This is a genomic window from Ruminococcus sp. 8Y-12, from assembly GCF_058119865.1.
Window position 1 is genome coordinate 4620343 of sequence record NZ_CM176623.1, and the last position, 57671, is coordinate 4678013.

General features: G+C 47.5%; 39 protein-coding genes (1 of these 39 running past the window's edge). 4 read left to right on the plus strand and 35 right to left on the minus strand.

What is annotated here, in order from left to right; all coding sequences use genetic code 11:
* The 9 genes from AC0THY_RS18790 to AC0THY_RS18830 all read right to left on the minus strand — a co-directional run.
* Positions 1-1328: the 5' end (the start) of an ATP-binding protein gene (locus AC0THY_RS18790; protein ID WP_489992108.1), read on the minus strand. 2044 nt of this gene lie to the left of the window's left edge; only the first 1328 of its 3372 coding nucleotides appear in the window; its start codon is at positions 1326-1328; the stop codon falls past the left edge of the window.
* Positions 1329-1401: 73 nt separating this feature from the next.
* Positions 1402-4119 (minus strand): dynamin family protein, encoded by a 2718-nt coding sequence (locus AC0THY_RS18795; protein ID WP_489992109.1) that lies wholly within the window; start codon positions 4117-4119, stop codon positions 1402-1404.
* Entirely contained in the window at positions 4101-4739 is a 639-nt protein-coding gene (locus AC0THY_RS18800) for a hypothetical protein (RefSeq protein ID WP_489992110.1), read from the minus strand. The genes AC0THY_RS18795 and AC0THY_RS18800 overlap by 19 nt, the downstream gene beginning before the upstream one ends.
* Before the next feature lie 135 nt (positions 4740-4874).
* Positions 4875-6971 (minus strand): dynamin family protein, encoded by a 2097-nt coding sequence (locus tag AC0THY_RS18805; protein WP_489992111.1) that lies wholly within the window; start codon positions 6969-6971, stop codon positions 4875-4877.
* A 3-nt stretch (positions 6972-6974) separates the two neighbouring features.
* Positions 6975-8543, minus strand: a complete 1569-nt coding sequence (locus AC0THY_RS18810) for a hypothetical protein (RefSeq protein ID WP_489992112.1) — start codon at positions 8541-8543, stop codon at positions 6975-6977.
* Between the two features lie 175 nt (positions 8544-8718).
* The gene (locus tag AC0THY_RS18815; protein WP_489992113.1) at positions 8719-9432 is read right to left on the minus strand and encodes a LytR/AlgR family response regulator transcription factor; all 714 of its coding nucleotides are present in this window, start codon (positions 9430-9432) and stop codon (positions 8719-8721) included.
* Entirely contained in the window at positions 9429-9887 is a 459-nt protein-coding gene (locus AC0THY_RS18820) for a hypothetical protein (RefSeq protein WP_489992114.1), read from the minus strand. Before AC0THY_RS18820 ends, AC0THY_RS18815 begins: the two co-directional genes overlap by 4 nt.
* Positions 9887-10504 (minus strand): hypothetical protein, encoded by a 618-nt coding sequence (locus AC0THY_RS18825; RefSeq protein WP_489992115.1) that lies wholly within the window; start codon positions 10502-10504, stop codon positions 9887-9889. The genes AC0THY_RS18820 and AC0THY_RS18825 overlap by 1 nt, the downstream gene beginning before the upstream one ends.
* Before the next feature lie 109 nt (positions 10505-10613).
* Complete coding sequence (locus AC0THY_RS18830; RefSeq protein ID WP_489992116.1) at positions 10614-10979, minus strand: hypothetical protein; 366 nt, start codon at positions 10977-10979, stop codon at positions 10614-10616.
* Positions 10980-11053: 74 nt separating this feature from the next.
* Here AC0THY_RS18830 and AC0THY_RS18835 point away from each other — a divergent pair, with 74 nt between their 5' ends.
* Entirely contained in the window at positions 11054-11431 is a 378-nt protein-coding gene (locus AC0THY_RS18835) for a helix-turn-helix domain-containing protein (RefSeq protein ID WP_489992117.1), read from the plus strand.
* A 194-nt stretch (positions 11432-11625) separates the two neighbouring features.
* Here the strand turns inward: AC0THY_RS18835 and AC0THY_RS18840 are convergent, their stop codons facing one another.
* The 10 genes from AC0THY_RS18840 to AC0THY_RS18885 all read right to left on the minus strand — a co-directional run bounded on the left by AC0THY_RS18840 (position 11626) and on the right by AC0THY_RS18885 (position 24514).
* Positions 11626-12102: an SAM-dependent methyltransferase gene (locus AC0THY_RS18840; RefSeq protein WP_489992118.1), complete on the minus strand. Its 477-nt coding sequence runs from the start codon at positions 12100-12102 to the stop codon at positions 11626-11628.
* A 116-nt stretch (positions 12103-12218) separates the two neighbouring features.
* A complete protein-coding gene (locus AC0THY_RS18845) occupies positions 12219-13046 on the minus strand; it encodes a MerR family transcriptional regulator (RefSeq protein WP_489992119.1) in 828 nt (275 codons plus the stop codon).
* Positions 13034-13798: a hypothetical protein gene (locus AC0THY_RS18850; protein ID WP_489992120.1), complete on the minus strand. Its 765-nt coding sequence runs from the start codon at positions 13796-13798 to the stop codon at positions 13034-13036. Before AC0THY_RS18850 ends, AC0THY_RS18845 begins: the two co-directional genes overlap by 13 nt.
* A gap of 17 nt (positions 13799-13815) precedes the next feature.
* Positions 13816-16725 carry a protein kinase domain-containing protein gene (locus AC0THY_RS18855; RefSeq protein WP_489992121.1) on the minus strand — a complete coding sequence of 970 codons (2910 nt, stop codon included), beginning with the start codon at positions 16723-16725 and terminating at the stop codon, positions 13816-13818.
* Between the two features lie 20 nt (positions 16726-16745).
* A complete protein-coding gene (locus AC0THY_RS18860; RefSeq protein ID WP_489992122.1) occupies positions 16746-17870 on the minus strand; it encodes a hypothetical protein in 1125 nt (374 codons plus the stop codon).
* Between the two features lie 307 nt (positions 17871-18177).
* Positions 18178-20025 carry an amylosucrase gene (locus AC0THY_RS18865; RefSeq protein WP_489992123.1) on the minus strand — a complete coding sequence of 616 codons (1848 nt, stop codon included), beginning with the start codon at positions 20023-20025 and terminating at the stop codon, positions 18178-18180.
* A 10-nt stretch (positions 20026-20035) separates the two neighbouring features.
* Positions 20036-21364, minus strand: a complete 1329-nt coding sequence (locus tag AC0THY_RS18870; RefSeq protein WP_489992124.1) for a glycoside hydrolase family 32 protein — start codon at positions 21362-21364, stop codon at positions 20036-20038.
* Between the two features lie 24 nt (positions 21365-21388).
* Entirely contained in the window at positions 21389-22249 is an 861-nt protein-coding gene (locus AC0THY_RS18875) for a carbohydrate ABC transporter permease (RefSeq protein ID WP_489992125.1), read from the minus strand.
* Complete coding sequence (locus AC0THY_RS18880) at positions 22249-23121, minus strand: carbohydrate ABC transporter permease (RefSeq protein WP_489992126.1); 873 nt, start codon at positions 23119-23121, stop codon at positions 22249-22251. Before AC0THY_RS18880 ends, AC0THY_RS18875 begins: the two co-directional genes overlap by 1 nt.
* A 16-nt stretch (positions 23122-23137) precedes the next feature.
* Entirely contained in the window at positions 23138-24514 is a 1377-nt protein-coding gene (locus AC0THY_RS18885) for an ABC transporter substrate-binding protein (protein WP_489992127.1), read from the minus strand.
* Between the two features lie 399 nt (positions 24515-24913).
* Between AC0THY_RS18885 and AC0THY_RS18890 the strand changes: the two genes are divergently transcribed.
* Positions 24914-25963, plus strand: coding sequence for a LacI family DNA-binding transcriptional regulator (locus tag AC0THY_RS18890; protein ID WP_489992128.1), 1050 nt, complete (start codon positions 24914-24916; stop codon positions 25961-25963).
* Positions 25964-26040: 77 nt separating this feature from the next.
* Here the strand turns inward: AC0THY_RS18890 and AC0THY_RS18895 are convergent, their stop codons facing one another.
* The 13 genes from AC0THY_RS18895 to AC0THY_RS18955 all read right to left on the minus strand — a co-directional run bounded on the left by AC0THY_RS18895 (position 26041) and on the right by AC0THY_RS18955 (position 52481).
* Positions 26041-32193 carry a family 78 glycoside hydrolase catalytic domain gene (locus tag AC0THY_RS18895; RefSeq protein ID WP_489992129.1) on the minus strand — a complete coding sequence of 2051 codons (6153 nt, stop codon included), beginning with the start codon at positions 32191-32193 and terminating at the stop codon, positions 26041-26043.
* Positions 32194-32576: 383 nt separating this feature from the next.
* Positions 32577-34223 carry a glycoside hydrolase family 43 protein gene (locus AC0THY_RS18900; RefSeq protein ID WP_489992130.1) on the minus strand — a complete coding sequence of 549 codons (1647 nt, stop codon included), beginning with the start codon at positions 34221-34223 and terminating at the stop codon, positions 32577-32579.
* Positions 34220-35569, minus strand: coding sequence for a glycoside hydrolase family 30 protein (locus tag AC0THY_RS18905; RefSeq protein WP_489992131.1), 1350 nt, complete (start codon positions 35567-35569; stop codon positions 34220-34222). The genes AC0THY_RS18900 and AC0THY_RS18905 overlap by 4 nt, the downstream gene beginning before the upstream one ends.
* Positions 35570-35603: 34 nt before the next feature.
* The gene (gene tig, locus AC0THY_RS18910) at positions 35604-36689 is read right to left on the minus strand and encodes a trigger factor (RefSeq protein ID WP_489992132.1); all 1086 of its coding nucleotides are present in this window, start codon (positions 36687-36689) and stop codon (positions 35604-35606) included.
* A gap of 57 nt (positions 36690-36746) precedes the next feature.
* Positions 36747-37586 carry a carbohydrate ABC transporter permease gene (locus tag AC0THY_RS18915; protein WP_489992133.1) on the minus strand — a complete coding sequence of 280 codons (840 nt, stop codon included), beginning with the start codon at positions 37584-37586 and terminating at the stop codon, positions 36747-36749.
* Positions 37587-37608: 22 nt separating this feature from the next.
* Positions 37609-38481, minus strand: a complete 873-nt coding sequence (locus tag AC0THY_RS18920) for a carbohydrate ABC transporter permease (protein WP_489992134.1) — start codon at positions 38479-38481, stop codon at positions 37609-37611.
* A gap of 60 nt (positions 38482-38541) precedes the next feature.
* Positions 38542-39960: an extracellular solute-binding protein gene (locus tag AC0THY_RS18925; protein WP_489992135.1), complete on the minus strand. Its 1419-nt coding sequence runs from the start codon at positions 39958-39960 to the stop codon at positions 38542-38544.
* A gap of 62 nt (positions 39961-40022) precedes the next feature.
* Entirely contained in the window at positions 40023-44339 is a 4317-nt protein-coding gene (locus AC0THY_RS18930; protein WP_489992136.1) for a glycoside hydrolase family 3 C-terminal domain-containing protein, read from the minus strand.
* Positions 44340-44540: 201 nt separating this feature from the next.
* Positions 44541-46277, minus strand: a complete 1737-nt coding sequence (locus AC0THY_RS18935; RefSeq protein ID WP_489992137.1) for a sensor histidine kinase — start codon at positions 46275-46277, stop codon at positions 44541-44543.
* Positions 46267-47112: a response regulator transcription factor gene (locus tag AC0THY_RS18940; RefSeq protein WP_489992138.1), complete on the minus strand. Its 846-nt coding sequence runs from the start codon at positions 47110-47112 to the stop codon at positions 46267-46269. The genes AC0THY_RS18935 and AC0THY_RS18940 overlap by 11 nt, the downstream gene beginning before the upstream one ends.
* 14 nt (positions 47113-47126) lie before the next feature.
* Positions 47127-48380 carry an ABC transporter substrate-binding protein gene (locus AC0THY_RS18945; RefSeq protein ID WP_489992139.1) on the minus strand — a complete coding sequence of 418 codons (1254 nt, stop codon included), beginning with the start codon at positions 48378-48380 and terminating at the stop codon, positions 47127-47129.
* 122 nt (positions 48381-48502) lie between these two features.
* A complete protein-coding gene (locus AC0THY_RS18950; RefSeq protein ID WP_489992140.1) occupies positions 48503-50215 on the minus strand; it encodes a hypothetical protein in 1713 nt (570 codons plus the stop codon).
* Between the two features lie 115 nt (positions 50216-50330).
* Positions 50331-52481, minus strand: a complete 2151-nt coding sequence (locus AC0THY_RS18955) for a Tex family protein (RefSeq protein ID WP_489992141.1) — start codon at positions 52479-52481, stop codon at positions 50331-50333.
* Positions 52482-52699: 218 nt separating this feature from the next.
* On the opposite strand from AC0THY_RS18955, the gene AC0THY_RS18960 reads away from it, so the two are divergent.
* Complete coding sequence (locus tag AC0THY_RS18960) at positions 52700-53389, plus strand: hypothetical protein (RefSeq protein ID WP_489992142.1); 690 nt, start codon at positions 52700-52702, stop codon at positions 53387-53389.
* A 2-nt stretch (positions 53390-53391) separates the two neighbouring features.
* Here the strand turns inward: AC0THY_RS18960 and AC0THY_RS18965 are convergent, their stop codons facing one another.
* A complete protein-coding gene (locus tag AC0THY_RS18965; protein ID WP_489992143.1) occupies positions 53392-53820 on the minus strand; it encodes a DUF2752 domain-containing protein in 429 nt (142 codons plus the stop codon).
* A 155-nt stretch (positions 53821-53975) separates the two neighbouring features.
* On the opposite strand from AC0THY_RS18965, the gene AC0THY_RS18970 reads away from it, so the two are divergent.
* Positions 53976-54683 (plus strand): DUF975 family protein, encoded by a 708-nt coding sequence (locus AC0THY_RS18970; RefSeq protein ID WP_489992144.1) that lies wholly within the window; start codon positions 53976-53978, stop codon positions 54681-54683.
* Positions 54684-54793: 110 nt separating this feature from the next.
* Here AC0THY_RS18970 and AC0THY_RS18975 read toward each other — a convergent pair whose 3' ends face one another.
* A complete protein-coding gene (locus AC0THY_RS18975; protein WP_489992145.1) occupies positions 54794-56002 on the minus strand; it encodes an aspartate kinase in 1209 nt (402 codons plus the stop codon).
* Between the two features lie 270 nt (positions 56003-56272).
* Positions 56273-57475: a cofactor-independent phosphoglycerate mutase gene (locus tag AC0THY_RS18980; RefSeq protein WP_489992146.1), complete on the minus strand. Its 1203-nt coding sequence runs from the start codon at positions 57473-57475 to the stop codon at positions 56273-56275.
* Positions 57476-57671 lie beyond the last annotated feature (196 nt).

Below are 57671 nucleotides of genomic sequence, written 5' to 3' on the forward strand. Positions count from 1 at the left end.
ATTTCCCGTTCAAGTTCCTTCAATATTACGCTGATATGCTTGTTTATCATAGTATATTGGGCGGAGTTACCCACTGTCCTGTTATTTCCAATGGAATAACCGTTGGAGTCGGTTGTTCCCTCGCTGACACTGAACGTCACCTGTTTGCTTTCACTGTCTGTAAAGTCATCATGTTCGCTTCGCCCCGCTGAAATAGACTTCGCATCTGGAGCCACTCCTGTTAAAACACCAACGTTTGTCGCAGCCGCGGAGATACCAGACCCGTAAAACATGGACTGCAGGAACCTCCCGCCTCCATATGCACTTCCAAGAACACCTGCGAGGGTCGCTCCTGCCCCCATGGCTGCTGCCCCTGCAAGAGGGATTGCAAGAGATACGGCTGTTCCCAGCAAGCCCAGTCCTGCTTGCGTCCGCTTTGCATGATCATCCGCTTTTTGTTCCGAATAATTTGTCCCCTCTCCATGAGTGTGCGAAACCCCATGTGTCAGTCCGGCACTATAACTCTGATTGGAAGTCACCGAATGCGAAAAATTAAGATTGACCGAATCGGTATCGCTCTCAGATAACGAGATAGTCTGCTTCTCAAATGGCGACAGCTGCATATACAACAGCTCAAGCTGATGCTGCATTGTTATCAGCATTTCACCGGGAACCGTCTTAGCTAAAAGTATCATGGAAAAAGGTCTGCCCCGCATCCCATCAAGAAGAACGTCTATTTTCTCTATTGCATCGTAAGGATTGGCAGGATTTTCCGTATTTTCACCATATGCACCCGGGAAAGCTGATATTGCGGAAGCAGAAATCCTTTCTCGTGTTCCGTTCACTACGGAATTCTGAGCAAAGACCTCCTCCATAATGTTATTTACCTCCGGCATCTTTACATTGTAAAACTTGCATCCCGGCAAGATTCCTTTCAAAGAACGGATAAAAGTATTAAATGCAGGATTAACGGTATCCATATCCTTTCCGCAAATGCCAATATAAATCTCTGTCCGCTCCCCCTTTGCCTGCAGAACAAGCATTAACCCAGCTTCAAATGCCTCTACCGCTCCAAAAAGGCTCTTTAGCTTTTCAGACAGGTTCTCATTTTTGTCGTGAAGGATCCCATCTATACGGATCATGCGAAGGTTCGTACCCTGTTTAATTCCTTCAATTTCCTCAGTAACAGGCACAATAGGCATTTTGTCCAAATATTGCAGATAATTCTTATGCAGATACAGGTCGGAAAGATAAACCATGTCATCTACCATTGACGCAATTCCACTCTCCTCCACTGCTGTTCCTTCATTCTCATTCAGTGTTTTTCTTATTTCTCCCTTTTCCTGCATGGAAACCTCCCTGTCATTCCTTTAAACCATCGCTGACTTTCATCTATGGTGATATCTGTTTATGATGGATTTCCTAATTTAGTGTAAGCCTTTCCTTCAATTGCGTGATTGTAATGATACTTTCTCTGTTCTTCCCTATTCTGTTCACAACTTCTATCGAATGCCTCTCATAATCACGCTCAATACTCTCAAAGGAAGCGCTGTATTTAGACCTGTACTCTTCCAGCAGTTTAATTGCCCAACTGAGGTTCTCTGCTTCTGTTTGACGGATGCTGTCCTGACATGCCGCAATCAAATTGTTTTTATATTCCATCAGTTTCTTTTGTACATTCGTTTTTGCTTCTCCTTTCTTAGACTCAAAACGAACAGCATCCCAGATAAATCCGGCGGCAAGTACCAGCAGATTAACGCCTGGGATAAACAGGGTAATACCCCCAGCAGTCAGCAGAGCTGCGTGGTCACTCAGGAATGATGAACCTGCGGATGGTGCTGATACCAGCGCTGTGTCCGAAATGGCCCCACTTTTCACTGATACTGACCGAGCATTTATTTTCCCCAAATACCTGTTGTACTTATCCAGGCACTTTTCCGCTTTCTTTATGTATTCCCTGCTAAAGGTGTTAAGCTCAGAGATTATTTCTTTATTGATCTGACTGACAATTTCCTGACTGGCGTCTTTCATCTTGCTCTGATAATAATTCCCTAAGCAGCTGTTCAGTTCTCCTGTATTCGATGCATCCTCTATTCTTTTGTATATATCCTCTGCCTTTGTGTCTATGATTTTGCTGACAATGTTTTTTGCTCTTAATTTTCGTCCATCCGAACTTGAATTTATGCTATTCTTATATTCCGATTTTATTGCATGAAACTCCTTTCTCAGCTGTGTTGAGGATGCTCTTCGCAGCCTCTCATGTTCTTTCTGAAGCTCCTCTGTCTCTCTTGAAATAGATACTGACATAGTTTCTATCATTTCTTTCATCACGGAAGCGATTCTCTGTGAAACGAGCTCTGTTCGCCGTGCATGCAGCTGATTTATGATTGCACTGACTGACTGCTCAAAACCTTCTGCCCATTCCCTGTCCTTATTACTCAATGACCTGCCGCTGGCATATTCCACAGCCATCCCAGCAGAGATACTGTATATGTTGGGATGACTCTGATGAAACTGTTCCCTGACAAGCTGCGTTGTACTGCGGATCACTTTACTGATTTGTTTATCAGGGACAAGATCCATTTTAGTCAGAATAATAATTGCATTTTTCATTAGATCCATGGCATTTTCTTCCATAAACTGCCTCGTGTCTTTTGACATCGCATCCTTTGCAGTATAGAGCACTATAGCAGCGTCTGCATCCTCCCTGAGAACCGTCTGCGTCTGTATGATATGCTCCTTATTTTCTTCATCCCCCGGGTTCATTCCCGGAGTATCAATCAGGCAGAAATTTTCAAACCCTTCTCTCTTTGGAAAAGATATATCTATCTTTTCAATCGTCCTGATCAGAGAATTAGAGGTGGTGATATAATCAATCATCTCACCTATATCATCTGGCAGGTGTATTCCGGTTTCTGCTTCAAGCTTAGACAGGCCCGGCTCTGTCAAATGGTATTTCGTCCCGCCTCTTGCAGTTAAGACAATGAACGGATCATCCTCCCCATATATGTTTACCTCCTCTTTTATCTGACTTAAAACCTCCTCTTTGTTCCAACGAATATAGGTTGGTATTGCCGTTGTAGGTATGTCACTGGTAGATAAGAGTTCACGCCCAATCAAAGCATTCAGGAATGTGCTTTTGCCGCAGCTAAAATTTCCAATAATGGCAAGTCTGAATTCCGGGTCATGAAAACGAGTTTGCAATTGGCTGATTCTTTCCGTATATGCTTTCTTCTCCTCTTCATTTAGGCTTTCAATGATTCCGGGAAGCAGCGAAAATGCGGTTACAATACTGTCCCGCAGACAGCGGCCGCGTATGTCCGACATAATCTCCTGAACGGATGCTTCAAATTTTTCTGCCCATACCCGATCCTCCTCTATACCATCTTTTTTAAACTGTAATGCCTTATATGATGAAACACCAAAAATTTTCGGTATTGGATTGTGAAGATATTTTGCTGCCATTTTTCGGATACTTGGTATAACCTCCCTATACGTTCCCTCCGGTATTGTATCCACATGCGTTAAAACCATAGTCGCTTCTTCTAACAGCTTTGGATTGTATTTATAAATTTCATTCATTATGTCTCTTACCGCAGATCCATAAAGACGCTGTACGTTATCTATTATAATCACTGTATCTATCTCTGTTATCCATTCATTCCCAGAGGACTCATAATGTACCCGGGATGGAATATCCACCATACACATATTTTCATAATCCGCATGTTCTGGAAAATGGAGGTCTAACTTCAAAATTTCGATACGAATATCACTTTCATAGATAAATTCCATAATTGCCCGTGTATTCTTCGCAAGGTTTGCCCCTGCCATTCTTTGAAACCAAGCAAATTCTCCCGCAATCAGGTTACATACCCTGCCGTCTTTAAATGTAACAGACAGAATCGGCTCATTCTCCCCATAGCCATTTTCAGCTTTACCTCCGACAGATTTCATCCACTTCTTTTTATCCCAATGGATATATATAGGTACTGATCTCTCATTAGGCAAAATACCTGTTGGGATAATATCTTTTCCTGTCAGAGCATTCAAGAAACTACTCTTTCCAGCACACCACGTGCCCACTATCGCTATATAAAATTCTTTTTTCGTATTTTCCTTTATGGCCGTGTACTCCATGTTCCTTTGCCTCCTAAAATTTTCAGAAGTTCTTTCTCTGCGTTATCCCAAACTTTTACACTGTTCGGATTGTTCTTATTATTAGTGCAAAACTCCTTTGCGGCATTTATCGTTTTTCTCAGAAGTTTGTATGTTTCTTGCAATGATTCTAAGGATGCCTCAGGCTTCTGCATCAAGCCCTGTTCGCAGTATTCAATTAGATTCATACTATATTGGTCAGGTACGAAATGTTTTTTGGTCTGAATAAAATTCAGAAGCCCACTTTTTATCTTTTCCGGGTGATAATATTCAACACACTCGCATTTCCACCTATTTGAAGAGTAACCTCTTCCCTCAACAAACTCCGCCTGGGATTGCAGCTCTTCTGTCACTATTGAGAAGTAATCCGAAAGACTATAAAAAAACAATTCTATCTCATCCTCATTGAGGTCATCCATCAGCTCAGCCAATAACCCATCCCATCTGTGATACGAATAGGTATATGGAGAAAGCCAGTTATCTATCGGCTGTCCGACTATGAACTCATCAATACGCCTCCCGCTGCGGGTATGCTCATTTTTGTCGATAAAAAGCCTTGAGCTGTTAATATATGGATTGTAAAAAATATTTACTGTTCTCAAATCAATCCTCCCATATAGCAATAATCTCTACAGGCATACTTTTGCCTGTAGAGATTACGGACATAAAATGTAATTCCTTTCAAAAGCCCGGTTACGGGTAGGTTTCACCCCCGGAAATCAGGCATTGAATCCGCTTCATGATATAACGACATCCGTAATGTTATATTTTCTGCAAATATCAATTGCATTTTCGCGAATTTCCTCCAGCTTTTTCGCTGCTTCTAACCTGGCTTTGATCTGCCTGTCCTTTGCATCCTGACCAAGCTTGCTTTCATTTATCATCTGCTGAATGCTGTCTTCCGTATCTTTGATATCCCTGGCAAGAGCCTCATCCATATCGCTGCATGCACTGTCAATATACTCACGTACATTCTTTAATACACTGTCCACCATTTTATCAATATCCTTAGCGGCTTCCTCGCTGGCATAGGCTTTTCTAAAATCCTTAACGGACTGTACCTTTATTTTTTCTACCTTTTTCTTATTGTTATCCGTCAGTATAGCTGCAATGCTGGCGCCGATAGCTGCCACAGCAACTAACGGAAGACTGATGGCTACTCCGGCAGCCATCATCACGCCCAAAGCCACCCCTGCACCAGCCTGAAATGCAATCCCGCGCGCCATGGCTCCCTTTCCATAGATCGCAGACATTCCGCCCGTAAACCAATCCCCTGTGATCATAGCATAGGCAAGACCAACCGCTATATTTCCCACCGTTCCGTCCCCTTTGTGGCTCTCACCTGCTACCATATCTGTTATATCCGTCAAATCCTTAGCAATCTGATTCAGGTCAGGCCGGATCGCCTTGGCGCTTTCCTCCACAGCGGATTTCATATAAATACCAAGTTTCTCATTAGACCACTTCCTGTATGCCACATTCATCCTGCGGGTAATTTCATTCTGGCATTCCTTCTGAATTGCCTTGGCCCTTTTCTTTGCCCCGTTCTCCCCAAATGGCCAAAGCTTTCTTGCTCCATCGGGCAGCTCTGTTTCCGGCTCAAATCCCTCAAGGTCAATGCTTTCCGGCAGGCTTTTGACAAATTCCCTCACCATAGTTTCCGCTTTCGGAAGATAGTTTTCCAGATGATTGCGGTAATTTCTTCCTGTATTAAAGGAGTTGCTCCGGACTATTCCAAGCTGTGCATTGGCATCCTTTATCTTCTTTTCGAGACTGTCCACATCCTGTGCCGCCGCACTGTTCAGGTTCCCAACCTCCTTAATCATGGAATCTGCCTGTTTGACAATTGTGGAAGCCATGTTCTTTACCTGATCCTTTCCCTTTCCCTCTACAAGATACTGCCCAAGGTATCTTTCAAACCCCTCAAAGCCAGAATGTCTTAAACCTTCCTGGTTTCCATCCAGTTTGGCCTGCAGCCCCTCCAGTGAATCCAGGAAATGTATGGATTCTTTGCCCAAATCCGTGTGCCCTGTCATATAGGAGACAAGCCTGTTACGCAGTTGTTCCAGTTTTTCCGGCTTTCTTCCGGACTGTCTTACCACAATATCATAAAACGTATATCCGGTCACAATGTTCTTCAGCCCAATATTATTGATTGTAGTCAGCTGAGCGCGGTCTGTTCCCTGATAAGCCTTCTGTGAATCCATCACATAGACAATCGCATCCGCATGCGGGAGATAGTCATTGACAATATAGTCGTTGCTGTAGGGGTCATTGATTCCGGGCGAGTCGACCAGAACAACTCCATCCTTCAAGATATTAAGCGGCCAATAGATAACCATCTTCTCGAATTTGGAATCAATCTTCGAGGTAGATTCCGAGTCCATAGCGTTCTTTTCCATGGCATTGATCGCGTCATCTGCACTCAATGATACGTACCTTTCTATTTCATCGGATGTAGTTTTCTTAAGATCAAATGGTTCATCCCCGCCTTCCCAGCATCCTTTCTTTGGATAAAGAGTTATCCGCTTTTCTTCCCCATAATGGAGTTCACCTAAAACTGCCGTTTCAGGCAAAAAACCCGTTGGGAGCAGTTCCTCTCCTATCATGGCATTGATCATACTGCTTTTTCCTGAACTGAATGCTCCGATGATCAGGACAATAAACTTCTCTCCCGTTTTACTTCGGGCAATCTCCAGCTTTTCCTTCTGAGCTGCAGCACGTTCAGGATCAGAATAAATCTGTATTACACAATCCTCCTCTCTCTGAATCAGCTCTGCAAGCTGGTTCAATACCTTCTTGTGATCAACAATCATCCCTGTTGCAGGCTTCATACCTCATACCTCCTGTTTTTTATCATTATGTTTTTTCTTTAGCTCACTGCATTCTTCAAGCAGTTTTTTAAGCGCAGCCTCTTTGTTATCAGAAATCCTGCTGTCATTTTCCTTATTATCCAGGTTTTGCTCACAGCGCAGCAATAACTCGTTTATCTTTCCATAGCTGTACTCCGCGCTTTCCCGTACAAGCTTATTAATACTATTTATGCCTTCCCTAAAAGCCTCCTTCATTCCATTGGAAAATGCTGTTTCATTTTCCGCCTGCCTTTTTTTCACATAGGAAGCGCCCCCGATTCCGGCCGCTGCGATGCCTCCGGCCCAACTGACGACTGACGGCAGCGGCGCAAGCACAAATCCCCCGACAACAAGTCCCGTTCCGATCAGAACCTTTATGCTCTCCGTTATTCCTGCCGTTCCCTGATATGTCGGCTCTAATGTCGAGTCGAATCTTGGTTTATCATATGTGTATTGCGGCGCATACGCCTTAAGTTCCTCCACAGTGTCCTCGTTCCATCCGGAAATGGCCAGAAGCCTTATGCTGGCATCCGCTTTATTCACATCTGCCAAAAAAGCCTCTTGCAGACTGTCGACTGCATATTTTGCTGCTTTATGGTACTCATCCTCCGCTAATTTCTGAATCTTCTCATTTGAATCAGACTTTCCCCTTGCCCGGGTAACTTCTAAAACCATTGCTTCCAGTTTCGAACCCATATCTTCTGAAATACGCGTTACGGCATTCTTCTTATAATTGTCAATGTCCATTCTTATTGTATAACAGTCTGCCTTGATCCTTTTTATCTCCGCGGACATCTGAGAAGCGCGTACAGTCGATAGGCGCATCATTTCATCATTTTCACTGATCCTTCTTTTTATTTTCTCCTCAACTTTTTCCAATGTATAAAGAAAAACATGATGCTGCCTTGCATCTCTGTTTTCCTTTAGCTCAACGTACCCGGGAATGGTATTCCTTACCATTCTGCCTTTATCCTGTCCACTCCTCAAAACAATGACCGGAGGCAGACCCAAGGAATCATTTATCTTTACAATGTAGTTAATGACTTTCTGCCTCTCCGCCTCCTTTACATAGTCTATGCCATTCACAACTACTTGTCTGTTCAGAAATGGCATGGCTTTCAGAAAATTGATTTCATCAATATTGAATGGTGCAGTAGCAGAAATCATAAAGAAAACCATGTCTATGGAATACATATCTTCAACCAGCACATTCTCCTCAATGAAATCCTCCTGCCGGAATTCATACAAAACCACCCCCAAATCATGCCATTCGTGATTTGCCACCATAATACACTGATATCTGTCATCCTCGTTCATCGGCTCAAAACACACCCTCAGAGGCTTTTCGGCATCATCCATGTTTCCAGGCTCCCGCACCTCGCTTCCAACTATGTCATTGATAAACGTTGTCTTTCCACTATTTCTCAGACCTGTAACAGCAACCTTTGTAAGTTCCTGACTCTTTAATCCATTAGATAACGCCTCCATCTTATTTACAAAGTCAACACATTCAACCTCTTTTGCAACCAAACGCATTTCATCATATTCATTCATGATATATCCCCCTTTTCTATTGGTAGACCAATCATACAGCACCTTCTTCAAAAAAATCAGTAAAGTGCTTTTTATAGTCTCCAAACTGCATATTTACAAACAAGAATTTCCATCATCCACTTTACCTACTTATTTCCCTGTAAATACTGATTCAGCCAGTGAGAATAATACTGTCTTAAAACATAATTTTTTTATATTTCTCTATGCTTGATGCAGCTGACTGGTACCTTGCGTCTGATATCGGGATATCTTCGCCATTTTCCAGAGTAACCATATGCATATCCCTTCTTATGCTTCGTATATATTCTATATTTACAATAAAACTTTGGTGTATCCGAACAAAACGGTATGAAAGCTTTGATTCAAGATCTGAAAGCTTTGCAAATACTGTCTCGTCTTCTTCATCGATCTTATGAATCTCAACATTTTTCAGATTACTTTGCAAATACAATATATGCCTCTCTGGTATTAGAAGCAATTTTTTTCTGGTCTTATAGTGGAACGTAGCGTTCGAATGCATCAGCTCATTTACCACAGCATCCAACTTCTCAACCAGAATGTTATCGTTCTCCATCCAGAAATGAAACTCGATCGGTCTTGAGTGGAATAATGGCTGAAGTCTGCAAGGCCCGGAGCTGTAATAAAATATCCGACAATCAGGATTCAGGGAGTATATACTCATGCCCTCCTGCAGGCCGTCTTTATTTTCGAGTGAAACAAGCGCGATATGTATACCTGATATATATTTTTCCAACTTTTTGACACTACCTTCCGTGCTGAACCAGAGTGTCCTAAAATCCATATTCTTTTGAATAGAATACGTTACCAGCAGTTCTTTCATTTTTAATGCTTTCTCTGCATTCTGTTCAAGAATGGCAATCGTTATCATTTGCTTATCTCCTGATATAATTCTTCCAAACCAAACCTTCTAATTACGCTCTTCAGTTTTTCCTGATACGCACTAATGTCTATACCATAATCTTTGCTGCCAGTATCAATGTTTTTGATGAGAGCATCAAATGCCTTATATAGTTCCAAGACCATGGCCTTGCCTTCATTCGCTATCCAGAATGCATCCATGTTCCCTACAGGGGACAAATTATTTGGGTGAAATCTGACAAATCTCTCAATATGCTCAAATGGGTAACTAAGACTTATTTCACAGTCTGCATGGTAAAACAAAACTCTCCCTTCTTTAAATCTGATGCTATGGGGATAGAAAGTCAACAACAACACCTTTCCTGAAAATGACAAATATGGAAATCCCAGCGTACACTCAGCTCCTATCTCATTTCGGCTCAAATATTTATACCATCCCGAATGCACAAGATCCGTATATTTCATCACACTTCCTCCCTGATTACCACCATCCTGCTATTTCCCTTTTCCCAGGCTGATAAAAATAACGAAAGATCACAAGATTTTTTACCTGTGTTGGATCGTGGATCGTGAAAAGTTATTTGCGGATTCGCAGGATTCGTAACATCAATCGTTGTTACCACCACAGGATGGTCAGCCGTCAGCCCTGGAAAATCTGACATTTCCGGTACATTCAACACAATGCCGCTTACCATACACAAAACGCTCCCGCCTTCATCCAGTTGTTCCGCCAACAGTTCCATCGTATCTCCCTCAAACCATTCCACCTCAAGGTTATTCACCTCAAACTCCCTTACGGCATCATACAAAGTGATCCTCGCATCATCCCGAAATGCATTCCCTGAGGTGTTCTCTATTCCAAAATGTATGAGAATCATCTCAGTACACGAAGCAAGACTTGATTCTCCGTCCAAACAAGTAATGACAGGCACTGTTTCATCCATACGTCCAAAAATCAATACTTCTTTCTTACCTTCTTCTACATTTACTGCCTCACCTCTGAATCCGGATATTACCAAGCCATAGAGTCCCTCATCAATCTTTTCCATATCGTCAAAAGGTGTCGTCACGAAGCGTTCCATAACCTTATCTCCAATTCTTTCACTTCTTCCACTTCATTAGCTTTTTTAATCTTAGCACATTTAACCAAAGCATGCAACTTTTTAGCGTTATATTTATTACTTTTTTACGTTATATTTTTTTATTTCTCCATCCTTTTATCTGCTGTTTTGTCCCTAAACGCAGATATCCCTCCAAAATTTTTTTCCTCCTCACATCCTGCGCACCAGAAATTTCTATATATTCTCTCACCATCTCCTCATAGGACGGATCATCGATCAATTTCTCTCCCCTTGAAAACAATCTGTGGTAAACCAGATAAGCTCTTTCACTTCCCATATCCATAGCTCTTTTTATACAGTCTTTTCCAAACCTTTTGTTTTTTCCTCCCCTTTTATACAGCATTACACCCATTATTGCCAATACATCCATGTCTCCCAAAACCGCCTTTTTCCACAATTGTCTTCTCCTTCGTCTTTTCAATTCTTCACCCTCCATTGCATATTCTTTTGACGTTTAGACATCATATCTATAACGCCCTTTCACATCTATACTATTTGCAAAATTGAAATATGATAAATAATAGAGTAAAACTAATCACCAGACATATGGACAGCGAGGCGATCATGAACGAAATCAATCCAATTGAACGAATAAAGGAACTATGCCGGGAACGGAACTGGTCTTACTATCAGCTGGCGAAAGCCTCTGGAATCACCTACTCCACCCTGAGTACCATGCTGAATAAGGAGAATATGCCCACCTTTCCCACGCTGATAAAGCTTTGCCAGGGGTTTGGCATTTCTATAACGGACTTTTTTGAACCGGACCGCAACCTGTCGGGACTGACAGATGAGCAGGCAGAGTGTCTGTCTTTGTTCTCCCGTCTTTCTTCTGACGATAAAAAGTTGGCTGTCACTTATATGAAAGGCCTTCTCAAGATTCTGTAACACTATTTTATCCGCCCGGATTTAAAATTCTTCAACTTTTTTCTGCCCGTTTGCGACATCTTCTGCTTACGCCGAAGTACGCATCCCCTGGGGGGTTTTTGTAAGAGAAATTCATTTTGCCACAGCCCCATAAAACAAAAAAAGACCGCACAAGACATGATGTCCTGTGCGAGCTCCTATTTAATATGAAATACCTAAAAATTGAATTCATTTCCCCAATCAAACGAGCCAGAATCCTCTATACTTCCCGGCCAATGACTGCACCACTCAGGTACAATCGGATGTTCCACTCTGTCCATGCTGGGGGTGTATGGCTTAATATCCAGTAGAGGAGTATTGTCATTGGCGTCTATATATGGAATTTCTATAATACCTTCCCGGTGGTCAATGTGAATTACCTCCACAACCGTCAATGCAATTGGATTCGGCCTGATCGGAGACCGTGTGGCAAATATGCCCATTTTTTCAGGCGCTTTTTTATAAGGCTGTTCCGTATCCAAAACAGATCTGAATTGGGGGCTGTCAAAATCACTGAACCACCAAAAGATATTTATGTGGCCAAATCCCTCTAAAGCGGTTAAGGCAGGTATATATTCTCTGTCAACCTGAATATAAATTCCTCTTTCATTATTATAAATGGTTCCGATCGAATGCACTTCATAAGTTCTCATAGTTTTCCTCCATTTCATGCTGTGGGAATAAAAGGTATTCCCCAAGGTATCGTTTTATTTTGTCATACACATACGATAAACCTTGACACCATGTGAAGGTCAAGATGAAAGTGTTTTTAGTGCGGAGGGCTATTTTGTTGTATTGGAATTTGAATTTCTGTTAAAAATTCCTGTGAATTTTTTTCATTCCATGGTCCCCTGTGTACGATCTGCCGGTTTGGTCCCAACATTATATACTCACTATTGTTCTCCAGCCAATCTGCAAATGAGAGATAGGCACCGGCAATATTTGAGAAATCACCATACACCATCATACAGGCCATTTGCTTAACTGGGTCTATAAAATGAAATCTAAAATCCCCGGAATCATTTCCGGCTTTATTTACCGTTACACACAATTCAATATCAACATCGGATTCTCTGAAATCTTCATCATGATAAATGGAAAAGGTATTGCCTGAAATCTCAACTTTGTTCTGAACCACAAACGCTGATAATTCTTTCCATAAATCCCCTTCCGCATAATAGTCCGATACTATTCTTCTCAGAGACAAAACAAAATAGCGTGGAACTGATTTTATAGAGATGTTGTAATGTATCTCACTTTGCCCCCGTAGCAGCTCTTTTTTCGCTGTATCGATTTTTTTAAGCTTAGCCTGCAAATGTTGGATATCCGCCACAATTTCAAGATATTTTTTGTCCAGTTGATCTAATATGCTATTTCCATTATCCTGCTTGAGAGCAAATGCTATCTCTGCTCTATTAAATCCACTGTCACGCAAATATATAATTTTATTTAATACTGGTATCTGTTTTGCGGAATACATGCGATAGCCGGTCCACGAGTCTACGACAGCAGGTTTCAATAACCCAGTTTCATCATAATAACGCAACATGCGGGCAGATACCTGTGTTAGTTTTGAGAATTCGCCTATTTTAAACATTCTTCCATCTCACTCTCCATCTGAATCAACTCTTCATTTGCCTTTCCAACCCTGGACGCTGTTTTGCTGATCTCCTCCTCCATTTGCTTTTCATATGCCAGTACTCTATCCTCTATCTTCTCTCTGTCAGTCTCCCATATAGCCCCATCTGCTGTAAAAGATTTCATCTGGTTCACGATTTTATCCTGAAAATAGGCTGTCGGTTTCTCATCCCACTCTGCAAAAAGATAGTTCATGGAACAAAACTCACTGCCCCTGTTGGCTCTCTGCATAATGATATCCGATTCATAGATATCTTCCAGCTCCTCTCTGAAGGGAAAATCACTGTCTTCCGCATCCAGATAGAAAAGAAGTCTCTCCATACTGTCACAGTAAGAGGAAAGCAACAGCCCTCTGAACTCTTGGCACAGCTTGTAATCCTCTGTTGCAATTCCACAGGTCTTTAGACTGCTTTTTAACTCCTCATCTAATCCTTTTTTCTCATTTTGTTCTAAACTGCCCTGAAATCTTTCCGTAGTGTCCGAAAGAAGGCTTTTCGTCTTTTTTAGATTCTCAGGGCTGGAATCCTCCAGATAGGTTCCCACTGCTTCCAGCACCTGGTCAAACTCGTAACTGTCCTGGTCCTGCGGCAATATGATCTTCGCATAATCATCCACCACCATCCTGTATTCTTCTGCCACTTTTTCGCTCCCACACCCTGTAAAAAGAAGCATGACAGCTGTTATTATGAAAACTTTCATTCTCTCTTTCATATCTTTTTCTCCTCTCTCTACCATGAATAGTTTTCTAGACGCATCTCATTCTCTGCCTTCTCCAAACTGTTCTGAGCTCCGCTTCTCTGACTTTCCAAATCCTCCTCTGAGAAGGAGACCGACATATCTGTCACAAATCCGGAGAATGAGGGAGAATGCGCCAGCATATCCAGCACCCCCTCTTTGTGCTCTCTCTCAAGCGGAAGTATGATCTGCATAATTTCCAGATAGCATAAACGCGCGTATTGCTTTAAGTACGCCCGGTAAACATCAATCAATTTCTCTCTCTTATCTCTGCTGTAATAGATACTTCCTATGGCAAGCCCTTCTTCCAGATGGTCCATACCTGCCTCTATTACAGTGCTCAGCTGATCGGGCCGCTGAAAAAATGCCCTCATCAAGCCAGTGGGGATGGTGTTTCTGGAACAATTTAAATCCATCAGGCAATCTTCCTCCCCCGCAATGGAAACTGTGAGATTGGCCAGTTCCCTGCGCTTAACCTCAAGCGTTCTCTCAAAGGCATTCACTGATTTTTCCTCACCATCCAGTACCTTTCCCCACTCCGCCTCTTCAAGTAAAACTTCCTGATTGTAAAGCTCCGCATCCAGGACATAAATCTCCCAGGAGAGCCGTTCCATGGCATTGTCCACCGCGGCGATCTCCTCTCTTGTGGCTGGAAACGGCCTGCTTTTGCTCCACAACATCATAGCGCTAATTCCCAGAACTACAAAAAGGAGCGCCCCAGCCACCCCGTATTTGATTTTTAATTTTCGCCCATAAGAACGGATCTTTTTCCTGTTGATTCGATCACGGCTTACCAGACAGCCTGAGAAATTTTCATGAACCAGCCGCCAATTTCCCTGCTCACTTTCCACCAGCAGATTCATCCGGTCTCTCAGATGCCCGGCCACTGCATAATCAAACCATTCCTTTTCGTCCCGGATCCCCTGCAGCATTTCCCTGGATTTTCCCAAATACTTTGGAAAGGCCATTGCAAATGATTTTTTTCGCAAATTTTTAAACTGTTTCTCTGTGACCCTGCACAGCTCTTCCAGCATCAGTACAGACTTTTTTTGCCGTTCCATCTCCCCCGCAATAGCGGGAAGTACATGCTGCAGCGTATAGGAGACGCCAAGCTGTTCCCCTCGGTTCCCCGAAAAAGTCCGCACCTCATGGCGCTGCAGTCCATCCAGATAGCTTTCCACCAGATCCTCAGCACTGCCACAGCCATAAAACTCTGTCTTAAGCCCCGGCTCCCGGTTTTCCATGGTCCTGATATGCAGGGTAAGCATCATGGGGTTGGTGAGGAGGCTGATAAATTTATTATCTGCCGGAATCTCTAAGCTATGGGATTTTAGGAGTTCTTTTACGACAGTTTCCGGCATAGGGAGAAGACCAGCCGTCTGAAATCTCCTCAAGCCGTATGCTTTTACCTCATCCGTCCGGTCTGTGACCAGAATGCTGGTAACCGGACAGACGCCCAGTTGTTCGATCTCGCGCAAAAGCCCGCTGCGGCTGTTTCCCGCCTCGTTCAAGCCATCCAGGAGCAGAATGAGAGTTTGGCTATCCGCCTCCTGGCCCCCCAATAGGCGGCCTAACTGATGCATGGCCCCCTCCATATCCCCTATCTCTTTTCCAAAAGAGAGCTGCCTTAACAGGCTCTTTTTGATATAGAAGGTATCCTCCCCCTCTGCCTCCTGATAACCGGACAGGGAGAGATAGCAGACCACAGGCGCCGATGGGCGGTAAACCTTTACATTTTCTTTCCAGATCCGTAGCAGAAGGCTGGTCTTTCCCATTCCCCCGCTGCCTGTCAGAAGATAATTCTGCCTCCTGCTGAGTTTGGAAAAAAATGCTTCCGTCCCCTCCTTAAAGCCGGGGTTTTCTTCTATCTGCCTCTCGAACCATTCCTCCTCCCCCCTTTTCATCTGTCTCCACTTCCTGCGGCTGCTTTCCCAGAGAGCGCTGAATGTAATTCCTTTTCCATCTATTCTCTGTTCCAGTTCCAGAAGGTCACTGCGCAGTTCCTCCACAGACTGATATCGGATTCTTGCAACCACCTGAAGCCCTCTGTACAAAATCTGAGCCGCTTTCCAGACAGCGGACGGCGGTGCATCTTTCATACTTTCAAGCCGTCCCAAAACGCTCTTTTGCGGCTGATTCCCAAATACAATCCCATCGGTTGGCTTCTCCCCAGTCACCATCTGATAAAACACCGCACACAGGGCATACAGATCGGAGGCAGGACCCACCTCAGCTTCCTCTAATAGGCGCACTTCAGGAGAAGTGTATCCCAGCTTTACACTGTAATAGAGCTTCTCTTTCCCGGTTCTGTGAACAGGCCACACGCTGTTGTAGTCAATGAGAAGGATTCTTTGGGGAAGAATGAGAATATTGTCCGGACTTATATCTAGATGGAGGATACCATTCTTATGAAACTGCTCCAGACTGTCCAGAATCTGCATCAGACAGGTGCTTATATCTCTGAGACTGCTGCCCCACTGCCTGTCCTTCAAGGTCTGTTCCAGAGTTCTCCCTCCATGCAGCGAAAGCACAGAATAACAGGTTCCATATGCCTCATAGGAATTTATATTTCCCGCAATCTGATCCGGAGCTTTTTTAAGCAACTCCAGATTCGCCTTGTTTCCCATCCAAAAGCTCTGTCTGTGCTGTTCAAAAAACTCCTCATGGCCGGGAGCACACTTTAAGCATCCGTCCTCTGTGCGGTACACCCATCCCTGGCTGCTATAGGGAAACAACTCTTTAATAATGACCTGATGGTAAGCCCCCTGAATCAGTCCATCTTCATAGGAAGCCCGGTAAACCACCGCATTGTTTCCGCCCCCCTCCAAGTCTCCAATCTGATATCTGGTTCCCCCCAGGAGCAGAATCGTTCCCGGACTGAGCAGATTCCTTCTCCGATCCACACTTTCACCTCCTCCTGCACCTACTCTGTACAGTCTCCCTCTGAAAACAGTACCTTCACCACTTCATTCATCCGCTCCCCCATGTTCTCGTCCTCCTGCGCCTTCATGGCGTAGAGAACCAAGTAGTCAAAAGGACAGCAGGGATCCAGTTTGCTCATACCGCACCGGTCCAGCAGCAGGTTCATCTTTACAAATCTGGATTCCAGTCTCAGGTCCGCCGCCTCCTGCACACTTTGTCCCAATGCTCCCATAAATTCCTCCTCATCTCCATGGTCGAAGTCCTCTGTCACCAACTGCAGCAATATCAAGGTCTTGCGGCTTATGTCTTCGCCTCGTTTTTTCATCCGGATAATGCTGCGCTGATTGGGCCAGTACTTCTTGACAACTCTCTGAAGCAAGGTGAATTCCTCGGTCTTTCTGGAATTTGGCACTTTCATACGCAGATAGTTTTCTAAAACTTTATCCACATTATATTTCCCCTCATCTTCCTCCACCCCTGTCTCCGGATTTTGCAGTTTTTTCAATAAATCCACATAGATTCCATGCGCTGTGTTATGTAATTCCCCAAACCTGGTCCGGTTCCTCAGAAAAAATTCTATTAGCTCTTCTACGCTGCAGACTTCCTGAAACTCCTGACGGATCACGGTGGTAAAAGTTTCGGTGTGAATCTGTTCGTCTCCTGGCACATCCTCCAGCATGTTTTTTACTCTCCGGTAAAGGGCAGCCGCTTCCTGATAGCCCATCCCCTTTCTCAGCCCAAAGGCATAGACCAGTTCCTTGGGGTTTCGGTAATGGATGCCATTCTCCGCGCCCATCCCCAGTATTCTGTCTGCATCCTCCTCCTTTGCTCCCAGCGCAAAACAGATCTGGAATAAAATCTCCCTATTTTTTGGTACATGTACATCCTCCAGCCAGTTGCGTACCTTCCGGGTTACGTTTTCCCGCTTGTCCCCCGATGCCTCTGTCAGGACATCCGTGATCTGTCCTAAAATCTCTTTCCCCGGACAGATCCTTCTCAATGTTTCGCTGAAACTGCGCACCAGGGCCTCTTCCTTTAAAAATTGAACAATCTGCCCGGGAGCCTTGTTCTGTCCTGTCATAAAATTTAGATTTCTCTTTGACATCTCTGTTAATTCAATTCTCATCCCATCCGTCCTCTGTGTTTATTATAAAAGTCCCGGACAGCCGCCATGTCTGTTTAGTCAAAACCTTCTTTGCAGCCGCCAAATATCAGTGGAAGCACGACTGCCTGGTTCGTTGTTCACCAGAATAAAACTCCTGGCAGAATCTGACCAGGAGCTTTATTCTGGCGAGCATATAGCAAGCCATTGCTGAATCCCCACATGATACACTCAACCCTCTGCGCTTCCTGATTGTACGTTGTTTCAATCCACACTCGGTTATCAAGTTTAATTTAACATGTTTTAGAAAATTCAACAACCTTATTTATTTTTAAACTGCTGGGGAGGACAGGGTTGCCCAGAGAAAGCTGCTCCCCTGCAGAGGCACATCCTTCAAAGTCATCTCCTCACCTGTGAGCAGGTTTCTGTAAGTTCCATCCTCTTGCATCCACGCTGTTTTTGGCTGGTCACTGAAGTTGAAAAGTCCCAAGAACCGTTCTCCATCAGCCTCCCTTAAAATGCCCAGTACACTGTCATCCTTCACATCATAGGTGTAGACATCCGCATCTGGTGCAAACACCTTCTCCTCTTTGCGTATTTGCTCCAGCTTTTGCAGGGCCTTAAAAATCCTGCCCTCCACGGTTCTCTCATCCTCCCGCAGGCCTGCCAGCTCCCATCGGAATTTTCCCCTGTGCAGATACCTGGAATCCCCGCTTCTCTCCGGGTCCTCCTTATAGCTGTAGTCATTCACCTGCCCGATCTCGTCCCCACTGTAGAGCATGGGGATACCGGTCTGTGTCAGCATAAAGGCGTGCAGGGTGAGATCCATGCGTATGGCCGTCTCCAGCTTTTCCGGATTTTGCTCAAAGCCTGCGCTCTCGATCCCGCACATGGAGGCAGTGGTCCCGCAGAACCGCGCGTCCCGGGTCACGGGGTCATCGTTATAAAGCTCTCCCCTGCTTTCGCTCCCTGGGATCTTCCCCGTGAAATAATCATTTAAGAACTTCTTATGGCTGGTCTCCTTCATTCCCCACCACTTTAGGGTTTCAAAGTCCAGCCCCCATCCGATATCATCATGGCAGCGCAGATAATTGAGGAAGGTGTACTGCTTTGGGAGCTGGTTGACAATGTCAAGCTGATGCCGTAAAAGCCGGATGTCCCTGGTGGCCGCGCTGTTCCAGGTGGTAGCCATGGTGGTCACATTGTAGAGCATATGGCATTCCGGCTTTTCCACGGTTCCAAAGTAGGGTACCACCTTCTCCGGCTCCATCACCACTTCCCCCAGCAGAATCACACCTGGACACACGATCTCTCCGATGATGCGCATCATTCGCACAATGGTGTGAACCTGGGGAAGGTTCCGGCACTGTGTACCCAGCTCCTTCCAGATATAGGGGACTGCATCTATCCGGACAATGTCGATTCCCCGGTTGGCCAAATAGAGGAAGTGGTACATCATCTCATTAAATACCCGGGGATTTTGATAATTTAAGTCCCACTGATAAGGGTAAAAGGTGGTCAGTACATGACAATTCAGCTCCGGCAGGTAGGTGAAGTTGCCTGGAGCCGTAGTAGGGAAGACCTGGGGTACTGTCTTCTCATACTCTCTGGGTATGTCATAATTGTCATAGAAGAAATAGCGGCTCATATACTCACCCTCTCCGCCTCTGGCTCTTTGGGCCCACTCGTGATCCTCGGAGGTGTGGTTCATGACAAAATCCATACAGACATTGATCCCCTTGCTATGGCAGGCATCCGTAAGCTGTGAAAGATCCTCCATGGTCCCCAGATCTGGGCGCACCTTTCGGAAATCCGCCACCGCATATCCGCCGTCGGAGCGGCTCTTTGGCGTATCCAAAAAGGGCATCAGATGGATGCAGTTTACATTTGCGGATTTCAGATAGGACAGCTTTTCCTGAACGCCTTTTAGATTCCCGGCAAAGTTGTCTATGTAGAGCATCATCCCAAGCATTTCATTGCTCTTAAACCACTGGGGATCTCTCACCCTCCTCTCATCCCGGTTGTGCAGCTTCTGGCTGCGCTCTCTGTAGTATTCGTACATCTGGGAGCAGAGTTCCGCAAACATATCCCCGTTCCCGTACAGCTCCATGTACAGCCATTTCAGTTCATCATGGTGTTTATCCATTCTAGTCTGAAAAATATCTGCCTTCCTGCTCATTCTTTCCTCCTTAATTCTCAAGTCCCGTCAGTATTTGGTCCACGTGACCAAAGATTTTGTTGTCCAGCCCATATACCACATGGCTGACTGCATACACCCCGCTATTTACAAAGATTTCAATCAAATGGGGGGTCACAAAGATGTCCAGGCCGTATACTCCGTTCAGTGGCGGAGTCTGTGCCTGTGTGTGGTAGCCATCCAAGCCCCTGTACACCCGGCTGCGGTCCGTACGTATACAGTCCTCCTCCACCCAGATCCGATAACCGCCGATATCCAGCTCCCTGTCTTTTGTAAGCGCTGCTTTCAGACGAAACGGTTTTTCCCAGTCCAGTTCCTCTGTCCCCTTTACCTTCCGGCTCATATATCGGTCTGTCTCAGGGTGAACGCGAAAACAGATATGCTCCTCCTGAACCTCAACCACTCTTGGAAGGCACATCATCCCATTCCAGGGCGTCTCCCCTTTGCCTTCCACTGTCCTTGGCATTCTCATCCAGGCAACCATCACACGCCTGCCATCTCTGTCCAGATTTGTCTGTGGGGCGTAAAGATCCATTCCATAGTCCACCGGCTGCTGTAGGGATGAGAGGTGAAGTTCACAGCTCTCCTCCCTAAAATCTGCCAGACAGCAGAAGGGTTGGTCAGTGTATTTCAGGCCATCGCTTTTGGCTCCTATGGGCGATCCGATAAACACATACCCTTGATCTGTCAAAAAGAGGTCCGGACACTCCAGTATCTGTCCAAATGCCTCATTTTGACACTGGCCGGCGTACTCCCATTTCAGCCCATCCCTGCTCTTATAAAACAGCGCCCGTCCAAACTCCCCCCGGCGAGTGCTGCCCAGGAGCATATAATAGGCAGCTTTACTCTTCCATACCTTTGGATCTCTGGTGTGCACAGGATCTCCCAGCTCCTCATCCCTGCACACAGGGATGAGCTGGCTCTTGCGGTTCCAGTTGTCAAAGTGTAAGCCATCGCCGGAAACCACCAGGGCCTGGCTGGTCTCAAAGCCCTCCTCCCCTGCCAGGTGAATGTTATCTTCCCTCTCCTTAAGATACCTGACGGCAGAGTAATAAAGGCGAAGCTCCCCATCCTTTTCCAGGGCACTCCCAGAGAATACTCCGTTTCTGTCATAGTCCTTTGTGGGAAACAGAGCAATGCCCAGATGCTCCCAATGTACCAGATCCTCACTGACTGCATGCCCCCAGTGCATGGTTCCCCATACCGGTGCATAGGGAAAATACTGGTAGAAGAGATGATATCTCCCCTGATAGTAAATGAAACCATTGGGGTCGTTGATCCAGTTTCCCGGAGCTTTCAAGTGCAATACATCCATTGTCATACGAACATATCCTCTCTAAATCTGTTATTTTACTGCGCCTGCCACCACTCCGCTGATGATCTGTCTTTGCAGTATAATGTACAGAACCATGATGGGCGCAACGCACAGCAGAAGTCCAGCCATGATTGTTCCGTAATCTGCGGAGTAGGTTCCATAGAAGCTGTATGTGGACAGGGGCAGCGTCAGCAGCTTTTTGTCAGACAGTACCAGGGAGGGAAGCAAAAAGTCGTTCCAGAAAGCCAGCGCATTTAAAATTACCATTGTGGAGATAATCGGTTTCAAAAGCGGAAACACGATCTTAAAAAAGGTCTGTGAGCGTGTACATCCGTCTATATAGGCTGCCTCCTCAAGCGCAATGGGTACACTTCCCCTGATAAACCCATGGAACATAAACACGGACATTGCCATGGAAAAGCCTGTGTGCATAAAGATTAGCGTAAGCCTGTGGTTTAACAGATTCAGGGTTCCCCCATAGATGCTCACCAGAGGAATCATGATTGCCTGGAAGGGAATGATCATGGAAGCCACCATCAGCACAAAGGTCATCTTTGATATGGAGTTGTTGTGGCGCACGATGTAGTACGCCAGCATGGCTGCCAGCAGAGTCACCAGCAGGGTTGCTGATACAGTCACAAACACGGAATTTTTGAAGGCATTTAGAAAGTCCATCTGTGTGAATGCCTTGACAAAGTTGTCAAAGGACAGCCCTTTAATGGTAAACAGCCAGGAGAAGGGGCTCTTGATGATATCCCTCTTCTGCTTCAGGGAGTTGATCACTACCATGAGGAAGGGGAACATGTAGGCTGCAAAGATGAGCACCATACCCGCTGTAGTCAGAATATTTACTATTTTTTTCTTGCTTTTTCCCATCGTAGTCTGCTTCATTACGCCTCAACCTCCTTTTTCTTGGTCAGGTATACCTGAATACCGCTGATACACGCAACAATGAGGAACAAAATCAATGCCTCCGCCTGGCCCACGCCAAACTGCCTGGAGGTAAAGGCCTTCTCATATACATGCATGGCCGCCATCTGAGTTGTCCCGTAGGGTGCTCCCGCTGTCAGTGACAGGTTCACGTCGTATACCATAAATGCCCTGGACAGGGTCAGAAACAGGCAAATGGTCACAGAAGACATCATAAGGGGCATCACAATGCTCTTCATTTTTCTCCATCCGGTAGCGCCGTCAATGCTGGCCGCCTCCATGACATCCTCACTCAGCCCCATAAATCCTGCCACATAGATCAGGATCATATATCCGGAGAGCTGCCACACAGACACCACCACCAGGGCGATGAAGGCCTTTGTGGGGTCTGAGAGCCAGGAAACCCCGAACAGGGTCCATCCGGTAGCCTCACCGATGTTCACAAATACTCTGGAGAATACGAACTGCCAGATATATCCCAATACAATACCTCCAATCAGGTTGGGGGTAAAGAACCCGGCCCGAAAGAAGTTCTGCCCCTTGATTCCCCTTGTCAGGAGATAGGCCAGGAAAAATGCCACAATATTAACCAGCAGGACCACCAGAATTACATACTTAAAGGTCAGCAGCAGAGAACTCCAGAACTGTCCGTCCCTTAAAACTCCCAGAAAGTTCTCAATCCCTATGAAATTTTTCGTACTGGCCACTCCGTTCCAGTCTGTCATGGTCAGATAAACTCCGTAGAGAAATGGCACCATCACCACTGCAAAAAAGCAGAACATGCCGGGTAAAGCAAACATACAGAAATCTTTTCCACTATTTTTTCTTTTCATCCTTTTCCCTTCTTTCCTATTTCTGTTCTTCCCAGTATCCCTGGATAGACTGTATCAGTTCTGTTCGGTCGCTGCGTTCTGCCAGGTACTTCTGCATGGCTGCACCCAATACGGACCAGTGGTCATTGGGTACGATGGCGGACGCGTTGAAGGCCTCCCCTGACTGCACTCTCTCGTAAATGTCTCTGCTGAGGGGATCTGCCGGTTCGTAGGGATTGTTGGTAAAGGGTGGTATCAAATTGCAGGTCTTTACCAGCATTTGCTGGCCGATATCTGAAAAAACGATCCAATTTAGAAACTCCTTTGCCGCCTTCTGCTCCTTTTCCGTGGCAATCTGGCCGTCCACCATTACCTGTTTGGAGGGAGAAGCCTGGATCTTGCTGTTGGCAAAATCATCCGGATCATTGTTCATAAAGTATGGAAGAAAGCCGTACTCCTCATCCTCCTCTGCGCCTGCCTCCGCCAGGTTGGGCCATGCCCAGTTTCCATTGAACCAGAAAGCAGTCTTGCCATCCGCCAAATCAATTGCCATCTCATCGTAGTCCGCGCCCAGGGGATCTCCCTTTGCCACGTTGTATTCTCTCAGCACGTCAAACATATCTAAAAACTGCTGTACACGGTCATAGGATTCCAAATCCAATGCGTTGTCCTTTATCTTTTCAATAACCTCCTGTGCGCCCTCTGAGGTACCATTAAAAGTCTCATATATGTACTGCAGATGGTGCGCCCCCAAAGACCAGTCTTCCTTTGCCATGGATACCGGTTTCTCCAGTCCGGCTTCCCTCAGTTCCTTCAGAAGCCCCTTAAAGTCCTCAAGCGTAGTGATGGACTTGGGGGCAAAGTCCTTTCCAAGCGTCTCTTCAATCACGGCTTTGCGGTAGATGATTCCCCTCCCTTCAATACACAGCGGAAAGCTGTATATTTTTCCGTTTACCTCTGTTAAATAGCCCTCCGCCTCAGAGGTCCACGCCTCACCGCTTAAGTCTGCGGCCTTTTCCTCAGCCAGGGCAATGACATCGGTGGTATCCAGGATCGCCATTGTGGGAGGCGTCCCGGAATTGTACATACTGACTACCTTAGTGTAGGGGGAATCTCCGTCTGTCACGGGCATAACCTCAATGTGTACGCCTGACCTTTCCTCAAAGACGCCTGCCATCTTTTCCAAAGCCACCTGAATCTCCGCTTTCGAGTTTAAGAGCGTAACCTTTGTGCCCTCCAGCTGCGGGTCGTATTCAAAGGTATCCAATGAGGTGTCTATGGGTACTTCTTTTGTCTCCTCATTTGGGTCATCCGGATCACTCGCAAATCCGAAGCGGCATCCGGTCAGCATAGTGACTGCCATCACCGCGGCCAGCCCCAGTGCAGCGGCTCTTCTTGCAACATGTTTTCTCATTCCATCAATCCTCCTAATCCTGGGAATTCTATCCCCTATTTTCTGTCCGTCCACTGCTGCATAACCGGTAAAGTAACCGGTTACTTTTGTAGTTTTATTTTAACACAGGAGTGCCCCCACGTCAATTCCGAACAAAATTTTCAGTAATATTAGCTGAAATACCTATGTCCTGTTTGTTCACCTCTTACAAAACCGGTTACTTAACCGATTACTTATTGCCCTCGTCCTTGTTTTTTGTTATACTGTAACTGTTCAGTACCGCCTTCGGCGATGGGATTTTTGCACTCCCGAATCATTTTCTTACGGTCAGCGCAGTAAATGCGCAGACCTGTTGAATAGTTACGTTATAATAATGAATATCAGTGACCATCGACTTTTGACAGAAAGCAGTGTGATATAATGGCTAAAAAAAATGTAACCTTTGACGATATTGCAAAATACACGCATTTTTCCAAGACCACCATCTCCCGGTATTTCAACAATCCGGACTCGCTGACGCTGGAGAACCAGCAGATCATCTCAGATGCTTTGGTCGAGCTAAATTATAAGGAAAATAAAGTAGCGCGCATCCTTGCGAACGGAAAGACAGAATTTATCGGAATCATAATTCCCAACCTTTATCTGGGGTACTACTCCGCAGTGCTGGATCAGATCCTGTCCACCTATGAGACCTTTGGCTATAAATTTCTGGTCTTCATCGGAAACGGGAATGAGGAAAGGGAGAGGAAATACATTCAGGAACTGATGTCCTATAAGATTGAGGGGATGATTATCCTGAGCCACACCATCCCCTCCCGAGAGCTCTTTGACCTTCAGATACCCATAGTAACCATCGAGCGGGAAGACCGATTCGTGTGCAGTGTCAACACAGACAACTACATGGGCGCCATACAGGCCACCAGTCTGCTGGCCAGGCACGGCTGCGAAGTGCTCATCCACATAAACACCCCCACTGCCGAGGACATGCCAGCCTATGGGCGCATCCGGGGATTTGAGGATTTCTGCAGGGAAAACCATCTAAGACACGAAATCATCATTCAGGCCCTGGGCAACACCCACGCATCCAGCCAAAGCCATCTAAAGTCTATATTTGAAAACCTGGAGCAGCGCTATGAGGGCTGTAAAAAGGGCATTTTCGTCTCCAGTGATACATATGCCAATGTGCTTCTCAATCTGATTGTGCGAAAACACGGCAAACTTCCGGAGGATTACCGAATCATCGGCTTTGACAATTCTCCAATTTCCAGCGAAGCCATCCTGCCCATCAGTACCATTGGGCAGCAGATCGATAAACTGGCCTACGAGGCAGTGAAGCTTTTAGTGGAGCAGATGAACGAGCGCAAGAAAAGAAAACCCGTGCTTTTAAAAGAGCCGATCCACCGTACTGTGACCCCGATCTTAATACGCCGGGAGACTACAGAGGGAATAACAGAGTCAAATCCCCAATAAAATTTGTGCAAATCTACCAAAAATGTCAAAAACGACCTGGTCATTTCCGGAAATGACCAGGTCGTTTTTGACATTTTTTATTTTTTGATCATTACAGTACTCTTCTGTCCCTTCCCCTTTAATATTTTTTTATAGGTTTTATGCTTAGAGGACGGTACTCGGATCACAGCGTTTTTATGGATGTTTCGAAATGTCTTTTTGCCGACAGATTTCAAAACCTTTGTCTGAATCTTTATACTCTTCAGCTTTTTCGCTCCCTCAAACGCGCTGGAACCTATGGTCTTGACATTCTTCCCAATGGTCACCTTTGTGAGTCTCTTATTGTTTCGGAATGCCTTGGACGCTACGGCAGTTACCTTATAGGTGTGATTCTGAATCCTCACAACAGACGGCACCACTGCACTTTTTAATGTTGCTTTCAGTGGTTTTACATAGGTCACAGTACCCTTTGTCACCGAGGCATCCGTCACCTTGTAATAACCGCTTCCTATCTTATATGTCTCTCCTTTTCTGGCAATTTTTTGTGTGGGAGGCTCTGGTTGACTCTTTTTCGTAAATCTGGCTTCCAGAGACAGATCTCCCACTGTTCCCTCCGGAATCTGTGTTATGTGGACTCCATCCAGATACCAGCCCTCAAAGATATATCCCTCTTTCTCCACCGGGCTCAGCCTTACCTGGTCCACTACTGTGTAGGTTGTCTTGTTTGTGTTGGCTCCCGCTATTCCAGTATAGGAAATCTTGTAAATATTCATCTGATATTGGGCTGTCACTACCATCTCTCTGCGAATATCTGTAAATGTCTGATCCCATCCTGTGAACGTATAGCCTCGTTTTTCCGGATTTCTTGGCGCCTGGGCAGCTTTTCCGGCCTCTACCATGCCGGATTTTAAGACAGTACCATCTGCATCCGCAAAGGTCACCTTAAACCCATTCAGTTCCTCAATATTTCTGCTCTGTGTCCTGCCACATACACTGCAGGAGCTGACCTCTATACCCGGGATGCCAAAGTCCGGTGCCACGAGAATGCTCCACTCACCAAACGTATGATCCAGCATGGGGATTACTTCTGTCTTTACTGTTTGCTGACAGTTGCTGCATACCCAAATCTTCAGTCCCGTCTGTGTACAGGTGGGTTCTGCCTTGATCTGCTCCACCAGATTGCTGTGTTTGCACTCCACATAAACCAATTCTCCGATAGCTGTCTCCAAAGCCTTGGCCGCCGTCTCGTACTCTGAGGCAAGAGAGTCCTCAGCCCCAAGGACTTCCTGGGCTTTCTGCAGAGCAATGTCCATCTTCTCCAGACTGTCATCCGAGTAATGTTCTCTGTCGACTTTAAGCGCGGACGCAATGAGCTGCTTTAGCTCTTCCTTCATTTCCGGGGTGGGCATCCCGTCCTTAAGAACGATGATGTCCGCTTTTGCAGTAACCGGTGAATCCGCGTTGTTCTTGTAATAGATGCTCTCCTCAATCTCTCCGATAAACGTATAACGACCGGGTACCGTTGCGCTGTAGTCTTCCGGCGCGGTCCATGTTACAGCCGCTCTTCTCTGTCTGCCGTCATTTAAGTAAATATTGACTGTTCCCGGAAGTTTTGAGAGCGCTTCCGCCACGTCTGTCCCGTAGACAGCATAGTGATCCGCTACTGCTTCCGTCCCCTCAATCATCGGGCAATCTTTTACGACTACTGTGACAGAGCCCTCTGTATTGTCCGGGTTCACAATAGGAGTCTCATAAATCAGGCTTCCTGTGAATGTGTAGCTTCCTGCTTTCAGGCCATTGTAGCTGCCCTTCCATTCAACCCCCAGCTCCTTTGTGCTCTTATCGCCTAAATTGACCTGAAGCGTTGCCGGAAGTCCAATGTTCTCAAAAGTAGTGCCAAAGTCAACGGTGATGTCCTGCAATTTTTCTACTGAGACAATCGGGATTCCCTCGCCTTTGATCAGCTCCATGATATTTTCCAGTTCCTTCACTGCCCTCTTAACCGCATCCGCGTCCGCCTGCTGGTTGTTGGCCACATCCACTGCGTTTTTCTTCGCGGTCTCAAATTTCTCCTTTAATTCCCGGGAAGCGTTTTGGAATGCCTCAGAATTGGCAAACTCCTCCGCCTCCAAAATGATTTTGTTCAGCTCGCTCTTGTCCACAGAGAGGTATATAGCCATTTCCGCCAGCTGGAAGTAGTGAATTTCCCCCGCGGGCGGCTCTCCCACCTTGGTCACATGTATGCGTACATTTCTCGCCTCTACCTCCTCGTCCAGAAAGATAACCGCCGGTTTGCCCTCAGGTGCAGTATAGTCCTTAAAGGATGCCACGGTTTTATACTGGCTTTCCCCTTCTTTACACACCTCCACTGTAAAATCCTTGGGGAAGGATGCGGTCTTACCCTGTGCTGTGACTGCATCTGTTCTGGGATACAAGTTGATTTTATTCAGGAGAGTATTCTTCTGCAAGTCCACCTCCACCCAATGATCCACATCGGGGTTATCTCCTGATCCGTTTGAAGTATAACCAAGACTTCCGGCCACGGAGGTCAGCTTACCGTCTGTGAGTCTGTCGCTGCCCCAGTCGCTGTTGTTGATACTAGTGCTGGCCTTTACCGGTTTTCCCAGTGCCAGGTTTTGTTTCTGGATCAAACTACTCTTGAGACTCAGCTTCACATCCTTCTCCACTGTCACAGTGATGTCCTGCTCTGTGGATTCCACATCCCCGGCCCAGCCTGCAAACACAAAATCCTCATCATTCATAGGCTGTGCATGGAGCTTAATCTCATCCCCGGCATAAACAGTCTGTAAAATTGGAAGAGTCTGTAAGGGACCGCCGTTTATGGAAACCATATGTTTCTGATCCGTTTCCTGATCCAGGATATTCAGCATATATGCCTTGGGAGATACGGTTGTAAAATGATAGTTTCCCGATCCAGCACTGTATACCGCTTTTCCGCCTTCCATCTTCACAAAGGTGAGATTCTTATTTTCACTTGCCGCTTTACCACTCTCCTGAACTGTTGCTGCGTCCGCGGCAGGGATCGATATAGTAGCTGTTGTGTTCGCCGGGATGGTCACATCCATGGCAAGCGTACTATTGTCTGTATACCTCCAGTTGCTCACAATTTTTCCATACACGGAGTCAAAGGAAGCGTTGATATAGTCAAAACCGCCGCCCTGGCTTGGGTCAATGATGATATGTTTGTATCCGGGCTGTGTCTCATCGTAACGGATACCAGCAGCGTAATTGTAGAACCATTCCCCTACAGATCCTAGCGAGTAGTGGTTAAAAGAGTTCATCCCCACATAACCAAATGTCCCTGTTTCCCAGACGTAGGAATTCCAGCGCTCCCAAATGGTGGTAGCCCCTCCCTTAACACTGTACAGCCAGGATGGGTAGGTTTCCTGAAGCACCAGTTTATAGGCAACATCCCCATACCCCATCTCAGTCAGAATGGGACACAGGTATGCGACACCCATAAATCCTGTGGACAGATGCCAATTTCTCGCCTCAATATCTTCCACCAGATATTTTGCCGCTCTCTCCCTCTCCTCCTGGGTTTTAAGCAGGTCAAATTTCAGTGCGATCAGATAGCTGGTCTGGGTATTTCCCCTAATCCTACCATCCTCAGCAACAAATTCTTCATTAAAATCCTTCCGGATTCTCTCAAATAAATCCTGATAATAGGCTGCATCCTCCGTCTCCCCGATGACCGCTGCCATCTTTGCAAGGAGGCTGGTTGAATAAGCAAAGTAGCCTGTGTTGGTCACCTCCCGGGGCGTATCCACTGTACTCAGCCAGTCGCCGTAATTATTGCCCGCGCTCTCAATTATGAGGTTCTTCTCCACCTTGTCATGCCCATTTTTATCCTTGCCAGACTGAACCTCATAATAGCCTATCCACTTTTTCATGGCGTCATAACACTGTCTGATGATATCCGTGTCCCCGTAAGTGGTATACATAGTCCAGGGGATAATCACAACGCCGTCTCCCCAGCCCGCTGCACCAAAGGAGCCGCTCATCCCGTCTCCCGGGGTCACATAATTCGGAGTCCAGTCTGCGATCTGTCCGTCAGCCCTCTGGTTGCTTGTAACATCCATCAGAAATTTCTTAAAGAACTGGTTCACGTCCCGGTTCATGGATGCAGTACGCACAAACACCTGGGAATCCCCTGTATAACCAAGCCGCTCATCGCGCTGGGGGCAGTCTGTGGGCACACTGATAAAGTTGTCCAGCTGGCCCCAATTGATATTGCTTTGAAGCTGGTTTACCAGATCATTGGAGCTCTCAAAGTTTCCTGTCTGCTCCTGCAGTGAGCTGATGGCAACTGCCGTGATGTCATCCTCCGTAAGCTCGCCCGGATATCCGGTTACCTCCATGTACTGAAAGCCGTGGAAGGTAAAACGGGGTTTCCACATTTCCCCGCCCTCATCCCCCTTCAGGGTATAATAATCGGTTGCGGCTGCGGACCTTAGATTGTCCGTATACAGACTGCCGTCCTTCAGCATCTCTCCAAAGCGCAGCTTCACCTTCGTGCCTGCTGTTCCTTTCACCTTCAGCTTAGCGTATCCCGACATATTCTGTCCAAAGTTAATGATGTAGGCATCGCCCTTTTTGGTGATCTCCTTGGGTTTAAATTCCTGAATTTCTCTGACCGCGGGACCCATCTGGGCTACAATATCCCCTGCATAGCTGCCCACTGCAGGCGCTCTCCAGCTGCTGTCCTCCTGATAGCCTGTCTCTGACCAGCCAGTCTTTTCCTTTCTGGCATCATAGGTTTCACCGTTCTGGAAATCATCCTCCAGAATAGGACCCGTCCCGCTGATTTTCCACGACTCATCGGTAGGAATGACCGCTGTCGTCCCGTCCTCATATTCCAGCTTCAGCTCAGCCAGGAACTTTGAGCCCTTTCCGTAACGGTTATTCCCGCCTACAAACAGCTTGCCTGAGTACCATCCGTGACCGGTAACGGCTCCAATGACGTTTGATCCTTTTTTTACCAGGTCCGTCACATCAAAGGTCTGGTACATTACATAATTGTTGTTGTCCTGATTCAGCTCATAGTTTGTCCAGCCCGGGTTAAATAAGTCGTGGCTGATCTTTTCCCCGTTAACCTCCATCTCATAGATTCCCAGTGCTGTGGCGTAAACCGTGGCTTTTTTGATCTCTTTGTCCGCCTGAAACTCTTTCCGGTACATAGGAGCGGAGTTGGTTTTGTCTTTCTGAAGCTGCAGCACATTTACAACATAGAGTTCCCCGTTTCGGATCTCCCCAAATCCAAAGTTGGGGTTGGATGGATCATCAAAACAGTCCTCAAAAAGTGTGGCGTCTGTGTCCATATCCTTAATCACAATATTATCATAGGCCGCCTGCTCATCACAGTCATTCGCAACCGTCGTATGGCGAAAGCCTATTTTTCCGTAGGCCGCATGTTCATTTGTTCTCTTGTCAATCTGCGTGCCGTTTAAGAATGTAGTGATCTCCTTACCCCTCACCTCAATCCTCATGTGGTGTTTGGTATTGAAATATGCATCCTTCCCAATCAGACCGGGAGCAAGGTCATCAATTTTCGCTTCAAAAAAGCAGCTCGCCTGTCCATTCACCCACTGGTGGGGACGGAAGCTCATGGCGCCGTTAAACTTTTTTTCAAAGGTGTTAATCTGCCACATCAGAAAGTTATTCGTGTCCTTCCCTGCAAAAAGGAAGCCTGCATCGTCTTTAATCAGATTAAAGTCAAAATCAATGCTGTAATTTTCCGGTTTCTCCCCGCTTTCATCGGCGATCTCGATCCACTTGGCCGTCCACTCCTGACCCATCTTCCCGGTTTCCCAGTACGCCTCCTCTGTGGAGGATGCGGTGTTTCCCTTATTATCAGAAACACTTACCTTCCAGTAATACCTCTGCCCAGGAGTCAATGCCTTCCCGGCATAGAGAACCTCAACCGATGCATCGCTCTCCACCTCTTTGCTGTCCCACACATCGTACTCACCGGCAGCTAGTTTTTCTCTGCTGGATGAGGCCATGATCCGATAGGAGGCCTGTAGTACGCTGTTCTCTTTAGATTCCAGTTTCCAGCTAAAGCGCGGTTTGGGCACATCCAGCCCGATTGGATTTACTGTATATTCACACTCCAATCCTGTCACCTTCAGCGTATTCTCTGCCGCCTCCGCTTTTATATCGATACCTGCAAAGAGCTGCAGTACCATGCAGAGTGTCAAAATCCATGCAATTATACCCTTTTTTTTCATATGATAACATCGTCCCTTTCTTTTACTCTATCTTTTCTCTCTCTTTTGCCGCCAGGCTGCCTGATTACAGATACTATCCCTCCTCTCTTTTGCTTACAGCCTGCTTCCTGATCTATTCACACCAGGTATGCAGCATCTATCTCTAATGTGATTCCACAGAAGATTCTGTTTTTCATAGGAACTTATACGTTATTTTGTATACTTTACTTACTTCATTTTAAATTTATATATGTATATTTCATAGAGTAATTTTTTAGGATTTCGGGTATTATATTTGGATTACCTAACTTTTATTCATAATCAACATAGCTTATTTGTTTTTTCCACAATTTCACTTTACAGATAAAAACTCATTAACATAGTAAAAGAAGTTCACGTTACGTCTAAACTTCGTCTTCCTTATCCCACACAAAATACTCGAAGAAATCAAAGTCAGCCCACCGCTCATGCTTCATGGTATCCACACAGATCATCCCCGCCATTGTTCCGGTAAACTCTCCATATTTGCAGTATTCATCGGAGAGTCTGGATGTATCAAAGTCCGGTCCGATTCTCTCATACTTTCTCCCGTCAAGCCCCCATGTAAAGCATGTCTTCCGTCCTGAGATACGAAGGCGCAGATAAATGGGCTCCTCCCCCACAGGCACCCTGGAATCCTGATATTCCGTCTTTTCCCCGTTTTCCAACCGGATGATGGAGAGGGCGCTCTGCCCCAGGGTCTCACTGTAATATTTCCGCAGATACAGATAGTTCATGTTGTCATAATATAAAATCAGTCCCGCGCTGTGCTGGTACACCTTTGGGGTATACTCCATCTTTACGGTTACCTGGGCATTTACACTTGTCAGCTTTCTGGCCAGAAGACTAACTTTATTTAAGGAACAGGCAGATTCCCCGCCCCGAATCCTCACATACCCAGGTCTGGCCTTCACATCCGCAAAACGCTTTGGCATGATTCTGGGGGAGTAATAGCAGTTACCCAGCTTGCAATCCGTAAAATCATCCCGGGGCTCTGCCTGCTTTACCACCGATGGAGAAAGGCAGCTCTCCTTCACCTCCGTTTTCGCCAAATTTGATCCATCCTCCATGCGAAGCCATCCATCCCTGGTCCACTTCATTCTCTGAATCCCGGTTTCACGCCCAAGAGTGCATCTCAATTCCGGAAGAAAGGGCCTGGATGCCAGATGAACCAGATACACCTCCCCCTGGGGTGTCTCCACAAAGCTTCCGTGGCCTGCCTTCTGCAGCTCTGACCCGGGATAAAAATACTGTGGCTTTAAATGGTCCGGGTCCAGCCGCTCATGGGAGAGCCCCGGATTGGAGGTAACAATTGGATTTGCGGGATCTCCCTCATAGGGACCCCATACATGCTTTGCCCGCCCCATGGTGACACAGTGGTTGTATCCGGTTCCTCCCTCCGCGCACATAAGGTAATACCAGTCCCCCCGCTGATACAGATGGGGTGCCTCGAGGCATCCCCGGTCAGTCCCTCCCCGCCAGATGCGTTTCGGGTAGCCTGCCACGGCCTTCGCCCTCGGGTCATATTCCACCAGACAGATTTCCCCGGGCTTTTCATACCCCTCTCTCGTTTCCCACTCCAGAGATACCACCCACTTCTTTCCGTTCCTGTCATGCAGGATGGAGGCGTCAAAGCCTGCTGAGTGCAGGTATACGGGTTCGCTCCATGGCCCGGTAATCTCCCTGGCAGTGATCAAAAAATTGTCCACGTCAAAGTATCTGGCGTTCATGGAATTCATCACACCGTAAATTACATAGAACAAGTCCTCCTCCTGACAATAAGTCAGACAGGGTGCCCAGATCCCCTTGGAGGAGGGCAGCTTCCTCAAATCCACAGTCTGGTCATCGGTCAGTACGTGGGTGTATAGCTCCCAGTTTTTTAAATCCTTTGAGTGGTACACAGGCAGTCCCGGAAACCATTCAAAAGAAGATACGATCACATAGTAGTCCTCCCCTTTTCTGCAGATACACGGGTCAGGGTTAAATCCCGGAAAAATTGGGTTTTTTATCATGGCTGCTTCTCTCCTTTTATCACACAACTTAAAATTGCACCTGGTTTCATCTCAAACCCGGCTGCCATTTGATTGATGCGCAGTACGCAGGGCAGGGTCTTATCCGTTTTATTTAGCAGGATCAACACGTTCTCTCCATCCGGGTTTTTCCATGCGGTCACGTCCAGACTGTCCGTGTATCCTGTGTATGCCATTCGCACGGCCCCCGGCCTTATAAAGTGGGCAAAATGCCAGTAATAGCGCAGAATCCTCCTCTCCTCCAAAACCTTTGAATCCTCATGAAACAGGTAGGGAGCATCACAGAAATTTCCCACATGGTTGGGACCTCCCTCCCCGTCTAACAAAATATTCCAGTCATAAAAGGCACTCATCCCATGGTTTAGATTGCCGATCATATCATGGGCCAGCTTTCCCGCATTTTCCCCGGCTCCGGCAATCCCATATTTACAAAATTCCAGGCAGCTCTCAGAAAGGATCAGCTTTTTGTCCGGATACCGCTGACGTATCAAGTCCAGAGCCTCGAAATGGTCCCCGCTGTACCAGTGAAATGCCACGCCTGTGACCATCCGGTCTGTCTGGTGGTCCAGAATGTCTCTGGCTCTCTCAAAGGCCCGCTCCTTATTGTGGTCCCAGATAAAAATTTCCACATCTTTAAGCCCCCATTTTTTCAACGCTGGATAGAGGTAATCCCGTAAAAACTCTTTTTCCTCCCGTGCTGTGTACACGCAGGAGTCCCAGGTCTGAACCGCCTTGGGCTCGTTCTGCACACTCATCCGCACCACCTCATATCCCCGGTCCCGAAATTCCCGGATATAGCGGCAGAGATAGTCTGCCCAGCGTTCCCGGAACTCCCTTTTCAGGGAACCCCCGTGTTTTCTCTCCCCGTTCGTTTTCATGAAGGGAGGCGGCGACCAGGCCGTGAGCATGATCTTCAGCTTCTTCCCCGCCGCCTTCTGGGCCGCGTCCAGCAGAGGCAGAATATGCCGCTCCGTATCCGCAAAGGAAAAGCTCTCCAGGTTTTCATCCCACTCATCCTCCACCGCAGAATAGAGATGGGTGGAAAAATCACAGCTGTCTGCATGAACCCGCACCATCTGGTAATTCATGTTCTCCCGGCCAAAATACATGCGGACCACCTGCTCCTGCTGCTCTTTGTTCATCTCAGAATACACATATCCCGCCGCGTCCGTGATTGCGCCGCCAAATCCCTCCAGGTTCTGGTAGGTTATCTCCGGGTAAAGGTTAATCACATGATTCTCCTCCCCCATATCTTCCTGAAAGACTACTTCCTGTATACGGGTTTCCAATTTCTCCTGACCGGTACTGCTTATGATTTCCAATCTCATGAGTATACTCCTCCTTCTCAGCTATTCGCCCGGATCACTTATCCACTTTGCTGCACGCATCCAGCATAATCTGTGCAGCGCAGGCCTTCTGCACAGTTGCGGTTATACGCTGGGCGGTTGCACCGTCCGTCAGCGCCTCCTCCTGATTGACGTATCCCAGGCTTTCCAGAATCTCTTCTTGCTTTTGCTGATACATACTGTTTGCAGGGTCAATCCCCTCCTTTTCACAGATCGCAGCGGAGATCAGCACATAGTCCACATCTATCTTTGCAATTTCCGTTAAGTCCTCCTCTGTGATTTTGCAGCTGTCCAGTACTTCTTCGAAGGTCATATCCAGCGTATCCGCATATTGCTGATACACGGTCCGCTCAAGTTCCATCCAGCTCTCCAGCATATCTTTTGGATACTGCACAATCCGGCAGTTTTGCAGAACTTCTTCCCAGAGCTGCGCTTCCAGCTGGGCCTGTCCGCTTTTTTCCTTTTCCTCCTCCAGCCTGGCCCGGATGCTGCCTTCATATTCTTCCACTGTGTCATAGCCGCAATATTCCTTTGCCCAGTCATTCGCTGCTGCCTTAAGCGGACGCTTTATGCTGTTTATCTTTACGGTAAATTCTGCCTTCTTTCCCCTCATTCCCTCCGGGCTGTAGTCCTCCGGGAAGGTCACAGAGACATTCTTCTCCTGCCCGTTCCCGCACCCCAAAAGCTGATCCTCAAAGCCTTGTACAAAACTGCCAGATCCAATTTTCAAATCGTAGTCCTGGTTTTCTCCTCCCTGGAACGACTTTCCTTCTATACTGCCCTTATAGTCAATATTTACAATATCGCCATTCTCCACAGTCCCGTCTGCGATCTCCGGAGCCGTTTTCTCCAGCTCCCGCATAATTTCTGCGTGGATCTCCTCCTCTTTGACCGTGTACTCCGGCCTTTCCACTGACAGGCCCCTGTAGGCTCCCAGCTCCACAAACGCCTCCAGGCCCTTCTTCTCCACCGATGCCTCCGTCACAGGAATCTCTGCCCTAGCGGTAATCTCTGTGCCTGCTTTGTCCCCGGAGCATCCGGTTATGTACAGTGCGGCCCATACGCTTAATAAAATACCTGCCCATACTCTTCCAGTTTTCATAAATGTTCTCCTCTCCTTAGAGCTGCAGATTCCAAATCTTATCCTTGTTCGGGTAACCTATCCCTTCACCGCTCCCAAAGCCGCTCCCTTGGTAATGTGCTTATTCAACAGCACATATACCACAACCGCAGGCATTGCCGTGAGCGCCATCACCGCAAACTGTACGGAATAGTTGGAAGAATACTGCCCCGTAAACTCCAAAACAGAGAACGGAAGCGTCTTCCACTTATTACTGCTCAGATAAGTGCTGGCCATCATAAACTCATTCCAGTTATTCAGGAACGTCATAATTGCCACGGTTGCCATAGAAGATTTCATAAGCGGTGTGATAATGCTTCCTATAATCCGGTAAATCCCGCACCCATCCATAATGGCAGCCTCCTCTAATTCCCGTGGAATGGACTCCATAAAACTGCAAGTCAGAAAAAGGCCCTGAGGCAGTGAAAATGCCACATAGGGAATCAATAGCGCCCAGAAGGTATCCGTAATCCCCACCTTGTCATAAATCACATAGTTTGGCAGCAAAGTTGCGTGAATAGGAATCATCATTCCCAAGAGCAGCAGGGTTTTTACCAGCCCGCTCAGCTTCCATTTCATCCTGGTAATTGCGTACGCAGAGATAATGGATATGACAATCACAAGCACTACAGCGGTTACATTAATAACTACGCTGTTTCTTAAATAGAGCAGGAAGTGTCCGTCCACAAAAGCAGTCACATAATTGTCCAGCCGCAGCTTTTCAGGAATAATCAACAGGCCGTTTGTAAACATTTCATTACTGCTCGCAACTGAGAAGTCCAGCAGCCATACCAGCGGGAAAATCTGTATCACTGCCATGATTATAAGGCAGACGTATAAAAGCACTCTTTTCCAGGTTAATTTCTTTTTTGTATCCATTTGTTTCATCCTCCCACCCCCTCTATGTATTCTTCTCTGCAAAAATGCGGTTTAATACCACTGTGGAAATCAGGCAGATAACGATAAACGCCACACTGATGGTATTTCCATATCCGTACTTAAAGGAGTTAAATGCCTGTTTATACAGATAGTTAGCCATAAACTGTGTCTGATTTCCTGGTCCCCCGTTTGTCAGCAGATACACGGTTTCCATCTGCTTCAGGGCTGAAATCACAGCCATAGTCACATTCACCTGGATCACCGGCTTCATCAGGGGCAGAGTGATCCGCAAAAATGCCTGTCCCCCTGTGGCCCCATCGATGGCAGCCGCCTCATAGAGCACCGGATCAATATTTTTGATACCTGTATAGTAAATCAGCATGCCCCATCCAAAACCATGCCAGATCAGGACGATCAGCACCGACCAGATTGCTGTCCCGGAGCCCAGCCAATTGATTTCCTCTGTCACTCCAAAAATCTTCAATATATTATTCAGCAGTCCAAAATTAGGATTGTAGATAAATTTCCACAGATACGCAATGACTGCCACAGATATTACATTCGGTATAAAATAAATGCAGCGGAAAATCCCCTCCGCCTTGTTCTGCATTTTGTCCAGAATTGCCGCTGTTATCATGGCAAGGGGATGCTGGATGACAATAAAGCCTGCTGCCAGCAGCAGGGAATTGCGCAGAGAGATCCAAAATCCTCCATCCTGAAACATCTCCTTATAATTTGACAGCCCGTTGAAGGTTGCTGTCCCCATCCCGCTGAAATCCGTAAAGCTGTAGTATACACTCAGACATATGGGTGCCAGAATCGCCAGCAAAAATGTCAGAATGCCCGGAAGTACAAGGCTGAAAATCACTTTTTTATTGCTGTAAATCTTTGTCATAATTACACCTCTTCCCTTTGCCAGGGGCGCAGTCTGTGCGGCTGCGCCCCGTCTTTTTCTTTATTTTGCAGCTGCTGCTCCCAGCTGTGAAATAAAGTCTTCCGGGGTAACCATTCCGATGGCCAGCTCTGCGGATAAATCCTCACTGTTGGTTTTAAACTCAGCGTTCCCAAGGTCATTGAAGGTAACACCTGTAATGCTGGTTGCGCTGTCTATGATATCAGTAAACGCAAGCTGAACATCTGTCTCCGAACCGGTTAGGAAATCAGAGTAATTCTGCGCTGACATACACACACCATTCTCCCATGCAATCTTTGACCAGTTCTCCGGCAGGAACATGTAGTTCAAAAGCTTGACCGCCTCTTCCTTCACGGCTGAATTCTCTGTAACTGCGTAACCACCTCCGTTCCAGGCTGCAATGTCCGTCACCTTGCTGGCCGATGCATCCACCACCGGCATCATAAATACGCCGATATTGCTTCGCACATCCTCCGCCACATCCTCATTGGTCGCCATGGACATTTCCCAGCTTCCCATGTAGAACATGGCTGCCTGTCCGTTGGCAAAGAGGTTCATGGAGGTCCCGTAGTCTGTGGTCTCAAAGCCACTCTGGAACATACCTGCATCCACGGTCTCCCGCAGCAGCTGGGCTGCCTCTAAGTAGGCCTCATTGCCAAAATCGCCGGTGCTTACAGAGTTTCTCACATCCTGCTGGCTGTCGCCTAATATTTTGGTTACAATATCCTGATAGTAAATGGAGATGGGCCACTTGTCCGCTCCGTCCATGCTGCAGGGAATCAAACCCGTGCCAGAGATATCCTTTGCCAGCTGAATCAACTCGTCATAGGTCTGGGGCACTTCCCAGTTGTTCTCGTCAAACATAGCTTTGTTGTAATAGAAAGCCATAACATCCGTATTTCTTGGAAGTCCGTAGAGCTTTCCATCCTTGCCAAATCCGTCCAGAGATCCGGACAGGAACCCATAGTCAGCGTAGTCGTCCGTGTTCAGCTCTGCCAAAAGGCCCTCTGCGATCACCTCATCCAAAAAAGAGGGATGTCCCCAAACATTTACCAGATCCGGCATCCCGCTTCCGGACGCATAGGCTTTAAATTTTGTTTTGTACGCCTCATCATCCAACGCCTCGACTTCTATTGTGATATTGGGATTTTCCTCCATATACTGGTCAAAGAGGGTCTGCTCCACAAATCCCTGTCCTGATTTACGGTCAGTCAGATTTGAGAACACCTTAATGGTCACAGGCTCTGCGCCGACATCATTGCTTTCCTTTCCCTCCGTTTCTCCTGCTCCCTCCATCGTTTTGTCTGCGTCCGTGTCCGGAGATACCGCTGATTCTGCTGTGGTGCTCCCAGTATCGCTCTTTCCCTCCGTGGCCCCTGTCTGCGAACTGTTTCCGCAGGCCGCCAATGAAACTGCCAGTGCCGCTGATAATAAAATACTAACCACTTTCTTTTTCATCATTAAATCCTCCTGTCTTGTTTCTGCCAGGCGGCCCCTTTGGCCGCCCGGTTGGTTTCCATTTACTAATTCTTTATGGTTACAGAGCTCTTCTGTCCTTTGCTTTTAAAGAGTGTCTTATATTTCTTCACCTTGGACGCGGGTACCTTGACTACTGCTTTTTTGTAGATTCCTCTCAGCGCTTTACTGCCCACTTTTGTGAGTTTTTTGGATGTAATGGTGATCCTCTTTAATCTCGAACAGCCTGCAAAGGCTTCTTTCCCAATACTTCTCACATTTGTGCCAACCTTAACGGTTGTGAGCTTTTTGTTATTTTTAAATGCTTTTGCCTCGATAGCTGTCACCTTATAGGTTCTTCCACTGATCTTTACTGTGGTTGGAATACGGATTGTCTTCTCCGTCTTCTTGGCCGGCTTTACTACGGATACAGTCTTCTGCACAGAGGATGTCACTTTGTAGGTAAGTCTTCCCGCAGTTGCCCTCTGTCCCTTTTTCAGTTCCAGATCGTTTACCGCATCGTTTAGGGATTTCGCGATCACATCCACCACGCCCTGAAGCTCTCTCCCAGGCCCGGCTGAACTCATCTTTTCTGCAATCGCAAGCGCCTCATCCATGTGCGCTAAGGATTCTTTCGTATACTGGCTGCGTTTCACTTCCTTGGCTTTCTGTATTGCCTGCGCCAGAGCCGTCACATCTGCAGACGCTGCCGCTGTCCCAGCAGGTTTTAAACCGGTCAGCGCATCTACCAGAGAGGCTGCTGCTTTATTAATCTCCTCCTGGGATGCAGAGGAGTTGTTCAAAACTTGTTTAGCTGCCTCCAAAGCCTGGGCTGCCTTTGCAAAGGATTCCTGTGTATAGCCACCTGATGCAAGGCTGCTTATCTTTTCCACGAGAGATGCCAGTACTGTTGTGTCTGTCTTTGCTCTCTGTGCCTTTTCAAACTGTATGGTATTGATTCTGGCATCCGCGTTTCTGAAAACCAGGTAAACATCATGTATACCAGCCAACTCACCATCCAGGTCTACTATCACATCCTGATAGCCCAGCTCCCGCACGGGAAGGTCTATGGCTGCATCCGGATCATCACCGTTTTCCAATGCCGTATAGCCGTTGACCGGTGTGATGCAAAAGTCAATTGTTCCGATCAACTCTCCGTCCACAGAATCTGCTCTCACCTCAATAGCGGAGTACTCGTTTCTGCTGGCCACATTCGTTTTTATGGCATTCACGCCATTTAGGTCCACATTCTTCATTGCCACCCAGGAGCCGTCCTGCTTTGCCATCACTGCATAGTATCCGGATGCCACATTGGCGGCTGCATTTTCTTTGTTGTCTCTGGAAGCGTTTGCCAGGGCCTCTGCTGTATGCGCCTTAGACACCTCACGGTACACCACTTCACTGCTGGCGAAGCTGCTGTCAAACACACTGACCGGCTGTGAGGCATCCAGGATGCCGATCTGTTCACCAGCCACAACCAGATTCCCCTGTGCCAGAATCTTGTCAGAGGCGCTTCCTGCCATCACCTGATAGTTACCTTCTTCAACCGTATACTTATGTCCGTTGGTGTTCCACACTGCAAAGTCATCGGCGTCTACAATCAATTCCACAGTCTTTGTCCTGCCCGCCTCCACAAATACTTTCTCAAAGGCAACCAGCTTGGTCTGGGGCGCGTACCCGCCGTAGGCAGAGTCCGGATTTGCCATGTAGATCTGAACCACCTCTGAGGTGCCGACTTTTCCGGTATTTGTCACGTCCACGGAAACCGAAAAGCTCTGTGTATCGCTTGTGATAGAATCTGGCACGCTCAGATTGCTGAAGGCAAAGTCTGAGTAAGTCAAGCCGCTTCCGAACGCATAGGTCACATCTTTTGTGTCTGTATACATGTAAGTCAATCCTGTCTCAGCAGGATCTGCATTTGTCATGTCTGTGGTAAATCTGGGATCTATGTTCTCCAGCGTCAGGCTGTTTCCCTCCGCAATAGAATACTCACTGATTCCTGGAAGAACATCATTGGTGTTGTACCAGGTAGCACTCAGCTTTCCCGTGGGGGCAACGTCTCCGTATACCACCTGTCCCAGGGCATAGCCGCCGTACTGTCCCGCATAGGGCTGCACCAGGATAGCTGCCACATTTTTGTTGTCCTTGATTTCCTGTATGATCTCTGGGTAGTTGGTCTGTACGATTACGATGGTCCTGCCAGGGTATGCCTTCGCCACATTTGCCACCTGCTCATACTGCCCCTCCCCTAAGTGAAGATCTGACCGGTCACATCCCTCGCCTGAGCTGTGCCTTGTGGGGGCTCCCACCACTACCACTGCATAGTCGCTGCCGCTTGCGATGGTTTCGCTGCCGTAATCGCTGACAATCTCCTCCGTAAACTTCGCTGCCTCTGTCCTCAGGGCTTTCGCTGTCTCTACGTTGGTCAGCTTGTCCGTAAAGCTTAGCTCGCCGCTGTCCTTTACCGCCATGTAGCGTCCATTCTGATAATATCCCTGGGTTGGCCCGCTGCCCATAAAGCTCTCGCTGAAGGACTCCATTACATAGGTTAGGGTATTGTCCTGGTTCTTCTCCACACGGAAGCGATACGGCATGGTAGTTGTGATATAGGTTGCACCAAGCTCTCCTGCAACCTGCTCCAGGGACTCGGTTCCGCTTGCCTCAATGCCGTTGAAGGTTCCGCCGCCTCCCCAGCCGCCGCCTGAAGTCACTCCCTTAAGCCACTTATCATTGTCCAGGCATTTGTAGGTATAACCTTCCTGTCCCCAGGAATACTTTTCAAATTTAGCCGCCTTTTCTTTATCCTCCACAGTCACCAGGGACTTACCGTCCTGGGACAGTGCGATATATGTTCCGTCTGAAGCCTTAATGTTGACGATCTGCCCGTCCGCACTGTACTTTACTTTATCCTCATCTGCCACTGCTTTGATCCCGGCTGCGGAGGAGTAGAGCGCATTTTCAATCTCAGGAGATTTACTTACCGCGTAAGTGGTCTTAAAGCGCGTGATCGACATGGGACCTGAGACATATACAGAGGCATCCTTATTGAGGGGAAGTACGTTCTTATCATTTTTCAGTAAAACGATGGATTCCTGGGCAGCTTTAAGGGCTACTTCCTGGTTGTACGTATTATTGAAGTCGTCTGTCCTGCCTACCCCCTTGGACTGATCGTAGAAGGGATAGTCTTCTATGTTCTCATTGAGCACACCACAGCGCACCAGCTGTCCGATCTGGTCTCTGGCTACCCTCTCCACATCCTCCCGGGTAACGCCGTATGTGCCGGCCTTCACCTGCTCCACCAAGGTCCAGAAGCTCTCGTCTCCCTGTCTCGTGGTGCTGGCTCCCGAGGAATTTGCAACCGCCATCATGGCGCCGATTGCAGAGTAATTGGAACCATGCTGATTTTCCGCTAAAACATATCCGGAGTCAAATCCATTTCCATAGGAACTCTGATTGCTCACAGAACCTGCATCCGTGACACTGAACAGACCATAGGGTGCGATGCTCTTTGCAAAATTGATCAGCGGGGAAATGATATTCGGAATTCCATTTGTCCTCCCATAAGAACTCATAAATCCGCTGACCGCACCTGACTCAAATCCTTTTAAAGCACTTTGGGGCTGATATTCCATCAGCGTTCTGGCGCTGGCATTATTGCTGGTGGTGGTGCGTAAGGTCTGTGCATTGTATGTGGTAAAATGCTTCGTGGTTACCACCGCCTTCTGCCAGAATCCATCCTTGTTTTCTTCAGCATTAATTCCCGAAACACCCGTTGCCATCTCATTTACCATGGTGGCTGCCAGATAGGGGTCCTCCGCAAATCCCTCATCGAAACGTCCGCTTAAGGGATTGATACGCAGGTCACTGGTAGCTGTACACGCCATGACATTGATATTGGACAGATCGCTGTAGTCTACTTTGTTGATCCGCTCATTTCCCAGAACATGCCCCACCTCTTCCACCAGATCTTTATTCCAGCTCTGTCCAAGACCTATGATGGCCGGGAAATCGGTTGACACACCCTGGACACAGTCCGTGAATGTCAGGGAACCTGGTATGGTTTTTCCCGCATTTTTTCCCTCTTTCAGCACATAGTCATATCGTGTATCAAAGGCGAACCTGGCGGAGCCTTCCAGCCCGATATAGTCAATCACTGCATCCAGGTATTGTTCATAGTGATCCGGATTTCCGTCAAACAACGGCATTCCAGCATATACATGGCCTGCCGGGGCAGGAGTAAACAGGATGGTGCTTTCCTCTTTCTGTGCCGCACCGGCAGCCTCTGTTCGAATGGGTGCTGCGTATCCCAGACTTCCCACAACCATTGCGGATGCCAGGATAAAGGACACTGTTTTTTTCGGCAAACTCATTGCCTTCCTTTTCATAAAGTTCCCTCCTTGTATTTGCAGAACTTAAAGTTCCGTATTTTTACTATTGAACCCGTGCACGTTTAGTTCTGATACTATTATCCTTTAGAACCGATTTTCCTTCCATGGGGATTTTTGACCGAAATGTTTAAAAAAAAGACCTCATGGTCTCGTTTTCTTGTCACTATCACGAAACCATAAGGTCCTGGCACTGCCATTTCAATCTTCTTTTGTGAGCAATTCACCCTTTTTGCTCTCTTCCCTTGTCAATTCGCTGTACAACTGGGATCTCAGCTTCAATGTCACCTCCGTCCCCTCGTTCATCACACTATTGATTTGGATGCCGAACTCCTCCCCATAGTGCATCTTCAGCCTCCTGTTCACATTGCGCAGCCCTATGCTGGTGCCTTTTGTCTTCTCTACGCTCTGATCACTCCGGTAGATCCGTTCAATGATCTCAGATGGCATTCCGATTCCGTTATCTTTAACCCGTATATAGAGCACATCTTCTTTCTTTTCTCCTGTCACTGTCACCTGAGCATCTCCGATCTTGTCCTCCACACCGTGAACAATGGCATTCTCCAGGATGGGCTGCACCACCAGCTTTGGAATGCTGTAGCCATACAGTTCTTCTGGGATAAGCACTGTCGCCCTAAGCCGGTCCCCATACCGGTATTCCTGGATACGGATATATTCCTGCAGGCTTTTCACCTCCCGTTCCAGGGTAATATAAGTGTCCGGAGCCAGGGCAAAGCGCATGAGATTGCCCAGTGAGGCTGCGATCTCTCCCACCTCATCAATTCCCTGCATCCGCGCCATCCAGTTGATGGTCTCTAAGGTATTGTAGAGAAAATGCGGATTAATCTGCATCTGTAAGGACTGCATCTCTGCCTTCTGTTTCAGAAGCTGCTGTTCATAGACCTCACTTAATAAGTACTGGATCTTCTCCACCATTTGGTTAAAGGTATCCCCCACCATCCCGAACTCATCGTTGGTCTCTATATCACAGCGCACACCGAAATCTCCCTGTCCAAACTTCTCCATCCGCTTTGACAGAGTGACCAGGGGTTTTGTCACACTTTTTGACAGCCTCACAGCCGCCAGAGCAACCACCAGGGCGGCTGTGAAGGCCACCAGATAAAAGACATTACGTAAGTTTCTGACATTCTGCCGGAAGTAGCCTGTGGATACGGCTGCCTGTATCGTCCAGCCATTCTCCATCCCCCCGCTGGTATACAGAGTGTATCCTTCCTGGTCCTGCATTGTTAACCTGGACCCCAGCAGTTCCTTGTCCTGGGCCGCTATGATCCGTCCTCCCTCGTTCAGAAGATAAATCCTACCTCCCTCAATCTTATTGAAGGCATTTACCAGCTCGTTGACTGCCTCCTCCTTTATTGTCACAGCCACATATCCCAAGCTTTTGCTGCTTTTCAGGGAATTTATTTTCCTGGCAACCACCAGCTCCTGCTGATCCTGGTCCGTGAGCCTCCAGACCATGCTTCCGTTCTTTTCATACACCTCCCCCTGATCCACATCAATATCAGAGGTGCTTCTGGTCTTATTGTAGGAATAGGAAGCGCCGTCGTCCGTAACAATGGTCACATTGGATATGTAGTCTTTCAGGAGTGCGTAGGAGGACATCTGGTCTTTCAGATTTTCCACCATTTTATACTTCTCAAATCTCCCCAGGGTCTGACCCAGGTTTGAAAGGATATTTTGTATCGTCATGTTGCTGATCATACTGAAGGTGATGTCATCCACCTCTTTTACAAAATCGGAGGCCTTTACATAGGTCCAGTCCACCACATCTCTCAGATAATCCTGGGTCTGCCTCTCCACCAGGCTGCTGGAATAGTGATACTGAAAGGTACTCATAAGGCAGGTGGGGATAATAGTCAGCGCCATACAGAGTATCATCAGTTTATAGCGAAAGCTGTAAAATTTCTTATTTTTCATCTTCATCCTTTATCAAACGCTCCACATCCGTTTCCTTCCTGCGGGTTTTTCTAAACTGGCTGGGTGTCATACCGTAAGTCTTTTTAAATACCTGGCCAAAGTAGCGTTCATCGTGTATTCCCACACGCTCAGCCACCTCATAATTCTTCAAATCTGTGCTTATGAGCAGCTTTGCAGCATGGGAAATGCGTATTCCTGTCAAAATAGAGAGAAAATTCTGGCCTGTCTTCTGCTTAATATACCGGCTCAGGTAATCCGTATTAAAATGAGTCACCTCGGCCAGAGCGGACAATGTCACATTTTCCGCATAGTGACTGGTCAGATAGCGGAGGATGGTCTTTGTAAGCACTTCCTCACTCTCTGTATCCGGTTCTGTGGCCAGAATCTGCCCCGTGGCACTTAAAGCCGCATAATGATCCAATTCCTTCAAAATCAGCTCCATCTCTCGTTTCTTTTTCTGCTCTTCCAGAATCCTGGTTTTCGCTGCCTCCGCGCATGCAAAGATTTCTCCCGGCGTGCTGGGCTTTAACACATAGTCAAACACACCTGTCTTAACAGCCTCCTGGGCATACTCAAATTCACCGTAACCGGTGAGCAGAATCACCTTCATCTCCGGACACAACTCCAGCGCCTGCCTGGATAATTCCAATCCCGTCATTCCAGGCATGCGGATATCGGTCAGCAGAATATCAGCTGTGTCTTCCTTTAAAAAGTCCAGTACCTCAAACCCATTCCTGGCTGCATATACCACCTGTATTCCGTGCTCATCCCATTTCAGGGACATCAGGCCCCTGCGTATAAACTCTTCATCATCTGCAATAATCAAACGTAACAAGGCACTCTCCTCCCTCACTCTTCCTCTGTTTCCTGTTTACCAAACTGCTCCAGGTTTTTCAGCACTTCCCCGCAGTCTTCCCCCGCGATAATAGCCTGGGCACTCTCATTAAATAAATCCCCGAATTCCGGTCCAAAACGCACATCCATGTTCAGACAGAACTGTTTGGTACCCTGCATAAGCTCATAGCATCTCCTCTCCAGCTCAGTGAGTCCCGCTTCCTCAACATCCAATTTCCCTGCGGGAATCATGCCCTCCTCCGTAAGAAGCTTTCTGCGGTATTTCTCGCTGGAGAGCAGTTCCAGAAAGGCAAACGCCTCCTCAGGATTACCGCAGGTTTTTGAGATGGCATAGCAGCGGTCATTGCCGCCTATGGCTATGCCTTCATTCTCATCATCTTCTGAAGGTATCAAAAATGCGCCCCAGGATTCATCCATCATTTTGGCCAGCCAGTTGCCTGTGATGTAGATGGCTGTATCCTGAACCTCTACCTGCTCCCCTTCCATTCCCAAAAAGTCCTCCGGAATATAGCCCTTCCGGTACCAGTCTGCCAACTGCTGGGCTGCACTCTGGAATTTGTCCGATCCCCATGGAATCTCTTCGAGGCTTTGGCTGCTGATCATCTCTTGCCCGCAGGAGCCGATCAGCACCTGCAGAAACATCTGACCTGCCACCCATGGGATGCTGTTCAGATACAGAGGTGTCACCCCATTATCCTTAAAGGTCCGGCAGACCTCCTGAAAATCTTCATAGGTACGGGGAATTTCCACCCCATATTTTTGAAAAAGATCTTTATTGTAAAACGCAAGGGTAATGCATTTTGTGCTCGGAATCCCATAGATACTTCCGCCAAAAGAGACATCCGTCAGATCCTGTTTCGTAAACCACTCCTGCCACTTTGGTTCCGCATCCATAAACTCATCCAGGGCCAATACCTTATCCCGGTTCACATAGGCCTCCAAGAATCCGGACTGCCAGGCAAAAAACATGTCCGGCTCCTCATTGACCGCCATTTTCCGGGCCAAAGCGCTCTTGTATTCCTCCATATCATAGTACTCACACGCTATCTCCACCTGGTCATTCCCCTCGTTGAACTCCCGGACTGCCTCCTCTAAAACGGTCTTTCCCACATTCAGCCCAACCATGCGCAGTATCTCTTTCTCCCGGCCCTCCTGCTGCTCCTCTGCCTTTCCCTTTCCACACCCCGTCAGGCAGATCAGGAAGATCAGCACAACCCCTGCACCCATAACTATCCTTTTTGATCTCATAGTTCCCCCCACTTTTGTTCAATGAATATCCTAATACCATCATCTTATATGAAAACGGTATGCAAATCAAGAGGAGGGAGACAGATTTTCGCTCTGTCTCCCTCCTCAAAAATATCAACCTTCTATTTTCCCGACTCATCCACCAAAATCATTTCATAGGTTTTATCTTCCCAGTCATACTGAGCAATCTTTTCTTTTAATATCTCCTCGTATTTTTCCGGCTGGTCTGTCAGGACGTAATACTGCTCTGCTTTGATATCCTCCCTGTCGTCCGAGAGCAATACCTTGTCCAGATGGTAAAATATGGGCACATGTGGCATGATCTTGGCATTGGGCAGATTTTCACCCAGCACATACATCCGCTTTCCCTCATACAACTGGGTGAGCGTGGCTGCCATCTCATTGGCATAGCGCTGATTTGTCTCTTTGGCCCTCTCGTTTCCCCTGTGGACCATACTCAGGTACGGGGCGGCCCCCCAGAGCTCCACTGCCAAAATCACCACTGCGAAGGCTGCAGGAAGATACTTTTTGTACCGCTCCTTCCCAAAATCAGCTATATACTGGTAAATCCAGCCCGCAAACGGAACGATGATCACAAAGGCCCATCCCATAAAGTAAATCTTGCGCATATCGGAACACTCGTAGGTATCGATAAATCCCCCCGGCAGAGCATGCCACACCTGCTTTACCTCCACAAGATAGGAGACAATGATCAAAGCGGCAGGCAGTATATAGGTAAGAACCACGTTCAGCCACTTGTGTTTAAACTTCGGCTTTTTCTGAAACAGCACCACAGCAGCCAGAATCACAAAGAGAACGGTAAAGTAGATAATATATCTCCCTTTCAGCTTGGCAAACTCCGGATAGTTGTAGTAAGCCCGCCAGGAATGGCGTGTCACAGCCACAAAGAAGGCTCCCGCCAGACCGAAGACGATCACCCAGAGCTGATTGTAAGCGCTGCAGATCTTTTTAAAGCCCAGGTCCAGAGCCCTGAAGGACCGGATTGCAAGGCCCAGCACAGGGGCTATGATTAGTACAAAATATCCTGCGTAGTACGCCCCGGACTGCACCAGCCGCGCCAGGGTCAGCTGCTCCGGATTCGTCTTGGAGGCAATGGAAAAGCCCACGATCATTTTCAGACTGTATCCGCCTTTTATGCCATTGTACACCCAGGGAGAATAGGCAATCCCCAGGGCCGCGACAATCAGAAATCCCCTCCCGAAAATGATCCCCCACTTTTTGCCCAGTTCCTTCTGTTTCATAAGCCAGACAAGGGCAAACACCGGAATCACCACCAGGGTGATATGGCGGGTCATAAACATAAGACCAAGGGTCACCCCCAGGGCCAGGTCTCCCAGCAGTTCTCTCTTGTGCTTGCGCAAAGTGAGATAGACGGCCAAAAGAAACATTGGAAAGTAAAGATTTTCACTCATGAGGCACATGGGCGTAATGTAATGAAACGGAATGACCGCGGAAAACGCGGCGCAGATGCCGCTGGGCGTCTCCTTCATGTACAGCCTGCAGATCAGATAGGCAAATACCGGCACAAAGGAGGAGTACAGACAGTTCAACACCTTCATAGCCACATAATAATGCTCGCCAAACAGATAGGCCGGCATCAGAGTCAGGGGGTAAAACAGCGGATACTGTACACTGTGGTAGCCCCCCTTTGTCAAAAGCAGCCTGCTCATCTTTTCATATTTAAACTCATCAAAAATAAGCGGCATGGTTCTGTTTTCAATCACTGCCAGGATTTTAAATAAAAACAGCAGGGAAAACAAAAGAAAGGGAATCCAGAAATCCATACGGTAAACCGTCTTTTTTTTCTGCTCCATCTTACCTCCTTACATTTGTGGCCGGTTCTTTGCCGTCCGGCCCGCTTTTTTCTTTTCTTCTATAATTATGATGTTGAGGTTAAAAAATATTTTGACTCCTGACGCCTGCGCCAATCTACAGCTTCATAGTCAGTGAGATCCGTTTCTTTTTCAGATCCACACTCAACACTTTCACATCTACTATATCACCTACACTGACCACTTCAAGGGGATGCTTTACGAATTTTTTACTGCTGAGCTCTGAGATATGCACAAGTCCGTCCTGATGCACCCCAATATCCACAAAGGCTCCAAAATCAATCACATTTCGCACGGTTCCCTTGAGCACCAGCCCGGGGGTCAGATCCTTCATATCCAGCACATCGCTCCTGAGGATGGGCTTTGGCATCTCATCCCTGGGGTCTCTTCCCGGCTTTTCCAGCTCTTTCACAATATCTCTCAGGGTAGGTTCTCCCAGATTCAGCTCTGTGGCCAGCTTCTTGTAGTCTCTCACCTTTTTGGAGATCCCGCTCAGTCCTCCGGATGTGATATCCTCAGGCACACAGCCCAGCTTTGCCAGAAGTCCCCTGACCGCCTCATAGCTCTCCGGATGTACGCTGGTGGCATCAAACGGGTTGTCCCCGCCCTGTATTCTCATGAAACCGGCGCACTGTTCAAATGCCTTGGGCCCCAGTTTTCCCACCTTCAAAAGCTGCCTGCGGTTGGTGAACCGGCCGTTCTCCTCCCGGTAGGCCACAATGTTTTTGGCCACTGTCTTAGAGATGCCGGACACGTACTCCAACAGGGAGGCGGAGGCTGTATTCAGATCCACGCCCACCTTATTGACACAGTCCTCCACCACACCCACCAGGGCCTCTCCCAGCTTCTTTTGGTTCATATCGTGCTGGTACTGCCCCACACCGATGGATTTGGGATCGATCTTCACCAGCTCCGCTAGGGGATCCTGAATCCGCCTGGCAATGGAAGCTGCACTTCTCTGTCCCACATCGAAGTTTGGAAATTCCTCGGTTGCCAGTTTGCTGGCGGAGTACACACTGGCCCCAGCCTCGTTGACAATCACATACTGTACTGGCTCGTCAATCTCCTTAAACAGTTCCACGATCACCTGCTCGGATTCCCTGGAGGCCGTGCCGTTTCCCACGGAAAAGAGGGTGATATGGTATTTTTTAACCATTTTTTTCAAGGTATCCTTTGCAGAGCGGATCTTGGCTTCTGTGGTGGGAGCTGTTGGGTAGATCACTGTGGTATCCAGCACCTTCCCTGTGGGGTCCACCACCGCCAGCTTGCAGCCTGTCCGAAAAGCCGGGTCCCATCCCAGGACCGTCTGACCTGCAATGGGAGGCTGCATCAGCAGCTGCTCCAGGTTTTTGCCGAACACGGAGATGGCTCCATCCTCCGCCTTCTCTGTCATATCGCTACGGATCTCACGCTCAATGGCAGGGGCAATCAGGCGCTTATAGCTGTCCTCCACAACCGCACGCAGCACAGGTGTAGTGCGGGGATTGTCCCTTACAATCACCTTTTTCTCCAGATAAGAAAGAATTCGTTCCTCCGGTGCCTCGATCTTTACTGTCAAAAACTTCTCCTTCTCCCCACGATTCAAGGCCAGGGTACGGTGACCGGCCACCTTGGGGATGGCCTCATCGTAATCATAGTACATCTCATAGACAGACTGGGCTTTCTCATCCTTGGCGTTTGAGACCATGCGTCCTTCCTTCACAGTCATTTCCCGGATACGGATGCGGTAGGCTGCCTCATCCGATACGGATTCCGCCAAAATATCCATGGCCCCGGCAATGGCCTCCTGGGTCGTGCGTACCTCTTTTTCCTCGGAGAGAAAGGCAGCGGCCTCCTCCTCCAAAGGCTTGTCCGTCATCTGTAGGAGAATGATGTTGGCAAGGCCTTCCAGACCCTTCTCCTTTGCAATCGTGGCTCTGGTCCTTCTCTTGGGGCGGTAAGGGCGATAGAGATCGTCCACCACCACCAAGGTCTGGGCTTCCTGGATCTGTTTTCTCAGTTCCGGAGTCAGCTTTCCCTGCTCCTCAATGCTGGCCAAAACCTGGGCCTTTTTCTCCTCCAGATTACGCAAATAGGTCAGGCGCTCATAAAGCTTTCTGAGCACCTCATCGTTTAATGATCCGGTTACCTCCTTGCGGTAACGGGATATAAAAGGGATGGTATTCCCCTCATCTATCAGCTTGACAGCGGCTTCGACCTGCCACAGCTCCACAGAAAGTTCTCCTGCAAGACTTTTGTTGATGTCCATAGTCTGCTCCTTCTGTTACTGTTCACACGTTCACAGTAACCTCTTTCTCTTGATTTCTATTCGGTGGTTATTATAACACTTGAGTTTCATTTTTGTCTATGGTATCATTAGATTAATTTAACAGCAATATGGCATAGCAAGCTATTTGGGGTTAATTTGCAAACTCATATGGATTGAAATAGTATATAGAGAGAGAATTACAAAGTGAGGAGACGATTATGGACAACGAAAACAATTTTGGCATAAAGGAACCGGAGAAGAACGATGAGCCATGGACGGATATCCCCCGGGAGGACACTGCTGCGGCTGCTCCCAACGAGGCTGACCTTACTTCCGAATCCGGATCAGACACCCCCTCTGCCCACACTGCGGATCAAGCCCCTGAGTATACACACCCTCATCCCCCTCAGGAGCCCTATGTTCCGCCTTCTTCGCCTCAATATGGGTCTTATCAGAACACTGACGGCCCGTCATTGAACAATACGGTGAATTACCAACAGTCCGAGCCCAACAGCATGTCCACCGCCTCCCTGGTGATGGGGATCATCTCTCTGGTGCTCTGCTGCTGCTTTTACGTGAGCATCCCACTGGGAGCCCTGGGCATCCTCTTTGCCATTCTCTCGAAGGGAAAGGATCAGACAATGTCCGGCAGGAGTAAAACAGGTCTTGGCCTCTCCATCGCTGGTCTTGTGCTGACCATTCTACTAACCATCGGAATGCTGGTTGCAAACCTCACCTACATGGGTTCTGAGGGCTTCAGCCGGCAGATGAAAGAATACATGGAGTATTACAACCGGGGATACTATGACGGGGAAGAAGACATTGATGACCTTCTGGACCGCTATCTGAATGACAATGGATACGATTCCAGACCCAAGAACAGCTATCATTTTGAAAATGACCTGTAGACTCAGGCAATCATGGAGTAGTGCGCAAACAGCACTGCTCCATTTTTTATACAGAAATTGACAGCAAGAATGATTACCCCTGCCTTCACATACCAGCTTCGGTACCTCATTCCCACCTGAAATTTTCCTCTGGAAGCATATTCAATGGTATTGGACACCATAAACCAGACATACAGTATTCCTCCAAAGAGCACCAGGGGATGGTAGTATAGGGAGGCCCACACTTTTCCCTCCAGCAGCAGCCTAAAGGCCCTGGTCCCGCCGCACCCCGGGCAGTAGAGCCCTGTCAGCTCATGGAAAAGACAAGGCGGAAGAACGCCCTCTAGTTTAATTCCAATCACTCTGTTTAAGATAATATAGACAACTATGCAGACCAGCATGACCAATCCGATGACATAGAGGCTTCGGCGTTCCTTCTCTCTATATTCCATGATGTCCTTTCCGGTTGCTGTTCACAATTTCACAGTAACCCATTCCTTTCTAAGTGATAAACCGTTACATTATTTCAATTGATTTTTCCCTTTCCCCTATGCTATACTAAAATCAATATTGATTTTATAAGACAAACAGGAACGGAGTATACAGCATGAAAAAATCTTCTTCTGAACTTAAAAGTATAGCTAAGGAAACATTAATAGGACACTACGGCCTTCCCATGGGCGCCTATGTCCTGCTCTGTCTGGTCTCGGGTGTAATCACAATGGTGCTCACCGCTGTGTTTCCGCTGACCAATACAGTCTCCTCTATACTATACATGATCTGCACCATTATTGTCAGCCTTTTGACAGCAATTTTTTCAACAGGACTCGCTTATCTTCTGCTAAATATGAGCCGGCACAGAGATACCAGTTTAAAAGATCTGTTCTTTGGATTTTCCCATCAGCCGGACCGAATCATCCTGCTGACTCTCTTAATCGGCCTGATTGCAACTGCCTGTGTATTTCCGGGAATCATTTTCCTGATATTCGGTGACTTTGCAGGGCTGTTCATGGTGCGACTGCTGGGTATCCTGCTGCTCATAGGCGGCTGTCTTCTGGCTTTTTACTTTACGTTCTCCTACTCCCAGGTATTTTATCTATATCTGGACCACCCGGAGAAAGGGGTGTGGGAGCTGATGCGTGAAAGTCAGGAACTCATGCGTGGAAATAAGGGAAGGTACTTTTATCTCATAATCAGCTTCTTTGGCCTGCTCCTGCTGTCGGTGTTCACCTGCTATATCGGGCTATTATGGCTAGCGCCCTACATGGAAATGACCCAGCTTCTCTTCTACCGTGACTTGATCGGTGAACTGTAAATGCAGATAGCCTGCCACTGACAGCTCTATTTCATACTGAGGCATTTAAAAAACCCCTCGTTCTTTTCCCAAAGACCACAGGGGCTTTTTTAATGCTTTATAGCAGAATTCTAGTCCGCCAGACCAAAGGCTTCATGACAGGCATTCATGGCAAGCTCACCGTCCTGCTCATTTACCAATACCGTGACGCGTATCTCTGAAGTGGAGATCATATTAATGTTGATCCCTGCGCTGTAGAGAGCCTCAAACATCTTGGCCGCAACGCCGGGATTTGACATCATACCCGCGCCCACAATAGATATCTTTGCGATATCTTTTTTGCAAATCACCTGCTTCATGCCAATACGCTGCCTGTTTGCCTCCAGGATCTCTACCGTATTGTCCGCCTCGTCCTCCTCCACAGTAAAGCTGATGTCCTTTGTGCCATCACGCCCAATGGACTGGAGGATGATATCCACATTGATGTTCTTTTTTGCCAGGGTATTGAACAGATTAAAAGCTACTCCCGGCTTGTCGCTTAGACCAATCACAGAAATTCTGGCCGCCTTTTTATCCAGCGCAACCCCGCTGATCAACGTTCTCTCCACACTTACTTCCTCCTTAACCACAGTTCCTTCCGATTCGTTCAGGCTGGACCTCACAACCAGGGGCACCCCATACTTTTTCGCCATCTCCACAGAGCGGTTATGCAGTACTCCCGCCCCTGCTGTGGCCAGATCCAACATCTCATCGTAAGTAATCTCATCCAGCTTCCTGGCATTTTTTACAATCCTGGGGTCAGCTGTGTATACACCATCCACATCCGTATAGATCTCGCAGGCATCCGCGTGCAGGGAGGCCGCCAAGGCAACGGCTGTGGTGTCTGACCCTCCTCTGCCCAGGGTGGTGTAGTCCTCATACTTATTCACCCCCTGAAATCCGGTGACTATGACAATCCTTCTGCTCTCCAGTTCATGACGTATGCGTTCCACATCGATCCGCTTCAATCTGGAATTTCCATATACAGAGGTGGTGTGCATTTTCACCTGAAAGGCGTTCAGGGACACTGCTGGAACACCCAGGGCGTCCATGGCCATGGCCATGAGTGCAACGGAGGTCTGCTCCCCTGTGGTGAGCAGCATATCCAGCTCTCTTTTGGAGGCTCTGGGGTTGATTTCCCTGGCCTTCTCCAACAATTCATCCGTGGTCTTTCCCATGGCGGAAAGTACCACCAGCACATCATTTCCCTTCTGATACTCCGCGATACATCGCCTTGCCACATGAAAGATTCTCTCTCTGTCTCCCACGGAGGTACCGCCAAACTTTTTGACAATTAACATTTTCTCTCTCCTGTACTGCTGTACGCGCGCTGTGGCATACAAAAAACCTGATGCCACCAGCCCTTTGCATACAATAGCATTAAAACAGAGGCCATCCTAATCTGTTTAAGACCGCCTCTGCTATTATGCGCTCTCTACGTTATTACACGTATTTTAGCACACGTTCCTTTCTGTTTTCAATCACTTTCTCCTGGTACTTTTGTACGCCATTGACGGACAACTACTGTTTAGACCGTGCCGTTCACCTTGCTGCACCACATTAGAACCATTCTATGACCTGGAGAAGAGATACTCCATCATCTTGTGTCCCTGTGCAATATCATTCCCGCTCCCTGCTGCCTCTGCCTCATTGTACTTCCAGCTGTGCTCCTGTATATCTGTGCTGTCATAGAGCAGGTAGGGCACCGGGTCTGAGGTGTGGGTGCGCACACGGATGGGTGTGGGATGATCCGGGAGAATCAACAGGCGATAGTCCTGGCCAGAGGCGTCCATCTGTTCCTTTACAGGCCGTATCACTCTCTGGTCCAGATACTCAATGGCCTTTATCTTCCGCTCCACGCTTCCCTGGTGTCCCATCTCATCGGGAGCCTCCACATGGATATACGCAAAATCATATCCGCCCTTCAGCACAGCATCTACAGCTGCCTGGGCCTTGCCCTCATAGTTGGTGTTCAGGCCTCCATTTGCACCCTCAACACATATATTGTCCATTCCCGCTCCCACGGCAATACCTTTTAGCAGGTCAACTGCTGATATCATGACACCCCTTTTATGGTTTTTCTCCTCAAAGGAAGTCAGGATCGGCTTTGTACCCGCACCCCAGAACCAGCAGCTGTTGGCCGGGTTTTTCCCCTCTTCTCTGCGCTTTTTGTTGATGGGGTGGTCTGCCAGTATCTCATAGCTCTTCCTCTGCATTTCCCTGAGGGCTTCATCCTCTGGAAGATACTGGCCAATCACCTGCCCCAGCACATCGTGGGGAGGGGTCAGCTTTACCACCTGACCTTTATCCCAAATCAGGCAGTGGCGGTAACTGGTTCCCACATAAAATTTATAAAGGTCACTCTCAAGTCCGGCCCTCACTGCATCTAAAAGGACAGTTGCATCTGCCGTACTGATCTCGCCGGAACTGTGGTCTACAATTGTCTTCTGCGCATAGGGCTCCTCCTCAGAGAGGGTTACCAGATTGCAGCGAAGAGCCACATCCGTATCCTTCATGGGCACTCCGATGCTCAGCGCCTCCAGAGGTGAGCGCCCGGTATAATACTTCTTAGGATCATACCCCATCACCGAGAGATTTGCCGTGTCACTTCCGGGGCTCATCCCCTCCGGAATGGTATGTACCAGTCCAATTTCTGACACAGCCGCCAGTGCATCCATCTGAGGTGTTGCAGCAGACTCCAGGGGAGTTTTGTTACCCAGATCCCCGATGGGCTCATCCGCCATTCCATCACCCAAAACTACAATATATTTCATTCTGTTTCATCTCCTCAATCAAATACACCTCGACGTATTTGCGGCGAAGCGCGCGTCATCCACTGGACGCCTTCGGTGTGCTATGCATGACATAACTCATCTGCGCGCTTCTGCCATCCGCCGGACACATATTACACTTAGCGAGGTGTTTTCGAGCTTAGTGTAATAGCGCACACCGCAGGCTTTATCTTGGAAG

Bases quoted from the DNA above. Each gene is read 5' to 3' on its own strand.
- AC0THY_RS18810 (WP_489992112.1), bottom strand. From the start codon at position 8,543: ATGAATGAATATGATGAAATGCGTTTGGTTGCAAAAGAGGTTGAATGT.
- AC0THY_RS18865 (WP_489992123.1), bottom strand. From the start codon at position 20,025: ATGAGCAGGAAGGCAGATATTTTTCAGACTAGAATGGATAAACACCAT.
- AC0THY_RS18815 (WP_489992113.1), bottom strand. From the start codon at position 9,432: ATGATAACGATTGCCATTCTTGAACAGAATGCAGAGAAAGCATTAAAA.
- AC0THY_RS18835 (WP_489992117.1), top strand. From the start codon at position 11,054: ATGATAAATAATAGAGTAAAACTAATCACCAGACATATGGACAGCGAG.
- AC0THY_RS18925 (WP_489992135.1), bottom strand. From the start codon at position 39,960: ATGATGAAAAAGAAAGTGGTTAGTATTTTATTATCAGCGGCACTGGCA.
- AC0THY_RS18945 (WP_489992139.1), bottom strand. From the start codon at position 48,380: ATGAGATCAAAAAGGATAGTTATGGGTGCAGGGGTTGTGCTGATCTTC.
- AC0THY_RS18965 (WP_489992143.1), bottom strand. From the start codon at position 53,820: ATGGAATATAGAGAGAAGGAACGCCGAAGCCTCTATGTCATCGGATTG.
- AC0THY_RS18880 (WP_489992126.1), bottom strand. From the start codon at position 23,121: ATGAAAAGAAAAAATAGTGGAAAAGATTTCTGTATGTTTGCTTTACCC.
- AC0THY_RS18935 (WP_489992137.1), bottom strand. From the start codon at position 46,277: ATGAAAAATAAGAAATTTTACAGCTTTCGCTATAAACTGATGATACTC.
- AC0THY_RS18850 (WP_489992120.1), bottom strand. From the start codon at position 13,798: ATGAAAGAGAGAATGAAAGTTTTCATAATAACAGCTGTCATGCTTCTT.
- AC0THY_RS18805 (WP_489992111.1), bottom strand. From the start codon at position 6,971: ATGAAGCCTGCAACAGGGATGATTGTTGATCACAAGAAGGTATTGAAC.
- AC0THY_RS18890 (WP_489992128.1), top strand. From the start codon at position 24,914: ATGGCTAAAAAAAATGTAACCTTTGACGATATTGCAAAATACACGCAT.
- AC0THY_RS18930 (WP_489992136.1), bottom strand. From the start codon at position 44,339: ATGAAAAGGAAGGCAATGAGTTTGCCGAAAAAAACAGTGTCCTTTATC.
- AC0THY_RS18895 (WP_489992129.1), bottom strand. From the start codon at position 32,193: ATGAAAAAAAAGGGTATAATTGCATGGATTTTGACACTCTGCATGGTA.
- tig (WP_489992132.1), bottom strand. From the start codon at position 36,689: ATGAAAACTGGAAGAGTATGGGCAGGTATTTTATTAAGCGTATGGGCC.
- AC0THY_RS18900 (WP_489992130.1), bottom strand. From the start codon at position 34,223: ATGATAAAAAACCCAATTTTTCCGGGATTTAACCCTGACCCGTGTATC.
- AC0THY_RS18820 (WP_489992114.1), bottom strand. From the start codon at position 9,887: ATGAAATATACGGATCTTGTGCATTCGGGATGGTATAAATATTTGAGC.
- AC0THY_RS18860 (WP_489992122.1), bottom strand. From the start codon at position 17,870: ATGAGAATTGAATTAACAGAGATGTCAAAGAGAAATCTAAATTTTATG.
- AC0THY_RS18920 (WP_489992134.1), bottom strand. From the start codon at position 38,481: ATGACAAAGATTTACAGCAATAAAAAAGTGATTTTCAGCCTTGTACTT.
- AC0THY_RS18905 (WP_489992131.1), bottom strand. From the start codon at position 35,569: ATGAGATTGGAAATCATAAGCAGTACCGGTCAGGAGAAATTGGAAACC.
- AC0THY_RS18980 (WP_489992146.1), bottom strand. From the start codon at position 57,475: ATGAAATATATTGTAGTTTTGGGTGATGGAATGGCGGATGAGCCCATC.
- AC0THY_RS18825 (WP_489992115.1), bottom strand. From the start codon at position 10,504: ATGGAACGCTTCGTGACGACACCTTTTGACGATATGGAAAAGATTGAT.
- AC0THY_RS18840 (WP_489992118.1), bottom strand. From the start codon at position 12,102: ATGAGAACTTATGAAGTGCATTCGATCGGAACCATTTATAATAATGAA.
- AC0THY_RS18830 (WP_489992116.1), bottom strand. From the start codon at position 10,979: ATGGAGGGTGAAGAATTGAAAAGACGAAGGAGAAGACAATTGTGGAAA.
- AC0THY_RS18870 (WP_489992124.1), bottom strand. From the start codon at position 21,364: ATGACAATGGATGTATTGCACTTGAAAGCTCCGGGAAACTGGATCAAC.
- AC0THY_RS18975 (WP_489992145.1), bottom strand. From the start codon at position 56,002: ATGTTAATTGTCAAAAAGTTTGGCGGTACCTCCGTGGGAGACAGAGAG.
- AC0THY_RS18795 (WP_489992109.1), bottom strand. From the start codon at position 4,119: ATGGAGTACACGGCCATAAAGGAAAATACGAAAAAAGAATTTTATATA.
- AC0THY_RS18960 (WP_489992142.1), top strand. From the start codon at position 52,700: ATGGACAACGAAAACAATTTTGGCATAAAGGAACCGGAGAAGAACGAT.
- AC0THY_RS18955 (WP_489992141.1), bottom strand. From the start codon at position 52,481: ATGGACATCAACAAAAGTCTTGCAGGAGAACTTTCTGTGGAGCTGTGG.
- AC0THY_RS18950 (WP_489992140.1), bottom strand. From the start codon at position 50,215: ATGGAGCAGAAAAAAAAGACGGTTTACCGTATGGATTTCTGGATTCCC.
- AC0THY_RS18875 (WP_489992125.1), bottom strand. From the start codon at position 22,249: ATGAAGCAGACTACGATGGGAAAAAGCAAGAAAAAAATAGTAAATATT.
- AC0THY_RS18845 (WP_489992119.1), bottom strand. From the start codon at position 13,046: ATGTTTAAAATAGGCGAATTCTCAAAACTAACACAGGTATCTGCCCGC.
- AC0THY_RS18970 (WP_489992144.1), top strand. From the start codon at position 53,976: ATGAAAAAATCTTCTTCTGAACTTAAAAGTATAGCTAAGGAAACATTA.
- AC0THY_RS18915 (WP_489992133.1), bottom strand. From the start codon at position 37,586: ATGGATACAAAAAAGAAATTAACCTGGAAAAGAGTGCTTTTATACGTC.
- AC0THY_RS18885 (WP_489992127.1), bottom strand. From the start codon at position 24,514: ATGAGAAAACATGTTGCAAGAAGAGCCGCTGCACTGGGGCTGGCCGCG.